The organism is Micromonospora sp. CNZ299, from assembly GCF_002754415.1.
In genome coordinates, this window is sequence record NZ_PEFG01000001.1 from 906,898 (window position 1) to 963,042 (window position 56,145).

The 56,145-nt window shown below is 71.2% G+C and carries 55 protein-coding genes and 1 tRNA gene (2 of these 56 cut by a window edge); 23 read left to right on the plus strand and 33 right to left on the minus strand.

Annotated elements, in window-relative coordinates; translation table 11 throughout:
* Positions 1–1,757 carry the 5' portion of a potassium channel family protein gene (locus CLT68_RS04340; protein ID WP_486482069.1) on the minus strand. Its footprint begins 214 nt before the window's first position, so 1,757 of the gene's 1,971 nt are visible here — the first part of the coding sequence; it begins with the start codon at positions 1,755–1,757; its stop codon lies beyond the left edge, outside the window.
* A 96-nt stretch (positions 1,758–1,853) separates the two neighbouring features.
* Here CLT68_RS04340 and CLT68_RS04345 point away from each other — a divergent pair, with 96 nt between their 5' ends.
* Positions 1,854–2,336, plus strand: a complete 483-nt coding sequence (locus tag CLT68_RS04345; protein WP_099849010.1) for an MSMEG_6728 family protein — start codon at positions 1,854–1,856, stop codon at positions 2,334–2,336.
* 32 nt (positions 2,337–2,368) lie between these two features.
* A complete protein-coding gene (locus CLT68_RS04350; protein ID WP_099849012.1) occupies positions 2,369–3,898 on the plus strand; it encodes an FAD-dependent oxidoreductase in 1,530 nt (509 codons plus the stop codon).
* Positions 3,899–3,955: 57 nt separating this feature from the next.
* Here the strand turns inward: CLT68_RS04350 and CLT68_RS04355 are convergent, their stop codons facing one another.
* Positions 3,956–5,812: a hypothetical protein gene (locus CLT68_RS04355; RefSeq protein ID WP_158240859.1), complete on the minus strand. Its 1,857-nt coding sequence runs from the start codon at positions 5,810–5,812 to the stop codon at positions 3,956–3,958.
* Between the two features lie 153 nt (positions 5,813–5,965).
* Here CLT68_RS04355 and CLT68_RS04360 point away from each other — a divergent pair, with 153 nt between their 5' ends.
* The 3 genes from CLT68_RS04360 to CLT68_RS04370 all read left to right on the plus strand — a co-directional run bounded on the left by CLT68_RS04360 (position 5,966) and on the right by CLT68_RS04370 (position 9,542).
* Complete coding sequence (locus tag CLT68_RS04360) at positions 5,966–7,519, plus strand: carboxypeptidase regulatory-like domain-containing protein (RefSeq protein ID WP_158240860.1); 1,554 nt, start codon at positions 5,966–5,968, stop codon at positions 7,517–7,519.
* Between the two features lie 158 nt (positions 7,520–7,677).
* Entirely contained in the window at positions 7,678–8,886 is a 1,209-nt protein-coding gene (locus CLT68_RS04365; RefSeq protein WP_099849019.1) for a hypothetical protein, read from the plus strand.
* 212 nt (positions 8,887–9,098) lie between these two features.
* Entirely contained in the window at positions 9,099–9,542 is a 444-nt protein-coding gene (locus CLT68_RS04370) for an HNH endonuclease (RefSeq protein WP_099849021.1), read from the plus strand.
* Positions 9,543–9,612: 70 nt separating this feature from the next.
* Here CLT68_RS04370 and CLT68_RS33065 read toward each other — a convergent pair whose 3' ends face one another.
* The 4 genes from CLT68_RS33065 to CLT68_RS04390 form a co-directional block, all read right to left on the minus strand.
* Positions 9,613–11,118 carry a serine/threonine-protein kinase gene (locus CLT68_RS33065; RefSeq protein WP_486482070.1) on the minus strand — a complete coding sequence of 502 codons (1,506 nt, stop codon included), beginning with the start codon at positions 11,116–11,118 and terminating at the stop codon, positions 9,613–9,615.
* Positions 11,119–11,195: 77 nt separating this feature from the next.
* Positions 11,196–11,711, minus strand: coding sequence for a hypothetical protein (locus CLT68_RS04380; protein ID WP_099849024.1), 516 nt, complete (start codon positions 11,709–11,711; stop codon positions 11,196–11,198).
* Between the two features lie 134 nt (positions 11,712–11,845).
* Complete coding sequence (locus CLT68_RS04385) at positions 11,846–12,613, minus strand: enoyl-CoA hydratase/isomerase family protein (protein WP_099849026.1); 768 nt, start codon at positions 12,611–12,613, stop codon at positions 11,846–11,848.
* A gap of 67 nt (positions 12,614–12,680) precedes the next feature.
* Positions 12,681–15,068, minus strand: coding sequence for a M4 family metallopeptidase (locus tag CLT68_RS04390; protein ID WP_099849028.1), 2,388 nt, complete (start codon positions 15,066–15,068; stop codon positions 12,681–12,683).
* Positions 15,069–15,235: 167 nt separating this feature from the next.
* On the opposite strand from CLT68_RS04390, the gene CLT68_RS04395 reads away from it, so the two are divergent.
* Positions 15,236–15,805 (plus strand): hypothetical protein, encoded by a 570-nt coding sequence (locus CLT68_RS04395; protein ID WP_099849030.1) that lies wholly within the window; start codon positions 15,236–15,238, stop codon positions 15,803–15,805.
* Here the strand turns inward: CLT68_RS04395 and CLT68_RS04400 are convergent.
* The 4 genes from CLT68_RS04400 to CLT68_RS04415 form a co-directional block, all read right to left on the minus strand.
* Positions 15,793–16,437, minus strand: coding sequence for a histidine phosphatase family protein (locus tag CLT68_RS04400; protein WP_099856771.1), 645 nt, complete (start codon positions 16,435–16,437; stop codon positions 15,793–15,795). The genes CLT68_RS04395 and CLT68_RS04400 overlap by 13 nt on opposite strands.
* A 67-nt stretch (positions 16,438–16,504) precedes the next feature.
* Positions 16,505–17,176 carry a DUF998 domain-containing protein gene (locus CLT68_RS04405; protein WP_099849032.1) on the minus strand — a complete coding sequence of 224 codons (672 nt, stop codon included), beginning with the start codon at positions 17,174–17,176 and terminating at the stop codon, positions 16,505–16,507.
* Between the two features lie 11 nt (positions 17,177–17,187).
* Complete coding sequence (locus tag CLT68_RS04410) at positions 17,188–17,607, minus strand: VOC family protein (protein ID WP_088952055.1); 420 nt, start codon at positions 17,605–17,607, stop codon at positions 17,188–17,190.
* 35 nt (positions 17,608–17,642) lie between these two features.
* Positions 17,643–18,044: a helix-turn-helix transcriptional regulator gene (locus CLT68_RS04415; RefSeq protein ID WP_099849034.1), complete on the minus strand. Its 402-nt coding sequence runs from the start codon at positions 18,042–18,044 to the stop codon at positions 17,643–17,645.
* A gap of 132 nt (positions 18,045–18,176) precedes the next feature.
* Between CLT68_RS04415 and CLT68_RS04420 the strand changes: the two genes are divergently transcribed.
* Entirely contained in the window at positions 18,177–18,833 is a 657-nt protein-coding gene (locus tag CLT68_RS04420) for a type 1 glutamine amidotransferase domain-containing protein (protein WP_231927158.1), read from the plus strand.
* On the opposite strand, the gene CLT68_RS33640 is transcribed toward CLT68_RS04420, so the two are convergent.
* From CLT68_RS33640 to CLT68_RS04430, 3 genes are read right to left on the minus strand one after another with little or no spacing between them, the layout of a single operon-like run.
* Positions 18,826–18,951 carry a hypothetical protein gene (locus CLT68_RS33640; protein WP_269458532.1) on the minus strand — a complete coding sequence of 42 codons (126 nt, stop codon included), beginning with the start codon at positions 18,949–18,951 and terminating at the stop codon, positions 18,826–18,828. The two genes, CLT68_RS04420 and CLT68_RS33640, sit on opposite strands and share 8 nt — an antisense overlap.
* A gap of 17 nt (positions 18,952–18,968) precedes the next feature.
* Positions 18,969–19,127, minus strand: coding sequence for a hypothetical protein (locus CLT68_RS33645; protein ID WP_328369570.1), 159 nt, complete (start codon positions 19,125–19,127; stop codon positions 18,969–18,971).
* Positions 19,124–20,341, minus strand: coding sequence for an MFS transporter (locus tag CLT68_RS04430; protein ID WP_099849036.1), 1,218 nt, complete (start codon positions 20,339–20,341; stop codon positions 19,124–19,126). The genes CLT68_RS33645 and CLT68_RS04430 overlap by 4 nt, the downstream gene beginning before the upstream one ends.
* A 92-nt stretch (positions 20,342–20,433) precedes the next feature.
* Between CLT68_RS04430 and CLT68_RS04435 the strand changes: the two genes are divergently transcribed.
* The 4 genes from CLT68_RS04435 (at position 20,434) to CLT68_RS04450 (ending at position 22,812) form a co-directional block, all read left to right on the plus strand.
* Entirely contained in the window at positions 20,434–21,054 is a 621-nt protein-coding gene (locus tag CLT68_RS04435; protein ID WP_158240861.1) for an ABATE domain-containing protein, read from the plus strand.
* 149 nt (positions 21,055–21,203) lie between these two features.
* Positions 21,204–21,968, plus strand: coding sequence for an ATP-grasp domain-containing protein (locus CLT68_RS04440; RefSeq protein ID WP_099849040.1), 765 nt, complete (start codon positions 21,204–21,206; stop codon positions 21,966–21,968).
* A 53-nt stretch (positions 21,969–22,021) separates the two neighbouring features.
* Positions 22,022–22,471 carry a hypothetical protein gene (locus CLT68_RS04445; protein ID WP_099849042.1) on the plus strand — a complete coding sequence of 150 codons (450 nt, stop codon included), beginning with the start codon at positions 22,022–22,024 and terminating at the stop codon, positions 22,469–22,471.
* Positions 22,472–22,602: 131 nt separating this feature from the next.
* Positions 22,603–22,812 (plus strand): hypothetical protein, encoded by a 210-nt coding sequence (locus tag CLT68_RS04450; RefSeq protein ID WP_486482071.1) that lies wholly within the window; start codon positions 22,603–22,605, stop codon positions 22,810–22,812.
* Between the two features lie 6 nt (positions 22,813–22,818).
* Here CLT68_RS04450 and CLT68_RS04455 read toward each other — a convergent pair.
* Positions 22,819–22,895: transfer RNA gene (locus CLT68_RS04455), tRNA-Thr, on the minus strand.
* A gap of 351 nt (positions 22,896–23,246) precedes the next feature.
* Between CLT68_RS04455 and CLT68_RS04460 the strand changes: the two genes are divergently transcribed.
* Both CLT68_RS04460 and CLT68_RS04465 read left to right on the plus strand, forming a co-directional pair.
* A complete protein-coding gene (locus tag CLT68_RS04460) occupies positions 23,247–24,338 on the plus strand; it encodes an ABC transporter ATP-binding protein (protein ID WP_088950475.1) in 1,092 nt (363 codons plus the stop codon).
* Between the two features lie 168 nt (positions 24,339–24,506).
* Positions 24,507–25,103, plus strand: coding sequence for an NUDIX hydrolase (locus CLT68_RS04465; protein ID WP_143743129.1), 597 nt, complete (start codon positions 24,507–24,509; stop codon positions 25,101–25,103).
* A 48-nt stretch (positions 25,104–25,151) separates the two neighbouring features.
* Here the strand turns inward: CLT68_RS04465 and rlmB are convergent, their stop codons facing one another.
* Both rlmB and cysS read right to left on the minus strand, forming a co-directional pair.
* Positions 25,152–26,285 carry a 23S rRNA (guanosine(2251)-2'-O)-methyltransferase RlmB gene (rlmB, locus tag CLT68_RS04470; protein WP_099849046.1) on the minus strand — a complete coding sequence of 378 codons (1,134 nt, stop codon included), beginning with the start codon at positions 26,283–26,285 and terminating at the stop codon, positions 25,152–25,154.
* A complete protein-coding gene (gene cysS, locus CLT68_RS04475; RefSeq protein WP_088950478.1) occupies positions 26,285–27,700 on the minus strand; it encodes a cysteine--tRNA ligase in 1,416 nt (471 codons plus the stop codon). The genes rlmB and cysS overlap by 1 nt, the downstream gene beginning before the upstream one ends.
* A gap of 63 nt (positions 27,701–27,763) precedes the next feature.
* Here cysS and CLT68_RS04480 point away from each other — a divergent pair, with 63 nt between their 5' ends.
* Positions 27,764–28,543 carry a helix-turn-helix domain-containing protein gene (locus CLT68_RS04480; protein ID WP_099849048.1) on the plus strand — a complete coding sequence of 260 codons (780 nt, stop codon included), beginning with the start codon at positions 27,764–27,766 and terminating at the stop codon, positions 28,541–28,543.
* Positions 28,544–29,544: 1,001 nt separating this feature from the next.
* Positions 29,545–30,162 carry an endonuclease domain-containing protein gene (locus CLT68_RS33650; RefSeq protein ID WP_486482072.1) on the plus strand — a complete coding sequence of 206 codons (618 nt, stop codon included), beginning with the start codon at positions 29,545–29,547 and terminating at the stop codon, positions 30,160–30,162.
* A gap of 182 nt (positions 30,163–30,344) precedes the next feature.
* Here CLT68_RS33650 and CLT68_RS04490 read toward each other — a convergent pair whose 3' ends face one another.
* The 3 genes from CLT68_RS04490 to CLT68_RS04500 all read right to left on the minus strand — a co-directional run bounded on the left by CLT68_RS04490 (position 30,345) and on the right by CLT68_RS04500 (position 34,005).
* Positions 30,345–32,036, minus strand: coding sequence for a S8 family serine peptidase (locus CLT68_RS04490; RefSeq protein ID WP_199176985.1), 1,692 nt, complete (start codon positions 32,034–32,036; stop codon positions 30,345–30,347).
* Between the two features lie 97 nt (positions 32,037–32,133).
* A complete protein-coding gene (locus CLT68_RS04495; RefSeq protein WP_099856776.1) occupies positions 32,134–32,925 on the minus strand; it encodes an HAD family hydrolase in 792 nt (263 codons plus the stop codon).
* Positions 32,926–33,039: 114 nt separating this feature from the next.
* Entirely contained in the window at positions 33,040–34,005 is a 966-nt protein-coding gene (locus CLT68_RS04500; protein WP_099856778.1) for a DMT family transporter, read from the minus strand.
* A gap of 85 nt (positions 34,006–34,090) precedes the next feature.
* Here CLT68_RS04500 and CLT68_RS04505 point away from each other — a divergent pair, with 85 nt between their 5' ends.
* Positions 34,091–34,636: a CGNR zinc finger domain-containing protein gene (locus tag CLT68_RS04505; RefSeq protein WP_099856780.1), complete on the plus strand. Its 546-nt coding sequence runs from the start codon at positions 34,091–34,093 to the stop codon at positions 34,634–34,636.
* On the opposite strand, the gene CLT68_RS04510 is transcribed toward CLT68_RS04505, so the two are convergent.
* The 3 genes from CLT68_RS04510 to CLT68_RS04520 form a co-directional block, all read right to left on the minus strand.
* Positions 34,603–35,184 carry a GNAT family N-acetyltransferase gene (locus tag CLT68_RS04510; protein WP_099849052.1) on the minus strand — a complete coding sequence of 194 codons (582 nt, stop codon included), beginning with the start codon at positions 35,182–35,184 and terminating at the stop codon, positions 34,603–34,605. The two genes, CLT68_RS04505 and CLT68_RS04510, sit on opposite strands and share 34 nt — an antisense overlap.
* Before the next feature lie 176 nt (positions 35,185–35,360).
* Complete coding sequence (locus CLT68_RS04515) at positions 35,361–35,543, minus strand: DUF397 domain-containing protein (RefSeq protein WP_099849054.1); 183 nt, start codon at positions 35,541–35,543, stop codon at positions 35,361–35,363.
* Positions 35,534–36,346 carry a helix-turn-helix domain-containing protein gene (locus CLT68_RS04520; protein ID WP_099849056.1) on the minus strand — a complete coding sequence of 271 codons (813 nt, stop codon included), beginning with the start codon at positions 36,344–36,346 and terminating at the stop codon, positions 35,534–35,536. The genes CLT68_RS04515 and CLT68_RS04520 overlap by 10 nt, the downstream gene beginning before the upstream one ends.
* 288 nt (positions 36,347–36,634) lie before the next feature.
* Here CLT68_RS04520 and CLT68_RS04525 point away from each other — a divergent pair, with 288 nt between their 5' ends.
* A complete protein-coding gene (locus CLT68_RS04525; protein ID WP_088950483.1) occupies positions 36,635–36,925 on the plus strand; it encodes a hypothetical protein in 291 nt (96 codons plus the stop codon).
* A gap of 17 nt (positions 36,926–36,942) precedes the next feature.
* Here the strand turns inward: CLT68_RS04525 and CLT68_RS04530 are convergent, their stop codons facing one another.
* From CLT68_RS04530 to CLT68_RS04550, 5 genes are all read right to left on the minus strand, one after another.
* Positions 36,943–38,352 (minus strand): class II fumarate hydratase, encoded by a 1,410-nt coding sequence (locus CLT68_RS04530; RefSeq protein WP_199176986.1) that lies wholly within the window; start codon positions 38,350–38,352, stop codon positions 36,943–36,945.
* Between the two features lie 35 nt (positions 38,353–38,387).
* Entirely contained in the window at positions 38,388–41,366 is a 2,979-nt protein-coding gene (locus tag CLT68_RS04535; protein ID WP_099856784.1) for a BTAD domain-containing putative transcriptional regulator, read from the minus strand.
* 257 nt (positions 41,367–41,623) lie between these two features.
* Positions 41,624–43,291, minus strand: a complete 1,668-nt coding sequence (locus tag CLT68_RS04540) for a fumarate hydratase (RefSeq protein WP_099849058.1) — start codon at positions 43,289–43,291, stop codon at positions 41,624–41,626.
* Between the two features lie 126 nt (positions 43,292–43,417).
* A complete protein-coding gene (locus tag CLT68_RS04545) occupies positions 43,418–44,863 on the minus strand; it encodes an outer membrane protein assembly factor BamB family protein (RefSeq protein WP_486482412.1) in 1,446 nt (481 codons plus the stop codon).
* 70 nt (positions 44,864–44,933) lie between these two features.
* On the minus strand, positions 44,934–45,437 hold the full coding sequence (locus CLT68_RS04550) for an Lrp/AsnC family transcriptional regulator (protein WP_099849060.1): 504 nt from the start codon (positions 45,435–45,437) through the stop codon (positions 44,934–44,936).
* 139 nt (positions 45,438–45,576) lie between these two features.
* Here CLT68_RS04550 and hppD point away from each other — a divergent pair, with 139 nt between their 5' ends.
* The 6 genes from hppD (at position 45,577) to CLT68_RS04580 (ending at position 51,451) form a co-directional block, all read left to right on the plus strand.
* A complete protein-coding gene (gene hppD / locus CLT68_RS04555; RefSeq protein ID WP_099849062.1) occupies positions 45,577–46,782 on the plus strand; it encodes a 4-hydroxyphenylpyruvate dioxygenase in 1,206 nt (401 codons plus the stop codon).
* 11 nt (positions 46,783–46,793) lie between these two features.
* The gene (locus CLT68_RS04560) at positions 46,794–47,504 is read left to right on the plus strand and encodes an RDD family protein (protein ID WP_099849064.1); all 711 of its coding nucleotides are present in this window, start codon (positions 46,794–46,796) and stop codon (positions 47,502–47,504) included.
* Between the two features lie 76 nt (positions 47,505–47,580).
* Complete coding sequence (locus CLT68_RS04565) at positions 47,581–48,609, plus strand: RDD family protein (protein WP_099849066.1); 1,029 nt, start codon at positions 47,581–47,583, stop codon at positions 48,607–48,609.
* Positions 48,606–49,709 (plus strand): histidinol-phosphate transaminase, encoded by a 1,104-nt coding sequence (gene hisC, locus CLT68_RS04570; protein WP_099849068.1) that lies wholly within the window; start codon positions 48,606–48,608, stop codon positions 49,707–49,709. The genes CLT68_RS04565 and hisC overlap by 4 nt, the downstream gene beginning before the upstream one ends.
* A 136-nt stretch (positions 49,710–49,845) precedes the next feature.
* On the plus strand, positions 49,846–50,400 hold the full coding sequence (locus CLT68_RS04575; RefSeq protein ID WP_486482073.1) for a hypothetical protein: 555 nt from the start codon (positions 49,846–49,848) through the stop codon (positions 50,398–50,400).
* 130 nt (positions 50,401–50,530) lie between these two features.
* Entirely contained in the window at positions 50,531–51,451 is a 921-nt protein-coding gene (locus CLT68_RS04580; protein WP_199176987.1) for a hypothetical protein, read from the plus strand.
* Positions 51,452–51,620: 169 nt separating this feature from the next.
* Here the strand turns inward: CLT68_RS04580 and CLT68_RS04585 are convergent, their stop codons facing one another.
* The 6 genes from CLT68_RS04585 to CLT68_RS04610 all read right to left on the minus strand — a co-directional run.
* Positions 51,621–51,986, minus strand: a complete 366-nt coding sequence (locus CLT68_RS04585) for an LPXTG cell wall anchor domain-containing protein (RefSeq protein ID WP_099849071.1) — start codon at positions 51,984–51,986, stop codon at positions 51,621–51,623.
* Between the two features lie 99 nt (positions 51,987–52,085).
* The gene (locus CLT68_RS04590) at positions 52,086–53,342 is read right to left on the minus strand and encodes an outer membrane protein assembly factor BamB family protein (RefSeq protein WP_099849074.1); all 1,257 of its coding nucleotides are present in this window, start codon (positions 53,340–53,342) and stop codon (positions 52,086–52,088) included.
* Positions 53,343–53,444: 102 nt separating this feature from the next.
* On the minus strand, positions 53,445–53,927 hold the full coding sequence (locus CLT68_RS04595; RefSeq protein WP_088950493.1) for an SRPBCC family protein: 483 nt from the start codon (positions 53,925–53,927) through the stop codon (positions 53,445–53,447).
* A gap of 143 nt (positions 53,928–54,070) precedes the next feature.
* Positions 54,071–54,280, minus strand: coding sequence for a DUF397 domain-containing protein (locus tag CLT68_RS04600; RefSeq protein WP_088950494.1), 210 nt, complete (start codon positions 54,278–54,280; stop codon positions 54,071–54,073).
* A gap of 174 nt (positions 54,281–54,454) precedes the next feature.
* Positions 54,455–55,651: a fumarylacetoacetase gene (gene fahA / locus CLT68_RS04605; RefSeq protein ID WP_099849076.1), complete on the minus strand. Its 1,197-nt coding sequence runs from the start codon at positions 55,649–55,651 to the stop codon at positions 54,455–54,457.
* Positions 55,648–56,145, minus strand: the 3' portion of a protein-coding gene (locus tag CLT68_RS04610; protein ID WP_099849078.1) for a hypothetical protein. Its footprint extends 372 nt past the window's final position; the window shows 498 of its 870 coding nt (coding positions 373–870); its start codon lies beyond the right edge, outside the window; the stop codon is at positions 55,648–55,650. The genes fahA and CLT68_RS04610 overlap by 4 nt, the downstream gene beginning before the upstream one ends.

The following is a 56,145-nucleotide window of genomic DNA, read 5'->3' on the forward strand; positions in this document are numbered from 1 at the left end:
CGGACTGGCGGGGCACACTGCCGCGTCAGCCAGTCCAGTCCGCGCCGCCGGGCGACCACTGTCAACCGGTCGCCCGCGAAGATCACCTGGCGAGGGTCGAGGTCCTTCCACCAGATCGTCCTGCCGCCACCGGCCGGGGTCCGGGCGATCAGCCGGACCTGCCCGTCCCGGTTGACCATGCCCAGGGGCCGGCCGTCCAACTCGGAGCCGGCGGCGACCGGCACCTCGGCGACCGGCAGCGCGTGCCGGTCGACCGGGATGGTGGTGATCACCGCCCGTTCGGTGAGGGCACCGATGAAGGCCGGGGCGGCCAGGTAGGAGACCGACCGGGAGACGCCGAGGGCGAAGGTCTCCTCCACCCGCTCGGCGAAGTCACCGTCGAAGAACCGCAGCACCACCCGCAGGTCGCCACGAAGATCACGGGCCGCGAGCGCCGCCTCCAGGTTGGCGACGTCGTCGGTGGACGCCACCACCAGCGCCTGACAGTCGGCCACCGACGCGGCGACCAGCGTCTCCGGCAGCGAGGCGTCACCGACGATCAGCGGCACCTCCAGCTGACGGGCCAGGGCGGCGCCGCGCGGCTCCGGGTCCTTGTCGATCGCCACCACCTCGACGTCGTACTCGCGCAGCTGCGCCATCACCCGGGTGCCGACGTTGCCCAGGCCGATCAGCACGACGTGCCCGACCCGCGCGGGTTGCAACTGGCCCGTGTGCAGGGCCAGTCGTGCGTTGACGATGCCGTCCACCACGACGGCGGTGATCAGCGGGATCAGCGCCAGCCCGGCCAGGTTGAGCACCACCTGCATGATCTGCGCGCCGGCTGGTTTGGTGGTGTCCGGGTCGGCGCCGCTGAGCGTGGTCACCAGCGTCAGGTACAGGGCTTCCAGTGGGGAGGCGCCCTCGGTGCGGGAGATCAGCGCCCCCAGCACCGCGATGACCGCGAGCACCAGCATCACCGCGACACCGATCTTGCGAGTCGCGAAGCCGCGTACCGCGCCCAGCAGCACCGCGACCGGGCGGCGTCGCCGACGGGCCCGGACCAGTCGACGGGCGGCGACCTCGGTGCCGGGTGGCTGCCCCGTCGCCTCGGCGAGCACCAGGTCCGCGCCAGCCTGCTCGGCCGGAAGCAGCTCCACCCCCTGCGCCTCGGTGAGGTGGGCCAGTGCGCAGACCACGTCCTGCGGTCGGACGTCGGCCCGGCGGGCCACCCGAAGCGTCTTGTCCCGGTGCTGGAAGGAACTCGGGTCGACCTCGCCGAGCGCGGCTGCCACGAAGGCCGGCGCGGCCATCTCGGCGTCGGAGAGCACCTCGACCGATGCCTTGAGCAGCTTGCGCACACCGTCGGCGAGGGTGCCGTTGAACATTCGCAGCACCTGACGGACCCGCTGGTCGACGGCCTGGGCGCAGAGCGCGGCGTGCAGGTTGCCCACGTCGTCCTGGTGCAGCAGGGCCAGCCCGGACGCCCCGGCCAGGCCGGCGGCCTCGAAGGTGGCCACGTCCAGCCGATCCGAGCGGACCACCCGGACCCCCCGCAGTGCCGCCACGTCCGGGCCGTTGCTGCGGTAGCGCTCCGGCACCACGACGGTCACCCGGGCGCCACCCGTCGGCAGCTCGGATTCGAGCATCGCCCTGGCCACGTAGTAGGCGAGCGCGTCCTTCCCGCAGATCACATAGTGCGGGCGTGGATCACCAGCGGAGCGCAGCCGCCAGTTCCACTCGACCGCCCGTCGCGCCCGGTCCCGCCACGGCTCCGCCATGCCCGGATCGTAATCAGCACGGCCACGTTGGGCGACCCCGTCCGGATCATCCCCCCGGCCAGGCATGCCCGCCCTGGCGGCGGGTAGAGCAGCGACATGCAGACGTTCCTCCCGTACCCGGACTTTCTGGCCAGCGCCCGGACGCTGGACCAGAAGCGGCTGGGCAAGCAACGGGTGGAGGCCATCCAGGTGCTGCGCGGGCTCACCCGACCCGGGTACGGCTGGCGCAACCACCCGGCGGTGAAGATGTGGGCCGGGTACGAGGAGGCGCTCACCCGCTACGGGCTGGACATGTGCGCGGTGTGGACCGAACCGGGGCGGGCGGACACCTGTGCCACCACGATGACCGTCGACCTCGCCGCCGCCTGCGGGGCCGGTGTCGTACGGACCCAGGACGAGCTGGCCCGGGACGGCGAACTACCACCGTGGCTGGGCCGCGACGACCTGCACCTGAGCCACCGCTCGTCGCTGGTGCGCAAGGACCCGGCGCACTACCGGCCCCTCTTCGGTGGCGACGTTCCAGCAGACCTGGAGTACGTCTGGCCCGCCTCCGACCGCGCGCGCCGATGCCTGGAGTAGGGGAGACTGGGGCCCGAGAGAGGTAGGTGCCCATGGCGCTGTCGCAAGTGGTGGGTCGGCTCATCGGCGTACGCCAGCACCTGGTGGACCCGGGCGGCGGTGGCGCGGACCGCGTGCCGCGACCGACCACGGCGGTGGTGGTTGGTGGCGGCATCGCCGGCATGTCGGCGGCGGTGGTGCTGGCCGAGCGGGGTGTGGCGGTGACGGTGCTGGAGGCGGCGCCGACGCTCGGTGGTCGACTGGGCGCCTGGCCGGAGGCGCTCGCCGACGGCACCCAGCAGAACGAGCACGGCTTCCACGCGTTCTTCCGGCAGTACTACAACTGGCGGTCGATTCTCCGCCGGGTCGACAGTGACCTGGGTTTCCTCAAGCCCATCCCGGGCTACCCGATCCTCAGCGAGCAGTGGCCGACCGAGGAGTTCGGCAAGCTGCCGCCGGCACCGCCGACGAACCTTCTCGCGCTGCTGTTGCGCAGCCCCAGCCTGCGCCTGGCCGACCTGCGACTGATGGATCGGGACGCCGCGCTGCCGCTGCTCAGCTACGACCCGGTACGCACCTACGCCGAGTTGGACGGCACCACCGCCGACGAGCTGCTGGCGTCGCTACGACTGCCGGACCGGGCGCGGGCCATGCTGTTCGAGGTCTTCTCGCACTCGTTCTTCAACCACGAGGCGGAGATGTCGGCCGCCGAGATGGTCGCCCAGTTCCACTTCTACCTGCTCGGCAACCCGGAGGGGCTGGCGTTCGACTGCCCCGACGAGGACTACGCCACGGCGATCTGGGAGCCCCTGACCCGGCACGTCGAGAAGCACGGCGGCCGGGTGCTGACCAGCTCCGCCGCGACCGGTGTGCACCGCGACGGCGACGGCTGGCGGGTGACGACCACCGACGACGGCAGCCACCCGGCCGGTCACGTCGTGCTCGCCGTCGACCCGCCGGCGCTCGCCGCGCTGGTCGCGGCCTCCCCGGACCTGACCGGGCAGGCACCGGAGCTGGCGGCGCGGATGCCCGCCTTCGGCCAGCCCGGCCCGCCGTACGCGGTGGCGCGGTTCTGGTGTGACGGGGACGTGGCCGCCGAGCGGGCGGTGTTCAACGGCGTGTCCCGGCAGCCCACTCTGGACTCGGTGACGCTCTACCACCGGTTGGAGAACGAGCCGCGGCGCTGGGCGCGGCAGACCGGTGGGTCGGTCATCGAGCTGCACGCGTACGCCTGCGAGCCCGGCGTGTCAGCGGAGGAGCTGGCCGAGCGGATGCGCCGCGAGCTGGTCGCGCTCTGGCCGGAGGCCGGCGACCTGCGGGTCCGCGAGCTGCGGGCCCGGGTCGAGGCGCAGGCGCCGGCGTTCACTCCGGGCAGCCACGCCTGGCGACCGGGGGTACGCACCGACGCGACCGGCGTCTACCTGGCCGGGGACGGCATCGCCACGGACTTCCCGAGCGCGTTGATGGAACGCTCGGCGGCGACCGGGATCATCGCCGCGAACCACATCCTGCGCGCCGAGGGCGCCTCGGCCGAGCCGGTGCGCTCGATCCGACCACGCGGACTGCTCGCCCGGAAGCCCTGACCCGCGTGGAAGACCTGGCGCGGGAGTGCGGGTGCGTGCCCACACCCCCGCGTCGGATCAGTTGACAGTGACCGAGAACGACCGGTAACTGGACAAGCTGCCGTCGGCGTACTCGACGGTGAACCAGAAGTAGGTCCAGCCAGCCGTCGTGGGCGTCCAGGTGATCGTGGCCTTGCCGTCGGCGGCCAGCGGAACCACTCTGGGGTTGTTGTCGACACTGTCGAACCACCGCACCGAGGTGGCGCCCTTGGTCACCGCCGGAGAGACCGTGAAGACCCCGGGGACGCCGACGCCACCGCCGGAGCCGTCGATCGGATAGACACCGTCCGAGGTGATGGTGGGCCCATCGTCGACGAAGAAGGTCGTCTCCTGCTGATACCCCGGCTCGCCGGAGGCGCTCCGGCCGACGTAGCTGAGCTGGTGCTCACCGCCCTTGAGGGGCGCCAGGACCGGCTCGGCGACCCCGTCGGCTCCCACGGTCGCCAACTGCTCCGACCCACCGTCCACCCGATAGGCGATGGTGGTGACGCCGTTGCCGCGCTGGGTGCTGAACCGCATCGTGACCGCCATTCCGTTACCGGAAGGGTCGGGCTGTTGGGCCGTCGACCACGCGTTGACGGTCAGGTCGCGCACGTTGAACGTGTAGGCCCGCACCGGAGAGCTGTTGCCGGCGCGATCCGTGCTCGCCACGTACAGCGTCTGTTCGCCCGCGTCGCGAGGTCGCCACCGAATGGTGGCCGCGCCGCCGAGCTGGTCGGCTGGCACCTGGTTGTAGAGAGCTCCCTGGCTGTCGCCGTACCGGAAGCTCACCACGTCCGCGACGCCATGCGACGTGAACAGGAAGGTGCCCTCGGTTTCACGGCTACCGGTCGGGTTCGCCGGGTTCTCCGGATATTCCGGAGAGGCGACGGTCGGCGAGACGGCAGGCTTGGTGCGATCCACAGTGAAATGGCACGGATCGCTCCAGGGTGACCAGGCCCGCTGGTCGAATGTCCGGGCGTGCCAGGCGTACTCCCCGTCCACGAGCGAGGCCACCGGCATCTGGCCGACCGCGTCGAGACCGTCGGGGCCGCTGGAAATGCCGGGGTCGACAGGCGTGACAGCGGACGGGTCGGCGAGCGGCCAGTACTCGATCTCGGCGGTCAGCGCGTCGTACGGGTCCCGATCCCGGTCCGTCATGTTGGCGTATGCGGCAAATTCCGATCCGGTGAAGTACTCCGGACCGCAGGGGGTGTCGGTGTTCGCGTTGAAGAGCTTGGTCGGCTTGAGCGGGGCGGTGTTCGTCAGCTCCACCTCGAACCGGAACTCGTTGCTCTCCAGCCAGCGGCCGTAGGAGACATCCCCCTCGTTCCGCTTGGGGACCCGAAGCTCGGTGGTGAGTTGGTGCTCACCCCGGCCCAGCGCCCTGGTCAACGCGGCGGTCAAGTCCCATTTGGTCCGCCAGGAGGCGCAATCACCGCCCTCGGCGGTCGCGGCGACCGCCTTGCCGACCGTGGCCGGCGGGTTCGACCAACTGTTCTCACCGGTGAAGGCGGCCGTGGCCTGGGCGACGGTGGCACGCGCGCGTGCGCAGTCGTTGGCGCGGCTTTCCCGCCCGACGAGGGTCGCCTGGCTCAGCCGACCGACGTAGATCCCGCCGATGTCGAACGTTACATAGATGCGGGAGGAATGCGTGCTGCCGGCGTCATCCCGCCACGACCCGACCGGGATCTCTCCCCCGCTGGGGTAGAAGACCGCGGTGTCCGGGGTGGTGGAGTCGGTGTAGGCGAGGAGCGACGGTGTGAACACGTGGTGGGGTTCGGCGGCGGCGGCCGGACCGGGCGAGAGGACGACAGCTCCCAGCGCCAGCGTGGCGACGGCGGCCAGCACCGGCATATGCCCGCCCGGCCGGACACCGCGACTTACGAATCTCAAGTGGAGTTCCTCCTGTACGGTCGCCAGCAGAGCGGCGGCGACCGCTCGGATCGTAGTGACTTGAACCGACGGCGGCGGCCCCGTTGTCGATCGACGCGGAGCATCAGCCAGAATCCGACGGCTGCGCCACACCCTCCGCCTGAACGGGGAACGATGAACAGACCCGCCCGCAGAATCTTCATGCTCGCCTCGGCGACCGCGCTCACCCTCGCCGCCACTCTGGCCGCAACTCCGGCGCAGGCCGTGGAGCCCGACAGCGGCGCCATCACCGGCCACGTGGTGACCGAGAAGCCCGGCAACGTCACGGTCAACCTCTTCACCACCGATGGTGCCAGCGGTGGGCAGGTCGTGTCCGACGCTGACGGCAACTTCCGGTTCGCCTCCGTCCCGGTTGGCACCTACAAGATCCAGTATGGCTTCCTCGGCCGGTTCCAGTGGTCGCACCAAAAGCTCGGCTACTCGACCGCCGACGTGGTCACCGTCGCGTCCGGCGTCACCACGACGGTGCCGGAGGAGCAGATGCTCCTGCCAGGCGTCGTCGAGGTGCTCGCGACCGACGCGGTCAGCGGCGGCCCGGTGAACGCGTACTGCGCGGGCGTCCGCCCGTACGACCAGCAGTGCGGCGCCACCGACGGCCGGATTCGCCTGGCGAACCTGGAGTCGGGAACGTTCACCCTGGAGCTGCGCTCCTCGGACGGCCTGCATGCCGCGCAGGAGGTCAAGAACGTCAAGGTGACCCTCGGTCAGACCACCACGGTCGAGGTCGCCCTCCGCCCAACCACCGCAATCACCACCACCGTCGTCGACCGGGCCAGTGGGGATCCGGTCCCGAACGTCTGTGTGGCGGCACTGTCACTGACCTTCGGCTCGGTGGACAGCGACACGTGCGAATGGGGCGTCAACTACACCGACGAGCAGGGCCGGATCACCATCGGAGAGTTGCAGCCGGGTGAGTACACCCTGCTGGCGCTACCGGCCGACGAGGTGCACGGCATGCAGTGGGTGGGACGCCGTGGGGGCGTCGGCCGGCAGTATGACGCGCTGCGGGTCGATGGTCATGCCGGGCTGCTCAGCACCGTGCCCACCGTCAAGCTGGACCCAGCGGCCCGGATCACCGGCACGATTCGGGACACCGAAACCGGTCAGCCCCTCACCAACGGCTGCGCGTCGGTGCTGCCGACACGTCAGGGCTCCGGCGCGCCCGGGATCGGCCCGTTCTGCACCGACTCCGACGGCACCTACACGGTGCCGAACCTCGGGCCGTACGACTGGCCGCTGGAGTTCTCGCACTTCTACGACTACACCGAGCCGTATGCGGCGGTGTGGACGGGCAACGCGTCGGACCGCAAGACCGCCGCGACGACCAGGGCCGGAACCGACCAACCGGGCGTCGCCGACATCTCGCTCGGCAAGAACGGCCCCCGGTTGAGCATCGGCGTGACGTCGGCGGACGGCCAGCCGTACAACGGCTGGCTCGCGGGCGAGGTCTACAACGCCCGCACCGGGGACCTGGTCAAGGAGTACTCGTTCTACGGCCAGCGGGTCATCGAGGGGATGACCGACCAGTCGGTCAAGATCCGGTACGTGCCGAATCCGCCGTGGGTCGGCGGCTGGTACGGGGGGTCCGACCTCGCCTCCGCACGTGGCGTCGCCCTTCGTGACGGCGCTAACAAGAAGATCACGGTCGTCCTGTCAGATCCCTCCTGACCTGGGCAGATTCAGAACGAGGGGCCGCGCCGGTACGCCCGGCGCGGCCCTTCGCTCACTACGGCCGCTAAAACCACCAAAGCTGCTATAAGCGACTATTTGCTGTCGTACGCTCGATTGATCAACCGTCGATCGACCGGGCGGGAGGGCAGCGGCAGATGTCACCACTGCACCGCGTCGGCGCGGAAAGCGGCCCGCCGAACGACGAGATCGGCCGCGACGACGCGTACCCCCTGATCCGCGACGAACGCGCGTGCATCGTCACCGCGCTGCGGCTGGGCTGGTGGATGGCGGACGCCTACCACCACGGGCAGCACGCGGAGCTCGGCGCTCCCGTCGAGGCCCGACCGGCCGTACCCCCGGCCAAGCTCTCCAACCTCACCGAGATGTCCGCCCACCGCCGGATGCGGATGTACCTCGACGGGGTGGACGTCGCCCTGGCCCAGATCGCCGACCTCACCCGGCACAACGGGCCGGTGCCCGACACCGCCTCCGCCCGAGCCCTGCTCCCCGACCTGGACCGGGCCGACCCCGCAGACCCGGTACCCCTGCTGCTCGCCCTCGACGACCTCAACGTGGACGTGCTCCGCTGGACGATGGCCACCAACCACCGGGTCGGCCTGGCCTACCGGCTGGGCCGATCGGTGGCCGACACCGTCCGAGCCGGCGACGCCGCCCAGTTGCTGAGGCAGTTCGGTGGGCGGCAGATCCAGATCCGCCGGTGGTTGGACGAGCTGGCCACCGTCCTGCCGCCGTACTCGGCCGCGGTGGTGCGCCGGTCACTCGCCGCCTGGTCGAGCGCTGTCGACCGGGCCGGCCTCGGGGACCCGGCCGTGCCGGCGCCCGCCGAGCTGAGCCGGGCCCTGCGCGGCCAGGGCGACCTCTGGCGCGACGTGCTCACCGGCGGCCTGCACCCGCGCGACCTGCTCGACGAGGAGGACTACGCGGTGATCGCCAGGAACCTGATGATCCGGGACCGGCGGCTGGTGGCGCAGGCGGCACGCGGCATCTTCTGGCCGGTGCTCGTACCCGTGCTGCTGGTGCTCTTCGCGGTGGTCGGGGTGAGTGCCGCCGCGGCCGCCGGCTCACCGGCCACCCGGGCCACCGTCGCCCTGGTGGGCCTCGGCGCCGGTCTGGCCGCGATCTGGCGGTCGGTGTCGGGCCCGGCGCTGGCGGTCGCCGGTGAGGTCAACCGGCCCCTGCTGGACAGCGAACTCACAGTACGGATGGCACTGCGACTGAACCGCCCCCTGACCACCGCCCACATCTCGACGGACGCCACCACCCCCACCCGCCGCCAACGACGTTCCGACGAGACCAGCCAATCGAAATCCGTTGCCCGTCTGTCCCGTCCCGGCCTACCGTGAGCGCGCAAGGTCAACCACCACCGCGGGAGCAGCTCATGGCGATGTCGCACGTCACCATCGTGCCGTCGACGCTGCCCGGCGGCGGTTGCCGAGCGGAAGGTCCCCGGGCGGGCCGGCCCGACTGACGCGTATCCGTACGCGCTGAGCCGCCCCGTCCGACAGCCGGACCGGGCGGCTCTTCGCTGTCCGTCAGCCTCTGGAAAGGAGTCCCGGTGGACGCCGTCCTCGTCATCAACGCCGACCTCGGCCCGCTGCACCGGGTCACCGTCCAACACGCCGTACGGATGCTCTGCCGTCGGGTGGCCGAGATCCACGAGGCCGAGCCGGACCGGGTGATCGGGGTCTTCCCGATGCCCCGGGTGGTGCGGCTGGTCCGCTTCGTGGTCACCCGGTGGAGGTTCAACTCCGGGCCGGCCTGGTCCCGTGCCGGGGTGCTGCGCCGCGACGACAGGTGCTGCGCGTACTGCGGTGGGTCCGCCTCCACGATCGACCACATCCTGCCCCGCTCGCGCGGCGGTCGGAACACCTGGCGGAACACCACCGCCGCCTGCTACGCCTGCAACCAGCGCAAGGGTGACCGGACGCCGTCGGAAGCGGGCATGCCGCTGCGCCGGGAGCCGGTCAACCCCGGGTGGGGGGCGCTGGCCGGGCGGTGACGGACCGGCCGGCGGGAACGGGGGGCCGCGTTCCGGGTACGTCCCGGGCGCGGCACCCGCCGGCCCCCGGTCAGACGGCGCGTTCCCTGACCCTCGATTTCGGGCTGCCGCCGGGGCAGTGCACCCGGACCTCACTGCGGTGCTCGGAGGAGACCAGCTCGACCTGGATCTGCTTCGCCGGGCCCGGGTCGTACGCCTCGACCCGGAACCCGGGCAGGAGCGTCACCGCGAGCACCTCGACGGACTTCCCGACGCAGCGAATGGTGACCGTCCCGCCTCGCGCGTCCACGGACGCACCCGAGCCAGGGGTGGGCGTAGGTGTGGGCGTGGGCGCAGCCCTGGTCGGGGTCCGCCCGGGGGTGGTGACGGTCGAGCTCGGCCTGGCCCGAGGGGCTGACCGGGAAGCGGGCGCGGTGCTCCCGGCCGGCGGGACGGCGGCCGGTCCGGTGTCGGCCGGCTCCTCACTGCGCGGCATTCCCACAGTGGTGGTGCCCGGGCCGATCCCCGTCGAGGGCCCCTTCTGCCCCAGCCGACGGTTGTGCGAGTCACCGAGCGACCCGGCGACCGCCACCGCGGCGATCACCGCGCAGCTGACCGCCAGCACGGCCCGCCCCCGACGCCACGCTCCTCGCCGGGACGTGGACCCGGCAGCCGGCTCGCTCGCCGGCCCGGTCGGCTCGCTCGCATCGGCGGGGGTGTCGCCGGGCTGCTCGGTCCCGTCGGCCGCCGGGCCGACAGCACCGGCCGCCTCGACCACGGCAGTCGCTGCGCTGGCGGCGGCGAGCAGGATGCGGGCCGCCTCGACGGCCGGCGGCCGGTCGACGGGGTCGCGGGCCAGGCACCAGCGGTAGAGCCGGTGCACCTCGGGCGGTACGCCGTCGACCGGGGGCAGCGGACCCGGCTCGACGTGCGTGTGGGCGCGGAGCATCCCGGTCTGCGCCTCGGCGGGCCACGGCAGCCGGCCGGTGAGCACCCGGTGCAGCAGCAGGCCGAGGGCGTACACGTCGCAGGCCGGCAACACCTCGCCGGCCTTCAGCCGCTCCGGAGCCAGGTAGGCCGGCGTGCCCAGCAGCCGCCCCTCGAAGTCGATCTCCGACTCACCGGCGGCCGCCGCGATGCCGAAGTCGAGCACCTTGGCGCCGGTGGGCGTGAGCATCACGTTGCCCGGCTTGATGTCGCGGTGCACCAGATCCTGGTCGTGCGCGGCGGCCAGCGCGGAGGCCACCTCGGCGCAGACCCGCAGACCCGCGCGGGGCGGCAACGGCCCGGCCGCCAGCCGTTGTTCGAGGGTGTGACCGCCGAGCATCTCCATCACCACGAACGGGATCTGGGCACCGTCGACCAACGACTCGCCGAAGTCGTAGACGCTGGTGACATGCGGGTGCGACAGACGGGCCGCGGCCTTGGCCTCGGCCCGGATCCGCTGCCGCGCGTTGTGGTCGGTGGCGACGAGCACCTTCACCGCGACGTCCCGTTCGAGCACCTCGTCGTACGCCCGGTGCACCGCCGACATGCCACCACTGCCGAGGCGTTCCAGGAGCCGGTAGCGCCCCGCAAGCAACTGATCACGCTGCACGACCGACAGCCTGCCGTACCGACCGGCGGCGGGCCACCCCGGATCGAGGTGTTGCGATGGGTGGGACGGAGCTTCGGCTACTGCTCGCTCAGATCCGGGTGGTTCCGAAGGAATGCCTCACCCCGTCGGGCGTTTCGCAGGACCGACACGATCAACACCACCCAGACCACCAGCAGCAAGCCGCCGATCAATGCGTGGAACGGCGCGAACCCCACGAAGACCTGGCCGGCGCTCGTCATCACCAGCCCAGCGCACAGCACCGCGAGATAGCGCTGACTGACGAACTGTCTGGCGGTCTCCACGAGCAGAGCCGGGTCTTCGTCGGCCTCGGGTGCGTCGCGTCGCACCTGCCGATCCAGCCGGCGACGATGCGACCAGCTGAGCCCGATCAGGGGCGACTGTCGTCCCGACCGGTAGCGGCCGGTGGCGACCAGCCAGATGGCTGCGGCCACTTCGATGACGACTCCGACAATCACCAGGACGAGGCCGAGGTTGCTGGCCCAGTGCGGCGGGTCGCCGTCGAAGATGCCGGTGTTCTCACCACCGGTCGCGACACCCACCGCGAGACCGCCGACCACGGCGGGCAGCAGCACGAAGAGAAGAATCAGACGGAGTCCCCGTTGGCCCCGCTCGGTCTGCCCCGGATTCGATGCTGCCGCGTCCATAGTGGTCCCCCGATCACCGTGTGGAGCGGGGACTACCCATCGACGGTGACGGCTCAAACCGGTCAGTCGTCGGCCGGTGCCCGCCAGGCGAAGCGGGGCGTACGCCGCTCGGCCATCGCCGCGACCCCCTCCCGGGCCTCACCGGTGGTCGCCACCTGCCGGTGCCACCAGGCGATCCGCGCGGGCCCGGCACGGTCGTCGATGATCTCCTTGGCGGCGGCGACACTCAGCGGTGACCGCTGCGCGATCGTCGTCGTCAGTTCGTCCACCCGCCCGGCGAGCCGATCGGCAGGCAGCACCTCGTCGACCAGGCCGATCCGCAGGGCCCGCTCGGCGTCGATCAGCTCGGCGGTGAACAGCAGATGCTTGGCGGCGGACGGGCCGACCAGCCGGGCCAGCCGGCGCGTCGTCGGTGCCGGATAGACCAGACCGAGCCGGGCCGGCGGTACGCCGAACCTGGCGTCGTCCGCAGCGATCCGCAGGTCGCAGGCGACCGCGAGCTGAGCGCCACCCCCGACGCAGGCGCCTCGGATGGCTGCGACGGTCGGCTTGGCGAAACTGGCCAGCCGCTCCTCGGCGGCCACCGCGATGCTGGCGTCGCCGGCGTCCAACAGCTCAGCCAGGTCGCCGAGGTCGGCACCCGCGCAGAAGGCGTCGCCCGCGCCGGTGAGCACCAACGCCCGTACGCCCGGGTCGGGTTCCAGCCGATCGAGCAGTTCGGGGAGCTGACGCCACATGGCTGCGGTCATCGCGTTGCGCCGGGCCGGGTTGTGGATCACCACGGTTGCGACCGGTCCGGTCACCTCGACGGTCAACTCCGCGTCCGACATACGGCGACCATAACGGCGCGGACCCAGCGGCCACCCCCGAGGGGCGGTCGCTGGGCCCGCGGTCAGGTCAGGAGACGGTCAGCGCGGTGTCGTCGACCACGAAGGACGTCTGCAGCGAGGAGTCCTCGGTGCCGGTGAACTTCAGGTTGACAGTCTGGCCGGCGTACGCCGCCAGGGAGAAGGACTTCTGGCTGTAGCCGGTGGCCTTGTTCAGGTTCGAGTAGGTCGCCAGCGTGGCCAGAACGGTTCCGCTCGAGTTCAGCACCTGCACGTTGAGCTTGTCGTAAGCGACGCTGGTGGTGGTCTCGGCCGAGTCGATGTGCAGCCAGAAGCTGAGCGCGTAAGACGAGCAGCCGGCCGGCAGGCTCACCGACTGGGCGAGCGTCTCCGTGCGGGTGCTGCCGTACCCGTTCAGCCATGCCTTGTACGACCCGGTGCGGGCGGCCTGGCCGCTGGAGGTGGTGATGACGCCGGAGCTGGCGGTCCAACCGGTCGCGCCGGACTCGAAGCCCGGGTTGGCCAGCTTCTGCCCCGGCGCGGTGCAGCCACCGCCGGTGCCGTTCACGGTGAGTCGGTAGGTGGCGCTGCGGGTGACCGCGCCCGCACCGTTCACGGTGATCGAGTAGGTGCCGGGCGGGGTGCTCGCCGAGGTGCTGATGGTGAGGGTGGACGAGCCGCCCGAGGTCACCGAGGCGGGGCTGAACGCGGCGCTGGCCCCGCTGGGCAGGCCGGACGCCGAGAACGTCACCGTCTGCGCCGAGCCACTGGTGGTGGCGGTGGACACGGTGGTGGAGACCGCGCTGCCCGGGTTGACCGAGCCGGCGGTCGGCGAGAGCGCGACCGAGAAGTCGTTGCCGGTCGAGCAGGCTGAGTCGCTGCCGGCCACGTTCACCGCGGTCCAGGCGGCCTGCACGGCCTTGTACTCGGTGGAGCAGCTTCCGTACAGGTCGGTGGCTGCCCGCAGGCTGTACGCACGGGAGGTGTTCGCCGGGTTGCTGGTGCTGACGTACGCCGTGTTGGAGGTGAAGTAGACGTCCAGCGCCCGGTACCAGATCTTCTCGGCCTTGGCCCGGCCGATGCCGGTCACCGCGGGGGCGGAACCACAGACCGGGGAGGTGCCGTACGAGGTGGCGCCGGTGCCCTCGGCCAGGTTGAAGAAGAAGTGGTTGGCCACGCCGGAGGAGTAGTGCACGTCCTTGTTCTTGGTGCTGGTGGACCAGCAACTGTCGGACGAGCCGTCCAGCGACGGGTTGTACATGTAGCGCAGCGGCGTGCCGTTGTTGTTGATGTTGATCTTCTCGCCGACCTGGTAGTCGCCCGGGTCGCTCGGCGCGGCGGCGTAGAACTCCACCATGTTGCCGAAGATGTCACTGGTGGCCTCGTTGAGGCCGCCGGATTCGCCGGAGTAGACCAGGCCGGCCAGCGCTTCGGTGACACCGTGGCTCATCTCGTGCCCAGCCACGTCCAGCGAGACGAGGGGGCGGGAGTTGCCGGAGCCGTCACCGTAGGTCATCTGGGCGCCGTCCCAGAAGGCGTTGACGTAGTTGTTGCCGTAGTGCACCCGGCTCGGCACGCCGGCGCCGTTGCCGAAGATGCCGTTGCGGGCGTGCACGTTCTTGAAGTAGTCGAACGTCTTCGCCGCGCCGAAGTGCGCGTCCACGCCGGCGGACTGCCGGTTGGAGTTGGCCCCGGTGCCCCACGCGTTGTCCGCGTCGGTGAAGGTGGTGCAGCTCGACGTGCCGTTGTTCATGTCGCAGGTACGGCCGTTGCCGTGCGACGGATCGATCATCTGGTACGTGCTGCCGGAGAGCGTCGTGTCGATGCTGACCGAGCCGGTGTAGATGCCCTGACCGCTGCCGACCACCGACTCGATCTCGTCGTACGACCCGACGGTCGCGCCGGTGGCGGCGTCGGTGATCACGTGCAGCCGGGACGGGGTCTGCCCGTCGGGCTGCCACCCGCTGACCACGGTCTCCCAGGCCAGTCGACCCTGCCCGGAACTGGCGTCCACGAACAGCTCCGGCGTGCCCACCGCCTCGGCCTTACCGACGAACCGGGCGCTGGCGGCCTTCTTCGCGGCCGCCGCGGTGGTCCTGGCCGAGGTGGCGAGGGTCAGCGGCGCGGCCAGCCCGACCGAACTGCCGGCGTACGTGCCGTTCGGCGCGGTGTGGATCACGAAGTCACCGCCGTACACCCGTAGGCCCTGGTAGGTCCTGGTGTAGCGGGTGTGGGCAGCGCCGCTGGGGTCCACCTTGGTGCTGCGCACCTGGTAGGACTCGGCGCTCGAACCCTGGACGGCGCCGGGGTTCGCTCGTAGGACGGTTGCCGCTCGGGCCGCGGCGGAGGCGTCCGGCACGGGAGAGGTGGGCGGGGCCGCGTGCGCCGGGGTGACGACGCAGGTCAGCAGGCCGCTGGTGAGCAGCACTGCACTGACGGCGGCAAGAGCTCTTTTCAAGTGCGCTCCTGAGAGGAGAAGGATGTGACGGAGGTAGTCACGCATGTAGATATAGCTATGTGTTGAAGAAAAGAGAAGCCCTGAACCGATGTCAGACCTCGACATTGACCGAACGGATGAGGGGCTTGACGAGGGAACCAATACCTGCCCCAGCACGTCCGACGGACATGAGACCCGTCTCGACAGCCGGCGTCACGTTCGCCCTACTGGTCGCGCTCCTGGCCGGCTGCACCAGCACCGACCGCACCGGCGCCGCTCGTGACCAGCCGCCGACCAGCGCCGACCCCGCCCCGACCGGGCCGGCCACCGACGCCCCGCCGACGCCAACCGCGGGCCCCGCCTCCACGTTGCCGACCGGGCCGCCGGCCACCGATAGCGCGTCGACGCGGGTGATGCTGTTTCGCTCCGGCGGCTTCGCCGGCCGCGCTGACACCGTGACCGTCGAGCCGGACGGCCGGTGGACGGCCGTGGACCGTGCCGGCGGTCGGCGTACCGGCCAACTCACTCCCGCCGACCTCGGCCGGCTGCGCGGGCTGACCGCCGACGCCCGGCTGGCCGCCGAGGCCCGCCAGACGGCCGGCGCGACCATCTGCGCAGACGTGTTCAGCTACCGGCTGACCGTCGGCACCATCGAGGTCGGGTACGACGACTGTCCCAGCGACGACGCGCAACAGCTGCCGGCCACCCGCGCGCTGGTCGAGCTGCTGCTGCGGGCCACCGGCACTCAGACCACGTAGTCCGGAGGCAGGCCGGTTGCACGCAGCTCCGGCGGCAGGTGGGCCACGTCGTTGAGGGCGATCAGGTTGGGTGGGCCACCGGAGCTGTACCGGATCACCGTCAACCCCGCGTTGTGCAGGTTCAAGCCCAGCCATCGCCGCTCCGGCGCGTCGAGGGCGTGCCGCACCAGCCAGGCGATCAGGAAGGTGTGCGTCACGACCAGCTCGCGGACCGGCTCGCCGTCGGGAGCTTCCTCGGGGACCGGGCCGGTGAACCGCCGCACGGCCTCCGCCGTCACCCGCGGCCCGTCGGCCCGCTCGGCAGCCGAGAACTGCGCCAGGAAATCGGTGTACGCCGGCGGCAGGCCAGCCGAATCCGTGTCGTGTGGGAGATGATCGCCGGCCAGCTCTGTGGCGTACACCGGAGCTTCGGGCAGCGACCTGGCGATCAGCTCGGCGGTCTGCGCGGCCCGGCGCAGCGGTCCGTGGTGGACGGCGGCGAACCGGCGGCCTCGCAGGCGCTCGCCGAGCAGTGTGGCCTGCTGCTGGCCGCGCTCCGTCAGGCCGGTGTCCGGTTCACCGGCATCCGACTCCCGCAGCGCGGTCAGGTCCTGCTCGGCGTGTCGGGCGAGGTACAGCAGGCGAGCCACCATGCCGCCCACCTCAACACACCGGGAGGTGCGGGCTCCACCCCGCACCTCCCGGGCCTGCGGCGTCAGCTCAGTCGGCCTGGCCGGACGCCGCTCGCGCGAAGGTGACCGACACCCACAGCCAACCGGCCGTCACCGCCAGACCGAACGCCACCATCACGGCCGGAGCCGGTCGGACGATCAGGGCGACCCAGGCCACAGCGAAGAAGACCCCGATCACCAGGCTGTACGCGGCTCGACCACGTGCCCCCTGCCGTGCGGCCCGACGGCCCGCCACCACAGTCGCCGCGATCAGCAACACGAAGGCGACCGCCGCCACCAGGAAGTGCAGGCCGCCGTGCCAGCTGATCTGACCGGCGCCCCGGGGCGTGCCGACCGGGAACCCGTCGGCCGGGTCGGCGCTGAAGATCGCCGCGCCGATCAGGCCCAGCCCGTACAGCGCGAGCAGCCGGGGAAGCCAGACCGACCCGCCGCCTCCGCCGGTACGGCGGCGCAGCGCGTCGGCGGCCAGCGCGCAGAGCGCGCCGGTGACCAGGAACGTGACGATCTGGATCCAGCCCAGCTCGCCGGTGCTCAACACGCTGACCGGATGCCGGCGAAAGTCGAAGCCGTCCCGGGTCGACGCCTGCACGATCGCCGAGCCGACGAAGATCGGGCCGGCCAGCACACCGCCGATCAGCAGTGCGCGGTCCCGACCGACAGCGGCCGGTCCTACCAGCGGGAAAGGTGCAGCCTGGCTCATCGTCGGCTCCCCTACGCCCGTGGGAACATCTGGCCGATGCGGATCCGGTTGCCGAACGGGTCCCGGATGCCGAAGTCGATCCCGTACGGGCGTTCGGTCGGCTCGTCGGTGATCTCGACGCCCTTCGCCACAAGATCCTCGTGCGTCTTGCGGGCGTCGTCGGTGGTCATGAAGAGGTACCCGCCGAGGGCACCCTTGGTGAGCAGCTCCCGGACCTGCTCGGCGGTGGCCGGGTCCAGTGCGGGCGGGCCCGGCTTCTCCAGCAGGATCTCGCGCTCCGGGTCGCCGGGCAGGTTGACCGTCAACCACCGCATGAAACCGAGGTCCTGGTCGGTGTTGACCTCCATGCCGAGCTTGTTGACGTAGAAGTCAAGCGCGGCGTCCTGGTCGAGGACGTAGATCTGGGAGCGGCTGATCGCGTTCATCGTCATGCCCATGACGCTAGAGGTAGACCGTGACCTGCGGCTTATCCAAAACTGCTGGGTCGGGTCCACGCTTTGGCGAAGCACGACGGCACATTGGCCGCCGCGACGCGGTGCCGCCGGAAATCCGAGGGCGACTCCCCGACGATCTGCCGGAACGTACGGCTGAACGTGCCCAGGCTGCCGAAGCCGACGGCGTAGCAGATGTCCGTCACGTCCCGGTTCGTCTCCACGAGCAGTGCCATCGCGCGCTCCACCCTGCGGCGTTGCAGGTAGCGGTGCGGGGTCTCACCGAACGTGGCCCGGAAGGTCCGGATGAAGTGGGCCTCAGAGACGAGCGCGATCCGGGCCAGCGCCGGGATGTCCAGCGGCTCGCCGTACGCCCGGTCCATCGCGTCCCGGGCGCGCAGCATCGCCCGGTTCGACTCCTCCACCGCGCGGCTCATCGGCCCCCGTCCCGCCCTGCTCGTTGCCCGGCCCCAGGCTACCGCCGACCCCGGTGACCCGGCTTTCAAACCCGTCTCCGCTGTGACATCGGCCTATGGCCGGGACGGACCGGCCACGCCAGCATGGAGGGCATGACTCGTGCACTCATCGCCCTGACCAGTCACTCCGAGCTGGGCCGCACCGGCCGCTCGACCGGCTACTACGTCGGCGAGGCCGCCGAGCCGTGGGAGGTGTTCCGGGCCGCTGGCTACGACGTAGACCTGGTGTCCGTGGCCGGCGGCGAGCCGCCGGTAGACGGCCGGGACGAGAACGACAGCACCCAGAACGACTTCCTCGCCACCGCCGGCGTAACGGACACCCCGAGGGCCGCCGACGTCGACCCGGCCGGGTACGACGTGATCCTCTTCGCCGGAGGTCACGGCACCATGTGGGACTTCCCCGACGACCCCGACCTGGCCCGCATCGCCCGCTCGGTCCACGAGCGCGGCGGCGTGGTGGCCGCCGTCTGCCACGGTCCGGCGGCGCTGGTGAACCTGACCCTCACCGACGGCTCCCGGCTCGTCGCTGGCAAGCGGGTGGCCGGCTTCACGAACAGCGAGGAGGCCTCCGTCGGCCTCACCGACGAGGTGCCTTTCCTGCTCGCCGACAAGCTCACCGAGGCTGGCGCGCAGCACGTACCGGCGCCGGACTTCACCGAGCACGCGGTGGTCGACGGCCGCCTGGTGACCGGTCAGAACCCGCAGTCCGCCCGCGCCGTGGCCGACGCCGTGGTGAAGCTGCTCAGCTGAGCGCCGGTCGGATCCGGTAGTCGTCTGGCGGGCCGGTGGCACGCAGCTCGGGCGGCAGGTCGGTGACGTCGTTCAGCGCGACGAGCGTCGACGGGCCGTCCGAGCTGCGACGGATCACGGTCAGCCCGCCTCACCTCACATCGTCAACAGTCCCCCGTTCCGGGTCTCGTCCTTGATCGCGACCAGGTTCGCCACCACGTACGCGGGGATGTCCAGCGGCTCGGCGTACGCCCGGTCCATCGCGTCCCGGGCACGCAGCATCGCCCGGTTCGACTCCTCCACCGCGCGACTCATCGGCCCCCGTCCACTCCGCTCGTCGCCCGGCCCCAGGCTACCGCCGGTGCCTTCGCCGGTCGGGTAGCGCGCCGCCGCCCGGTGAAAGCACCGGCGACCACCATCAGAGCGACCACGCCGAGCAGCGCGCCGAGCAGCACCGTGCTGCGCGCACCGTGGCTCGGTAGCGCGAGGCCGGCGACCAGGGCGCCACCGGTGATGCCGACGTTGACGGCGGCAGAGACGGTGGCGGCGGCGAGGTCGGAGCGCCCGGGCGCAACCTCGAGCACAATGCCACCGAGCACCGCGGTGAACGCCGCGAACGCCAGCCCGGCCAGGGCGAGCAGGCCCACGGCAGCCGCCGGACGGTGGCCGACCGCGTACAGCCCGAGCAGTGCCACCGACTGGAGCGTGACGGTCGCGGCCAGGGCGAGCCACGGGCTGCGGTCCACCACCACTCCGACGGCGAGGATCCCGAGCACGCTGGCAACGCCGCGCACCAGCAGGATGGCCCCGACCGCCGAGGCGGCGAACCCGCTGACCTCGGTGACGAAGAGGGCGACGTACGTGTAGCCGGCGATGGCACCGGCGGTCGCCAGGATGGCCACCGCGACCAGCAGCCAGAAGCGGTAGACGTCGGGTGTCGCGCCCCGGGCGGCATGTCCCTCGTTGGGTGGCGTCGACGGCAGGAGCGAGGCCACCGCGACGAGCACGATCGCGCCGAGCCCGGCCACCGCCAGGAACGACACCCGCCAGCCGGCGCGTTCGCCCAGCCAGGTGCCTGCGGGCACGCCCAGGACCAGAGCGACGCTGCCGCCGGCGAACACGATCGCGACCACCCGACCGCGAAGCCCGGGTCGGAACAGCTCGGCCGCGGCCGGCACCACCACCGCCCAGAACAACGCATGGGTCGCCGCGGTCGCCATCCTGGCCGCCAGCAGCAGCGCGAACGAGCTCGCGAACACCGTGATCGCGGTGCTCACCACGAAGCCGGCCAGGAGCGCGGACAGCAGTCGCCGACGGGGGATTCTCCGGGCCAGCGCCGTCAACGGGATCGAGGCGACGACGACCACCGCGCCGTACGCGGTGACGAGCATGCCCACCTGCGACGGCGAGACGGCAAGGTCCGCGGCCATCGGGAGCAGCAGCCCGATCGGCAGCGCCTCCGCTGTGGTGTAGAGGAACGTCCCGCCCGACAAGCCGATCAGTGCTCCCACTGCTCGCCTGTGGCCCATGCGACCCTCCCCTTGTTACCAGCTAAATCATGTACGCCAGAAACAAGCTAGCGATCTCCCTTGCCGACGGTCAACTGGTAAAGTGGGTTTTGATGGAAACAGTCGAGGGTGTCACGCGGATGAACCTGGTGGGCGGCAACCTCGCCCTGGACTTCATCAACACCCGCTCCGGTCCACCCGTCGGGCTCCCGGACGACGACGTGCTGACCGGCTATTCGGAGCTGGTCGCCTGGGGGGTGCACGCGGGCGCCCTCACCGAGACAGAGGCGACAGCGTTGCGCCGGCTGTCCCGCAACGACCCGGACGGCGCCAGCGCTGCCTTCTCGCGAGCCCTGCACACCCGCGACTACCTCGACGAGGTGTTCCGGCCGCTGGCCGCTGGAGAAGCCCCGAGCACGTCTGCACTGGCCCGGTTGCGTGACGACGAAGCGGACGCGCTCGGCCACGCACAGCTTGAGGGCGGCAGCACGTTCGACTGGGTCTGGCGAGACGACCACACGCTTGCCCGACCTCTGCGGCCAGTGGTGCACGCAGCGGTCCAGTTGCTCACCACGGGTGCGCTGGACCGGATCAAGGGATGCGGAGGCTGCCGCTTCATCTTCAACGACGAAAGCAAGAACCGCAGTCGCCGGTGGTGCAGCATGGACGACTGCGGAACTGCCGAGAAGATGCGCCGATACGTCGCAGCGCGCCGCACGCGCGCGACGCAATGAGCGCGACGCAATGAGCGCGCTGCCGCCGTCGGGAAAGCCTGGTGGATACCCGTTGCTGTCGACAGCCCACCGCGCGCTCGCGCCGGCCGCACCGGAACGCCTGATAACCGCTGTAACGGTCACGGTGCATTCGGGCAGGATCATCGGCCGTGACACTTGTCCTGCCGCCGCGGCTGACCGCCTCGGCTCAGAGCTTGCGCGAAGCCGCTCATCGACGCGGACTACACACCGTCCAGCTTCGCACTTTCGAAGTACCTGCCGGGTTGCGTGCTGATCACCTTCATGCGGGACCAAGCTTCGCCGACGCCGTCGCACCGCTGCTCGGGATCGCGCCCCTGGAGGCTGCAGCTGGCTGGCTGACTGGCCTTCCTCGTGAACTTACCCGCCGCGAGATCACCTTGGTCGCCATCGGCGAGGCCTACGAACTCCGGCGACCGGCGTTCATCAAGTCGCCCAACGACAAGAACATCCCGGCGATGATCTACACCGATGGCTCCCGCCTGCCCGGCCCGGATGCTGTCGACCGACGGACTCCAGTGCTCGTCAGCGACATCGTCGACTTCACCGCCGAGTACCGGCTACACCTGCTCAACGGGGCTGTCCACACAGGCAGCCAGTACGCCGCGCACGGCCGGTTGCACCTCGGCCCTCCGTCGACTGACGCACTAGCCTTCGGCACCGATCTCATCGCCGGACACGGGCACACGCTGCCCTCCGCCATCGTCGTGGACGCAGGACTGGTCGACGGCTACTGGGCTGTGATCGAGGCAAATGCCGCATGGGCCAGCGGCGCCTACTTGGCGGACCCAGACCTGGTTCTCGATGTCGTCCTACGAGCGGCCAGCCCAACGGCTTCGGTCACCGCCCGCGACCGACAGTTCATCCGACGACCTCAGGTGACCGCTGCGATCTAGGCTCTGTGAGCGCCGATAGCCTGCACCGACCGCGACGACCACGGAGCCCGAGCATGAAGCTGTTGGCCGGCGCCACCGGCTTCAACCCGCCACCCGGCGTCCCAGCGGACCTCAGAACCTTCACCGCCGTCTGCCACCACGCCGCTCGCAGCATCGACGCCACCGTCACCGGCGTCATGCCCGCTGGCGTCGCGCCCAACTTCCACAGGGTTGATATCGCCCGTGCCCAGCACCACATCGCGGTGCTGCGACACACCACCTTGCCGTTCATCGCCTTCGCCCGCCCCCAGGCCGATGGCGACGTCATGGTGACGTTCGTCGACCACCCCGACCTCGCCGCCGCCCTCACCAACCTGACCGACGCCGAGGCCCTCACCGCCGAGCAGCTACAGACTTCCCTGTCACAGGTCGACCTGAGCGCGCTCAGTCCGCACGAACACGACCAGGTCAACTACTGGAAACCGACCACCGTCGGCGAACTGCTGTTCAACTTCTGGGACTGAGCACCAGAAGTGTGAGACAAGGGACAACCGAGATCGTCTAGCCGGACGTGTCACGGGTCAAGTGACAGCGATCCGTAACCTGTCATCGGCTAGATCCGCACGTCCTGAGGCGCACCGTGGTCTCGCTACTGATGGAGCTGGGCGTACCGCCGCACGTCGTTCAGGCCATCGCTCGGCACGCCGACGTGAAGATCACGCTCAAGGCCTACGCGCTCACGCCAACCTCGACGCGATGCGTCAGGCTCTCGGCAAGCTCGACGGGAAGCTCTCGTGAGTGCCGTTGCTGTCAGCGTTGCTGTCAACCGGTTGACTCGTGGCAGTGCCCAGCGGGAAAAGCCTGATGGAATTGGAGCCCCCGGCCGGGATCGAACCGGCGACATCTCGCTTACAAGGCGAGTGCTCTGGCCAGCTGAGCTACAGGGGCGCGTGCGTCGAGGTCAGCATAGCGAGTGGCGTCCGGATATCCCGCTCGCGATGCCTCCCGAGCACGGAAAACGTCAACAACCCGACGCCTGTACGCCTTTCCGCCGCCTGGCCGTGTGTCGATTGATGTCCGACCGTGCCGGAGTGACCGGAATGTGTAATCCGTATGTCACGTTCGACGCTCCCCGACCTTGGCAGCAAGGGGAAACACGTTTACGGTTCACACACGGACGACAGCCCGGCGCCCCCGCGTGACCGAGCCGCCGTCCGCTGACCGGCACGGATACGCGCCGGTTGCTCCTTCACTCGGATCGTCCGGCACGTTCCTGCCGGTGAAAGGAAGCGCTTCACCATGGCTACGGTCACCTATTCCAAGGCGTCCCGGGTCTACCCGGGCCAAGAGCGTCCCGCCGTCAACGAGCTGGACCTCGAGATCGGCGACGGGGAGTTCCTCGTCCTGGTCGGCCCCTCCGGTTGTGGCAAGTCCACCAGCCTGCGGATGCTCGCCGGCCTGGAGGACGTGGACGCCGGCTCGATCTACATCGACCAGCGTGACGTCACCCACCTTCCTCCGAAGGCCCGCGACATCGCGATGGTCTTCCAGAACTACGCGCTCTACCCGCACATGACGGTGTACGAGAACATGGCGTTCGCCCTCAAGCTGCGCAAGACCTCCAAGTCCGAGATCGACCGGCGGGTCAAGGAGGCGGCGGCGCTGCTCCAGCTGGAGGAATACCTCGGCCGTAAGCCGAAGGCGCTCTCCGGTGGTCAGCGTCAGCGTGTCGCGATGGGCCGGGCGATCGTCCGCGAGCCGCAGGTCTTCCTCATGGACGAGCCGCTGTCGAACCTCGACGCCAAGCTGCGTGTGCAGACCCGTACCCAGATCGCGTCCCTGCAGGCCAAGCTGGGCGTCACCACGGTCTACGTCACGCACGACCAGGTCGAGGCCATGACCATGGGTCACCGGGTCGCGGTGCTGCTCGACGGTGTCCTCCAGCAGGTGGACACCCCGCGGGCGCTCTACGACACCCCGGCCAACGTGTTCGTCGCCGGCTTCATGGGCTCTCCCGCCATGAACATCAAGACCGTTCCGCTGAACGAGCAGGGCGCCGAGTTCGCTGAGCTGCAGATCCCGCTGACCCGGGAGCAGGTCGCGGCGGCCCGCGCCGAGGGTGGCGACGGCAAGGTCACCGTGGGCTTCCGCCCGGAGGACTGCGAGCTGGTCAGCCCGACCGAGGGCGGCATGCCGGTCGTGGTCGAGCTGGTCGAGGACCTCGGCTCGGACGCCAACGTCTACGGCCACGCCGCGCTGGGTGGCAACTCGGAGCGCTTCGTCGTCCGCACCGACCGGCGCACCATGCCGAACATGGGTGACACCGTGTTCGTCAAGCCGGTCGCCGGTCGCAGCCACGTCTTCCACGCCGCCACGGGTGGCCGGATCTGACGTAACGCCTCACCGACGGGGGCGGTCCGCTTCGGCGGGCCGCCCCTTTCGTCGTACCGGCAAGGGCTCTTCACCCTGCGGAGCCAGCCCGGAGGTGGCTCTGTGGGGTGACTCGGCACGGCGGCTCTTGCTCGTACCGTCACGGCGACCCGAGCCCGAGGAGACGCCGTGCCCACCGTTCCCGCCCAGTCCACTGCTCGCCCGACCGCGCGTGCCCGCTCGTACCAGATGGTTCGCCTGGCGGGCCGCAGCCTCGCCTACTGCGCGACGCTGGTCCCGGTCGCCGTACTCGCGCTGGTGACCGCCCCGCTGGGCGGGGCCGGCGCCGCCGTCGCACGCTGGCGTGCCCTGCGTACCGGGCTGCTCGGGATGCCACCGACGGCCGTGCCCGGCCGGCGGCCCGGCACGGTCGCGGTGCTCGGCCACGCGCTGCTCAGCCTGCTCCTCGGTGCCGTGGCTCTGCTGCCGCTCGGCGTCCAACTGCTGATGGTGCTGCGCGGCGCGCTGTACGGCCTGGTGGACCCGGGGCCGTACGACGATTCCTGGGGTGGTCCGACCCGGGCCGGCGCGTGGGTGGCGCACTTCCTCGTCGGCCTGCCGATCACGGCTGCCGGGCTGGCCGCTCTGATCGGCATCGCCGCCGTGCACCAGCGGCTCACCCGACGCCTGGACGGGGAGCGGGGTCCTCGCTGGCTGATCCCGGCCGTGCTGCTGATGGCGCTCGCCGGGGCGCTGCTCTTCGTCGCCTGGACCCGTCAGATCTGACGACGAAGCCCCCTCCCGCGCTGGGCGGAGGGGGCTTCGTCGACGTGGTTACAGCTCGGCGGAGCGTCGGCGGGCGACCTCGGCCAGGGTGACCGCGGCGGCCACGCTGGCGTTGAGCGACTCCACCTCGGAGATCATCGGAATGCTGACGGTCAGGTCGCAGGTCTCCCCGACCAGGCGGGACAGCCCGCGCCCCTCGGAACCGACGACCACCACCAGCGGACCGACAGCGGCCTCCAGGTCGTACAGGTCGGTGTCACCGTCGGCGTCCAGCCCGACCACCATGAAGCCGGCGTCCCGGCACGCCTTCAGCGACCGGGTCAGGTTGGTCACCTGCGCCACGGGCACCCGCGCGGCCGCGCCGGCGCTGGTCCGCCAGGCGGTCGCGGTGATTCCGGCGGCACGTCGCTCGGGTACGAAGACACCCTGCGCGCCGAACGCCGCAGCCGAACGGATCACGGCACCCAGGTTGCGCGGGTCGGTGACACCGTCCAGCGCGACCAGCAGGGGGGCCTGCTGCTCCAGGGCGGCGGCGACCAGGTCCTCGAAGGGCTGGTACGCGAAGGGCGGCACCTGCAACCCGACGCCCTGGTGCAGCACCCCGCCGGTCATCCGGTCCAGCTCGGCCCGGCTGATCTCCAGGTTGGCGATGCCCCGGTCGGCGGCGGTCCGGATGATCTCGTTGATCCGGTCGTCCATGTCGATGCCCTGGGCGGTGTAGAGCGCCGTCGCCGGCACGTTGGCGCGCAGCGCCTCCAGCACCGGGTTGCGCCCGACCAGCAGCTCCGGGGAGTCCTTGGACGGGTTGGACTTGCGCCCCGGCGCGACCCGCGGGCCGGACCGGCCGGTGGGCTTGCCGCCCCGACCGCCGCCGCTGGCGCCCCGACCGACCGGTACGCCCCGACCGCCGCCCCTGCCCCAGGTGGTGTCCTTGCTGCCCGGCTGACCGATCTTCGGGGCGCGCCCCTCCTCGGCCGCCGCACGGCGCTCCTTGTCCTGCTTCCAGGCGGTGCGCTGGGGCAGCTTCTCGGTGCCCGAGTAGCCCTTGTGCCAGGGACGCTCGTCCGCGGGCAGGGTGCGACCCCGCCCGGCCAGGGAGTCCTTGTTCTTGCCGCCGGTGCCCTTGGGGGCGCTTGCCTTTGACGTCAGTCGCCGGCCACGGCGCTGCGAGTTGCCGGCCATCAGTCCTGCTCTCCAATAGTCCAACGGGGGCCCTGGGGGGTGTCCTCGACCACCACGCCGGCCAGCTTGAGCTGGTCACGCACCGCGTCGGCGGCAGCCCAGTCCTTGCGGCCCCGGGCCTGCGCGCGCTGCTCCAGGGCCAGCGCGATCAGGGAGTCCACCACGGCACGCAGATCATTCGATCGGCTGCCACCGGTCCACGCCGGGTTGAGGGGGTCGATCCCGAGGATATCCAGCATTGCCCGTACCACGGCCAGGGTGGTGCGGACGGTCACATCGTCACCGGCGCTCAGCGCGGTGTTGCCGTCCCGGAGGTGCTGTTGCAGCACGGCCAGCGCGGCGGAGGTGTTGAGGTCGTCGTTCATCGCCGCGACGAAGCCGGCCGGCAGCTCACCGGGCTGCCCGGCACCGACCCGCTCGGCCGCCCGCTGCACGAACCCCTCGATCCGGCGGTACGCGGTGGCCGCGTCGCGCAGCGAATCCTCCGAGTAGTCGATCACCGAGCGGTAGTGCGCGGCAGCGTAGTAGTAACGCAGTTCGACCGGCCGCACCCCGAGCGAGTCCACGTACGCCAGGTCGAGCGCGTTGCCGGCGGACTTACCCATCTTGGCCCCACCGATGCTGAGCAACCCGTGGTGCACCCAGTAGCGCGCGAACGGCAGCCCGGCGGCCTTGGACTGGGCGATCTCGTTCTCGTGGTGCGGGAACGTCAGGTCCAGCCCACCGCCGTGGATGTCGAACTCCGGGCCCAGATACCGCCAGCACATCGCCGAGCACTCGATGTGCCAGCCCGGACGACCGAGCCCCCACGGCGACGGCCAGTAGGCGTCGGCCGGCTCGTCCGGTTTGGCACCCTTCCAGAGCGCGAAGTCGCGCGGGTCCCGCTTGCCCCGGTCCGGGGCGTCCCCGGCCGACTGCATCGCGTCCGGGGACTGACCCGACAGCGACCCGTACGCAGGCCAGGACGCCACATCGAAGTAGACGTCGCCGGAACCGTCAGTCGCCGGGTACGCGTGCCCGTCGGCGATCAACTTCGTGATCAGCTCGTGCATCTCCGGGATGTGCCCGGTGGCGCGCGGCTCGTAGGTGGGGGGCAGCACGTTCAACGCCCGGTACGACTCGGCGAGAAGCAACTCGTTGACGTACGCGATCGACCAGAACGGCCGACCCTGCTCGCCCGCCTTCACCAGAAGCTTGTCGTCGATGTCGGTCAGGTTGCGGATGAAGGTGACCTCGTAGCCGGCGGCCAGCAGCCAGCGGCGCAGCACGTCATAGTTGACGCCAGAGCGAAGGTGACCGATGTGCGGCGGGGCCTGAAGAGTGAGACCACACAGGTAGACCCCCACCTTGCCGGCTTCCCGCGGGACGAAGTCCCGCACCGATCGGGTGGCGGTGTCATACAGGCGTAGCGTCACCGTACAAGGGTAGCTGTCCGTGCCTGTCCGGGTCCGGCGGTGCCGGGTCGTACGCTGCCAGGCGTGGATGCGACCGCACGCTCGGGTGAGACTCCGGCCAACCCCAGCGGCCCCGCTGACGCCGTCCCTGGACAGGCCGGGGCGGCGGGGCATGTCCATGCGGCCGGACAGGGCGATGGGTTTGTCGGGCGGGCTGACGCCGTTGCGGGACGGGCCGTTGAGACGTCGCAGACCCTCGACCGGGGTCTGCGGCTGCTGCACTTGGTCGCCGACGCCTCGGGCGGTCTGACCGTCACCGAGGCCGCCAACCAGCTCAACATCGGTCGGGCGGCCGTCTACCGGCTGGTCAGCCCGCTGATCGGGCACGGCATGCTGCGCCGCGACGGCGACGGCAGACTGCGCCTCGGGGCCGGGTTGCTGCACCTGGCCCGACGCGCCCAGCCATTGCTCGCCGAGGGTGCGCTACCCGCGCTGCGCCGCCTCGCCGAGGAGGCCGGAGCGACCGCGCATCTGACCGTCGTCGAGGGTGGCGAGGGCGTGGCCCTGGCCGTGGTCGAGCCGAGCTGGACGTCGTTCCACGTCGCGTACCGCGCCGGGGCACGGCATCCGCTGGACCGAGGGGCGGCTGGCCGGGCCATCCTGGCCGGTCGAGCCGGGGATGCGGCGCCGGTGAGCAGCAGCGGGGAACTGCAGGCCGGGGCGTACGGGGTGGCTGCGCCGGTGCTCGGCGTACCCGGTCTGGAGGCCAGCGTCGGCGTGGTCGCGCTCGCTCCGCTGGACGTCGACACGATCGGTCCCCAGGTGCTGGCCGCAGCCACGGCCATCACCAACGCCCTCCGCTGACAAACGAGTCACCCGCCTGTTCCGACCCGTGCGGGGCGGGCTCGCGCCCAGCTTGATCAACTCGGGTTCCTGAAACTCGCGGTATCCCGGTGCCGACGACACCCCGACTTTCAAGAACGCGAGTGGATCACAGCAGCACGATCACCAACTTCGTCACAGGTTCCGCGGGCAGTTGGCTCGTCTGAGCCCCGCCTGGGGCCGACTGGGCCGGATGGGCCGGATGGCAGCGCCCTGGGGACTGCCGGACGAGGGCGTCATCCGCGGGGTGCACCCACGCCGGCCAGCCGACGATCGCGTCATACCACGATCGCCGCACGGATTTTCGGTTGTCCACAGGGTCGGACGGCCGTCCGGGGCAGCTTGTCCACAGGGGTTTCGGCGGTCCATGGGTGGTCGGCAGGCTGCTCGGCATGCCACCACGTCCGCACCGCCCCGACGCCCTGACGTGGCGGGTCTTCCGCGGCTCCGATGCTGTCCGGGATGGCCTGCTCACCGAACATCAGCTGCGCAGTGCTGCCTGGCTGCGGCTGCGCCAGGACATCTATGCCGACGCACGGCTCGACCGGGACCACACCCTGGCCTGTCGCGCCGCACTCCTCCGACTCCCGCCCGGGGTGGTGATCGGAGGCCCGTCAGCCGCCTACCTGCACGGTGTCGAACACGCCGCCGCCTTCACCGACGACGTGCACGTCCTCGTGCCCCGGCCGATGCGGATCGGCCCACAGCGCGGCCTCCGCGTGCACGTCAACGCCATCACCCCGCTCCTCGACGACGAGATGCCGGCCCTCGCCGCGCCGCCACCGGCCTCGCGCCGCCCATCAGGAACATGGGGTCCGCCGGACGCAGAACGGTCGCCGGAGACAGGACGATCACGTGACGTAGCGCGCCCATCGCGAACCGGGCTCCCCACGGGAGCAGGGCGCCCGCCGACCATCGGAGCACCATCACGCCCAGCTCGGCAGCTTGCCCGACCGGAAGCGGTGACGGCCAGGACGGGCAGCATGGCGATCATCAGACCGGACAGCGTCGTGGTCGCCAGATTGGCCGACGGAGCCGGTGCCACGTCCCAGCCCAACTGGGACCCGAGCGGCCCGATCCCCCGCTCCGACCCGGGGCGGGCCGCCTGGGAAACGGCGGTGTGGCTCGACCCGATCCCGGCAGTCGCCGTCGTCGACTCGCTGCTCGGGCAGGGGCTGACCGATCGCGACACGTTGGCCGCACTGGCTGCTCGCAACGCCGAGCGGCCTGGTGGGCGTCGGGCACGATGGGTCTTCGACCTGGCTGACGGCGGAGCCCAGTCACCGCCGGAGTCACACCTGCGCGTACGGCTGGTGCTCGGTGGGCTGCCACGGCCGGTCGTTCAACATCCGGTACGCCTGGCCAGCGGCCTTGTCCTGCACCCCGACCTGGCGTGGCCGGAATATCGGGTCGCAGTCGAGTACGACGGCAAGTGGCACTCCGACGCAGATCAGCTACACCGGGACCGTCGTCGGCTGAACCTGCTGGTCGGCGCGGGTTGGCTGGTCCTGCATGTGACGAGCCGACGGCTGCAAGCCGAGTTTCCGGCGGTGCTCAAAGAGGTGCGCGACGCCCTGGTCAGCCGCGGATGGCGACGGTGATCCCCGGCCTGCCCACGATCGACTCGGGTTCCTGGAAACCGTGGCATCCATCGACCCCCGACACCCCGCCTTCAAGAAACCCGAGTCGATCAAGGCGAGGGGCGGAGCCGCGCACACCGACAACACCGCGCACACCGACAGGGCCCGGTCGACGCTTGTCGACCGGGCCCCGAGGTGGTGCTTTACGGGCGGGCGTTCGGCTGGAGCGGGGTCTTCACCGCCGCGTAGGCGTCGACGATCCCGTAGCCGTAGAAGCCGTTGAAGTTGACTCCACCGGCGCAGTAGGCGTCGTAGGTCTCGTCCCGGCCCTCGTTGCGGTACTGCTGGAGGCGCGGCTCCGGGCAGGCGTGCTCGGCTGCCGTCCGGTACAGGTGCTGCTCGACCAGGTCCGGCGACATCCCGAAGCCGCCCCGGCGCTCCGGCTTGCCGTACCGGCTGACGATCAGCGCGGCGACGCCGGCGGCGTGCGGGGACGCCATCGAGGTGCCCTGCAGATAGGTGAAGTAGCCACACTCACCGTTGGCCTTGCACTGCTTGAAGACCGACTCCTCGAACCCGGCGACGATGTTGCCGTCGGCGTCGACCGAGCCCTCCTCCTGAAGCACGTGCTTCGGGTACGAGGAGAGGATCATGTTGGCGTCGGTACGGAACGTGTCGGTCCCGAAGCCGTCCCGGAACCAACCGCCCGGGGCGGCGACCGAGGTCTGCTCGGTGCCGTAGTTGGAGAAGTCCGACTTCTTGCCGGACGGGCCGACCGACGACACACCGATCACGTGTGGGCCTTCGGCGGGCATGTCCCAGCAGCTGTTGTTGTCGATCGGCCGGGGGTACGGGTCGGCACCGTAGTCCGGGCTCGTGACGTCGGTCCGGGGTGCGCCCAGGTCCTCGTTGTTGTTGCCGAGCGCACCGACGAGGGTGACGCCCTTGTTGTGAGCGAAGATCAACGCCCGCTTCATCGCCTTGATGATGGCCCGCTGTTCGGCCTGGTCCTCGGGCGAGTCGGCAGGGTTGGCGGTGCAGTTGTAGAGCCACGGGTCGACGTAGAACGACATGTTGACCACGTCGATCCCGGACCGGCCGGCGTAGACCAGGGCGTTGACGACCGGGTCGAGGAAGAAGTAGCCGGAGTCCTGGCCACCCTTGAGTTCGACCAGCGAGACGTTCGGGGCAACGCCGGAGAGGCCGAAGCCGTTGGCCGCTGCGCCGATGGTGCCGGCCACGTGGGTGCCGTGCCCGCCGTCGTCGGTGCCGACCGGGTCGAGGCAGCTCGGCACCTCACAGGGGCCGTCCACGTCGGTCAGGTCGGGCGCGAAGTTGCGCGACAGCGACCAGTTGAAGTTCGGCGCGATGTCCGGGTTGCTGGCATCGACGCCCGTGTCCAGCACGCCGACGGTCACGCGACGGTCGCCGGGCTCGATCTTGCGGGCCTTGTCGGCCCGGATCATCTCCAGGCCCCAGAGCTTGTCGTCGAGCGGGTCGAGCTTGGTGCCCTTTTTCGCTGCGGCACGAGCGGCACCGTTGGCGGCAGCGGCCGTCAGGTGCTCCTGCTCGACGCGGTCCAGCTTCGGCTTGCGGCCGATGGCCTTCTGCTCGGCGGCGCCGAGCAGCGTCGGGGCGGCGTTCGCCCTGGCCGCGAAGTCGGCCCGGTCACTGGTGACCTGGAACATGCCGACCTCGTCGGACCGCGACACCACCGTGCCGCCGGCTGCCCGGATCGCGGCGACCGCCGTGTCGGCGGCGACGCCGTCCTCGGCGACGACGGTGAAGGTGCGGGAGTCGCTTGGCGCGGCGCTGGCCGGTACACCCAGCCCCGAAGCCGTAAGTGCCAGCACTGCCGCGGTTGCGACCGTGCCGACGGTGAAGCGCTTGCTCACCACATCAGATCCTCTCGTTGAGGGACGTGGCAGCCATCACACAACAACCTTCGGGTTTGCGCCAGGTGAACGCCCGTTATGGCGGTGAATCTCTCCTTCATCCACCCAGTTCGACGTCAACGCCGCCCACACCAATGCCGCCCACACCAGCGCTGCCCACCCCAACACCGCCCGGACCAGCGCCCACACCAAAGCCACCCACAGCGGCACCGGCATGCAGATGAGCAAGCGCGATCGGCAGTTCGGCCATGCTGGACACTTCGGCGTCGGGCGTGCACCCGACGGGGCGGGGCAGCCCCTGCCGGTTCAACCACACCGACCGCAGGCCGGCCCGCTGGGGTGCCACCACGTCGTGTTCCCACGAGTCTCCGACGTACACGATCTGCTCGGCCGGCACCCCGGCCGCAGCCACCACCGCTGCGAAGAACTCCGGCGCAGGCTTCTTGGGCAGGCCGTTCACGTGCGCGTACACCTCGAAGGCGAACTCACCGGCGAGCCCGCACCGTTCGGTGCGGCTGTTGCCGTTGGTGGCGAAGCCCAGGGTGTACCGGTCGCGCAGCGTGGCCAGCGCCGGTGGCACGTCCGGGAACGGTCGGGTGAGGGCGAACCGGCGGGCGAAGAAGAGGATCGCGACCTCGTCCAGGTGGTCGTCCAGTCCGGCGCGGGCCAGCGACCGGGCCAGCGCGGCCCGGCGGATCTCCGCCACCGGCGCGGCCTTCATCTCGCCGAAGACCGCGCCCCAGTCCGACTCCAGTTCAGCGAGCGTCACCTCGGCCGCCGCCGGGATGAGCCGCCGCATCTCGTCGAGGACGGCCACCAGCCCGCCCGTCACCGCCGGCCGCAGGTCCAGCAGGGTTTCGTCGGCATCGAACACCACAGTGGTCAGCACGCCACCCACTGTCCCACCGGCCACCGGCCACCGGCCACCGACCACCGACCACCGACCGCGGCCGCCGAGCACCAGCACCGACCACCGAGCGCCAGCACCGACCACCGAGCACACTCACCGACCGGCGAGCACCAGCTCCGGCTCGGTCGACACCGGCGCGGACGCCGCCGGTGTCCCGCGCAGTTCGTCGAGGCGTACCAGTGCGACCCCGGCAATGATCATCGCGCCGCCGAAGAGCTGCCAGCCGGTGGGCAGCTCGTTCAGGAACAGCCAGGCGATCAGCACCGCGAAGAGCACCTCGGTCAGCCCGACGAACGACGACAGGCGGGGGCCGAGGATCCGGGTGCCGGCGATACCGGCGAGGTATGCGACGACGGCGGCCACCAGCGAGAGCCCGGCGATGGGCAGTAGCCAACTGGTGGGCTGCCCGGCGAAGGTGACCTCGCCGAAGGTGGCGTGCAGCGGCAGCAGACCGGTCAGCCCGACGAGGAGCAGGACGGCGGCGCCGACGGCCATCCCGCCGCTGGCCAGGGCGACCGAGGGCAGCCGTGGGTCGACCCGCCCGGCGAGCACGAAGTACCCGGCCAGGCCGATTGCCGCACCCAGTCCCCAGAGCACACCGACCGGGTGGAAGTCGGCGGTGCCGGCGAGGTCGAGCACGAACGCCAGCCCGGCCAGGGCGGCTACCGATCCGGCCACGGTGAGCCGGCGGGGTCGCTGCCCGTGCCGCACCCACATCCAGCCGACGACGAGGATGATGCCGAGGTATTCCAGCAGCAACGCGACACCGACCGGCAGGTAGCGCACCGCATTGAAGAAGCAGACCTGGGCCAACGCCACCCCGAGGAGGCCGAACAGCCCGATGGCCGTGGCGTTGCTCCGCAGCACGGCCCACCTGCCCCGCAGCGACAGCAGGGCGGGGATCGCCAGCACCAGGGCGGCGATGCCGACCCGGGCGATCACTGCGGACCCGGCCGACCAGCCGGCGTCGATGAGTGAGCGCGCGAAGGTGCCGGAGGTGGCGAAGGTGACTGCGGAGAGCAACGCCAACGCGGCGCCGGCAGCAGGTCGTGAGTGCATGTCGCGCTCCTCGGGACGGCACCGTGTCATGAGCAAACTATCCTTGTGCCCGTGACGTTAGGCGGAAGCCATGACAGGAGTCAAGATGCTATTTGCTCATGACACTGAATGTTCCCTGATCGCCGCCGCCGCGCTGGTCAACACGACGGGTCGGGACGGCGAGCAGCTGCCCGACGTCGCCGCGTTGGACGCGTTCTTCGTCCGCTACTCCTACAGCGGGCGACACGAGCACACCGACGCCGAGTTACGCGCCGTCCGGGAGTTGCGGCCCCAGCTACGCCGCATCTGGTACGCGGAGCCACCCGAGATCGTCGCGCTGGTCAACGGCCTGCTGCTGGAACACAAGGCACTGCCCCAGCTCATCGAGCACGACGACGAGCCGTACCACCTGCACGCCGTACCCCGGGACGCGCCTCTGGCCACCCGGATCGCGGTGGAGGCGGCGATGGCGATGGCCGACCTGGTTCGCGCTGGCGAGCTGAGCCGGCTGCGAATCTGCGAGTACCCGGACTGCGACAGCGTGGTCGTCGACCTGTCCCGCAACCGGTCGCGGCGGTTCTGCGAGGCCGGTTGCGGCAACCGCGCCGCGGTGACCGCCTACCGCGCCCGCCGGGCGGCGGGTCGATCCTGAGCGGCTGCCCACTCCTCGGCCCGCAACTCGTACTCCACCTCGCCGTGCTCGGTGCCCGGGATCGGGTGGTCCCACTGAAGGTGGAAGGTCCGCAGGTAGCGCAACCCCGCCTTCGCCATCACCCGCCGGGACCGCTCGTTGACCGTCATCGTCTCGGCCCAGACGCGACGCACCCCGACGGTGTCGAAGGCGTACCGGACCAACGCCCGCGACCCCTCCGTGGCCAGCCCGAGCCCCCACGTCGAGCGCCGCAGCCGGTAGCCCAGCTCGGCCTCGGTGCCGTCCGCCGACGGGTCGAGCGCGAACCAACCCAGGAAGTCGCCGGTCCCCCGGTCGAGCGCCGCCCAACGGCCCAACCCGGGATGCCGCTCGTACTGGGCCAGCAGCCTCGGCAACTGCTCGTCGCGGACCGTGGCCAGCGGCGTGGCCACGCCACCGCTGAGGAACCGCATCACCTCGGGATCGCTGTCCAGGTCGACCAGCGCGTCCACGTCAGCCATGGTCAACCGCCGAAACCGCAGCCGCTCGGTGCAGGGCAGGTCACTCATGACGGGATCATCCCGCCGCCCCACCCCACCGTCGAGCCGTTTTACCCGCGCCCGCCCGCAGGCAAGATCCGCGCAACATCGGGGAAGTTGCTGCGTCAGGCCGTGACGAGGCAGCAACGTCCGTGAAGTTGCTGGCAACCAACCCCGCGACCACCGTCGCGGGCGAGGCGGTCGCGTCAGCGCGGGGGCGCGACCACGAAGAGCCGCCAGGAGTACGCGTCGACAACCAGCACGGGCCCGTCCGAGTCCTTGCTGTCTCGCACCCCGACCACGTCCCCGAGATTGGTCGCCACCTCGACGCACTGGTCATTGGAGCCACTCCGGCTGCTCTTCCGCCACGAAGCTCGGGTCAATTCCACGACTCCGCCACTTCCCTCAGCAACTCGATCGACTCCTGCGGTGGCAACGCCTGCCCGAGGGTCGCTTCCCAGGTCCACTGTAGACGCAACAGGTCTGCGGGCCGATCAAGTTCCTGGCCGCCGATCTGGCCACCAAGGTAGGCAAGGTCACTCTGATCCGCCACCGTGGCGAGGATGAACGGCCCGTTCAGGCCGGGATACTCCTCAGCTGAGCGAGGCACCACGTGCAGCTGAACTCGTGGATGCTCGGTCGCCAAGCGCGCCAGGTGCACCGCCTGCTCCAACATCACCTTCCGACCGCCAACGCGCCGCCTGAGCACCGACTCATCCAGCACGGCGACCACATGCGGCGGCCGATCCTCGTAGAGGACCCGCTGGCTGTCCAGCCGGTCCGTCAGCCGACGCTCAACCTCGTCGGCGTCGAGCAGCCGGTCCGATTCGAAAACGGCACGGGCATAGCCTTCGGTTTGCAGCAGTCCTGGGACGTGCAGCGGGTCAAACCAGCGCAGCGCGCGCGCCTCCGCGAGGATCGCACGCCAGCCACGCAGCCACACCTGAGCCTTGTCCAGGCTGACCAGTTCGGTGGACATGCGGCCGAACAGGCCGCCGGTGTCCAGGGCGCGGTCGACGAGTTCCAGGTATTTGGCGGTGGGCGGTTGCTGGCCCAGCTCGACGGCGCTGACCATCGACGCCGAATAGTTGACCGCCTTGGCCAGCTCGTCCTGACTCCAGCCCCGCCGAGCCCGGGCCCGGCGCAGCTCCGCGACCAGGAACGCCGCCGCCGTCATCTGTCCATCGGCCATGCCGTGCCGCCCCTCCACCCCGCTGACGATCAACTCCAGTCGGCCGCCAGCGGCGGCGCCACCCGAAACAGGGCGACTGTGACGACGCGGCCAAACCCTTCCGACCGTAGTCGCCTGATCACCAGACTGTGAAGTGCGGCGCGGCTCCCCGTCCCCCGGGTCTGTCGGCGCCGCACGGGACCGCCCGCTCCCCCGGCCGGGCGGTCCCACCTCCGGTGGAAAAGGGATGAGCGAGGGGCGAACGGGGCCGATGCCACAAACGATTCAGCTCCAAAGGAAGGCAGCAGCATGTCCCGGACCGCCCCGGACAACCGCGCCACGACCCCCTGTCGGCCACACCTGCCGTTGCGCCCGCTCTGGCTGTGCCGGGTCTGCGCCGCACCCTGGCCCTGCCCGGTCGCGCGGCTCACCCTCCGCCAGGAGTACGCCGACGACCGGGTGGGGTTGAGCGTCTACCTGTGCGCGGTCCTGCACGAGGCGGCCGCCGACCTGTACCGGCTCAACCCGCACGACGGCCCGGAGCCCGCGGCGCTCTTCACCCGCTTCCTCGGCTGGGCCAGACCACGCGACACCCGCTGAGCCGGGCAGGCCGGTTGTCAGGGGTGGGTCATCCGCAGCAGGTCCAGCGTCTCGTCGAGCTGGGTCTCGGTGAGCTTGCCGGAGTCGACGTGCCCCCGGGAGATCACCACCTCGCGGATGGAGGTCTGCTTGGCCAACGCCTCCTTGGCGATCGACGCGGCCTCGTCGTACCCGAGGTAGCGGTTGAGCGGGGTGACGATCGACGGCGACCCCTCGGCGTACGCCAGGCAGACCTCGGCGTCCGCGACCAGGCCGACCACCAGCCGGTCGGCGAACAGCCGGCTCACCGCGGAGAGCAGCCGGATCGACTCCAGCAGGTTGCGGCCCATCACGGGGAGCATCACGTTCAGCTCGAAGTCGCCCTGCGAGCCGGCGAAGCCGACTGTCGCGTCGTTGCCGATCACCTGTGCGCAGACCTGCCGCATCGCCTCGGCCACCACCGGGTTGACCTTGCCCGGCATGATCGACGAGCCGGGCTGGAGGTCGGGGATGCGCAGCTCACGGAGGCCGGCACGGGGACCGGAACCCATCCAGCGGATGTCATTGGCGATCTTGTAGAGGCCGATCGCCACGGTACGCAGCTGCCCCGAGGTCTCCACCAGCGCGTCCCGGGCGCCCTGCGCCTCGAAGTGGTTGCGCGCCTCGGACAACGGCAACCCGGTCGACTCGCGCAGCTTGTCGATCACGGCGGCGGCGAAGCCGAGCGGGGTGTTGATCCCGGTGCCGACGGCGGTGCCACCCAGGGGCAGCTCGGCCAGTCGGGGCAACGAGCCCTCCAACCGCTCGATGCCGTAGCGAACCTGCGCGGCGTACCCGCCGAACTCCTGGCCGAGCGTGACCGGGGTGGCGTCCATCAGGTGCGTACGCCCGGCCTTGACCACCGTCTCGAACTCGGCGGCCTTGGCCTCCAACGCCGACGCCAGGTGGGCCAGCGACGGCAGCAGATCCTCGACGATGAACTGGGTGGCAGCGAGGTGGATCGAGGACGGGAAGACGTCGTTGCTCGACTGGGAGGCGTTGACGTGGTCGTTCGGGTGCACGGGCGACCCCAGCTCCCGGCTGGCCAGGGTGGCGATCACCTCGTTGGTGTTCATGTTCGACGACGTGCCGGAGCCGGTCTGGAACACGTCCACCGGGAACTGGTCGTCGTAGCCGCCGTCGGCCACGTGCGCGGCGGCGGCGGCGATCGCAGCGGCCACGTTGGCGTCGATCACGCCCAACTCGCCGTTGACCTGGGCCGCCGCGCCCTTGATCTGCGCGAGCGCCTTGATCTGGGCCGGTTCGATGCCCCGGCCGGAGATCGGGAAATTCTGCACCGCGCGTTGGGTCTGTGCCCGCCACAGCGCCTCGGCGGGCACCTCCACCTCGCCCATCGAGTCGCGTTCGATCCGGTAACCGGTCGCCTCTGGAGTCGTCACGCGTACCATCCTGCCGCGCCGGTGGCCGACTCGCAGATGATCCGTCAGCCCAACTCGGCCAGCAGCCGTTCCACCTCGTGCTGCTCCGGTGACTCGATCTCGCGGAACAGGGACAGGGCCCGGATCAGGTGCACGCGCGCCGTCGCCGGGTCGGTCGCCAGCAGGCAGCGGGCGATGCCCTCCAGCGCCCGGCCCTGCTCGTGCCGGGAACCCAGCCTGGTGGCGTCGACGAGCACTCGCCGATGCAGGTCGAGGGCACTGGTCACGTCCCCCTGATCCAGGATGGCTCGGGCCAGCAGGTTGCGCGAGCCGCACTGGCCGATGCGATCCCCCGCCTCGGTCATCGCGACCAGTGCCGCACGGTGCAGGTCGGCGGCCCGTTCCGGACGGCCGGCCTCCCGTTCCATCATCCCGATCTCGTTGAGCACCTCACCCTCCCCGAACCGGGCACCCCTCTGGCGCTTGAAGCGCAGCGCCACCCGCAACAACCGTGCGGCCGGCGCCACGTCGCCCATCCGATGTCGGACCATCCCGAGGTGCCCGAGGGCGTTGCCGATCCGCCGCGTGTCGCCGACCTCGCGAGCGATCCCCAGGTGCCGCCGAGCGGTGCGCAGCGCCTCGTCGTACCGTCCCCAGAGCAGCAGGGTCATCGTCAGATTGTTGAGTTCGTTCGCCAGCGCCGTCGTATCGCGCATCCGCGTCGCCAGCGCCCGAGCGGCGTTGTAGGACTCGCGAGCCCGGCGGAACTGGAAGTTGGCGGCGTACGCGGTGCCCAGGTTGCCCAGGGTGTTGCGGTATTCGTACTGCAGACCCAGTTGGCGGAAGATGTCGAGTGACCTCTCCATCACCCGGATCGAGGTGGGGAAATCACCCAGCCGGTAGTGGGCCGAGGCGAGATAGTTGAGCATCATCCCCACCGCCCTGTCGTCACCCAATACCTCGGCGGCGCGCAGGCCGATGGTGTGCGTCTCGATCAGTTCATCCAGGCGACCGCCCTCGAACTGGGCGTACCAGCAGGCTCTCGCCAACTGCCAGCAGTAGCGGAGGAACCCCTCGGTCTCCGCCAACCGGACCAGGGCGGTCCACGCGGCCAGGTTCTCGTCGAGCCAGGCGCGACCCTGCTCGGCGACGAGCATGGCCAGTTCAGGACGGAGCGGCTCCCCCACCACGATCAGCGAGCGAAGCGCGGAGAGTTCCCTCTCGCGGGCGATCGCCGTGGCGACGTGCAGGTGGTGATCGAGCAGACGCTCGATGCCGCCCCGCCGCTCGACCGCCCGCCCCGGCTCGGCCACCAGCGTCCGCGCGTACTCCCGGACCAGGTCGTGCAACCGGTACCGGCCGGGCTCCGCCTCCTCCACCAGGTGCGCGTCGACCAACTCGTCCAGCAGGTCCTGCGTATCGGGTAGGGACAGTTCGGCGAGGACGGCGGCGACCGAGTTGTCGAACCGTACTCCCGGGTGCAGACCCAACAGCCGGAACGCCCGCTGCGCCACCAGCGACACCTGGGCGTACGACAGGGCGAAGGCGCGACCGACAGACCGTTCGCCGGCTTCGAACTCGGCCAACGGATCCGGTCGGGTGCTCAGCCGCTCGGCCAGGTCGGCGATGCGCCAACGGGGTCGGTGCGCCAGTCGGGCACCGGCCAGCCGGATGGCGAGAGGCAGGTGGCCACAGCGTCGAACCACCTCGGTGGCGGCCTCCGGCTCCGCCGCCACCCGCTCCGCGCCGACGACCCGTCCCAGCAGCTCGACCCCCTCGTCGGTGTCGAGGACGGGAAGCGATGACGGCCGTCCCTCGTCCACCCCGACCAGCCGGCGACGGCTGGTGATCAGGACCAGACAGTGCGAGCCGTTGGGCAGAAGCGGTGTCACCTGGTCAGCGCTGGCTGCGTTGTCCAGCACCAGCAGCGCCCGCCGGCCGGCCAGCTCGCTGCGCCAGAGCGCCAACCGGTCGTCCTGGTTGGCCGGCACCCGCTCGTCGGGCACACCGAGCTGCCGCAGCAGCGTGGCCACCGCTGCGGCCGGCGTCAACGGGGTGCGCTCACTGTGCCCGTGCAGGTCGATGTAGAGCTGGGCGTCCGGGTAGTCGTCCGCGAGAACGGTGGCGACGTGCACCGCGACGGTGGTCTTGCCGCTGCCGGCCATGCCGTCGATGAGCTGGATCCGTGCGCCGGCCTCCACCTCCTTGACCAGGCGGGCCAGTGTCTGCTGCCGGCCGGTGAAGTCGCCGATCGCCCGGGGCAGCGAGCGGACCGGGGCGATCGGTCGGGCATCCCGACCGACCAGCGCCAGGTCACCGGCGAGCACCCGCTGGTGCAGCTCTTGCAACTCGGCGCCCGGCTCGATGCCCAGCTCATCGGCGTAGAACCGCCGGCCCTCGCGATAGACCGCGAGCGCGTCGGCCTGCCGACCGACCGAGGACAGGGCGAGCATCAGCTGGCCACGCAGCCGTTCCCGCAGCGGATGCTGGTCGACGCTTTCGGCGATCTCCTCGATCAGCTCGGCGGCCCGCCCGAGGCGCAGCTCGACGTCGACGCGCTCCTCCAGCGCGGTGAGGCGCTGTTCGTCGAGGGTCTGTGCGCGACGGCGGACGCTGCGGCTGGGAATGCCGCTGAGCGCCGGCCCGCGCCAGAGCGCCAAGGCCGCGTGGAACCGCTCAGCCGCCTCGGCGAACCGGCCGGCCGCGACGGCGGCTCGGGCCTCATCGACGCCACGGGCGAAGGTGTCGGCGTCCAGGTCGCTCGGGGCGATACGGACGCCGTACCCCGCCGGGTCGGTGACGATGATCTCCGGTGCCAGCCCCAGCTCGGCGAACCGTCGCCGCAACCGCGACACACAGGTCTGCAGTTGGGCCCGGGCGGTTGCGGGCGGACGCTCCTCCCAGACCGCGTCCACCAGATCCTCGACGGGCACCAGCCGGCCGGAGCGCAGCAGCAGCATGGCGAGCACGATCCGGTCCCGGCCGGCGGTGACGGTGGACTCGCCACCGCCGACGCGCAGAGGCCCCAGGATCCCGAACCGCATCTGCTCCCCCGCCGTGATCTGCAACTTGCAGCAGCGTAACCCGGTGGTCACACATTGAGGCATGCCGGTGATAGTGATGTGAGAGCGGATCGACAGGGCTGCGCCTCAGACTCGCACCGGGTTGTCGGTGACGGCATCCGACGGGGGCGGTGCGCCCGCCCCACCCAAGCGGGGCGGGCGCACCGATGTCGGCAGAGCACGGACGACAGAGGGGGTGCCGGGCGAGTTCGCCCGGCACCCCCTCGCGTACGTGTCGGTCAGCGGCGGCCGACGGTGAGCACCGGTTTGGTGACCTCGGCGAAGAAGTCGTTGCCCTTGTCGTCGACCACGATGAAGGCCGGGAAATCCTCCACCTCGATCTTCCAGACCGCCTCCATGCCCAGCTCCGCGTATTCGAGGACCTCGACGTGCTTGATGCAGTCCTGGGCGAGGCGGGCCGCGGGGCCACCGATCGAGCCGAGGTAGAAGCCGCCGTGCTGCTGGCAGGAGCGGGTCACCTGACCCGACCTGTTGCCCTTGGCCAGCATCACCTGTGAGCCGCCCGCGGCCTGGAACTTCTCCACGTACGCGTCCATCCGGCCGGCGGTGGTCGGGCCGAAGGAGCCGGAGGCGTAGCCCTCGGGGGTCTTCGCCGGGCCGGCGTAGTAGACCGCGTGGTCGCGCAGGTACTGCGGCATCGGCTCGCCGGCGTCCAACCGCTCAGCGATCTTGGCGTGCGCGATGTCCCGGGCCACCACGAGCGGGCCGGACAGCGACAGCCGGGTCTTCACCGGGTACTTGGACAGCTCGGCGCGGATCTCGTCCATCGGCCGGTTCAAATCGACCCGCACGACCAGTTCGGCGTCGAGCGAGTCGTCGGTGACGTCGGGCAGGAACCGGGCGGGGTCGGTCTCGAGCCGCTCCAGCCACACACCCGACGGGGTGATCTTGGCGACCGCCTGCCGGTCCGCCGAACACGAGACGGCGATCGCCACCGGGCAGGACGCACCGTGCCGGGGCAACCGGACCACCCGCACGTCGTGGCAGAAGTACCGGCCGCCGAACTGGGCGCCGATGCCGAAGTTGCGGGTCAGCTCCAGCACCTCCGCCTCCAGCTCCAGGTCACGGAATCCGTGCGCGCTCATCGAACCGGAGGTGGGCAGCGCGTCGAGGTACTTGGCGCTGGCGTATTTCGCGGTCTTCAGGGCGTACTCGGCGGAGGTGCCGCCGATGACGATGGCCAGGTGGTACGGCGGGCAGGCGGCGGTGCCGATCAGCCGCAGCTTCTCCTCCAGGAACTGCATCATCCGCGTCGGGTTGAGCAGCGCCTTGGTCTCCTGGTAGAGGTACGACTTGTTGGCCGAGCCGCCACCCTTGGCCATGAACAGGAACTTGTACGCGTCGGGGTGCCCGTCCGGGTCCTCGGCGTACAGCTCCACCTGGGCCGGCAGGTTGCTGCCGGTGTTCCGCTCGTCCCACATGGTCAGGGGGGCGAGCTGGGAGTAGCGCAGGTTGAGCTTGGTGTAGGCCTGGTAGACGCCCCGGGAGATGGCCTCGGCGTCGCCACCGTCGGTCAGCACGTGCCGGCCGCGCTTGCCCATGACGATCGCGGTGCCGGTGTCCTGGCACATCGGCAACACCCCACCGGCGGCGATGTTGGCGTTGCGCAGCAGGTCCAGTGCGACGAACCGGTCGTTCGGCGAGGCCGCCGGGTCGTCGATGATCGCCCGGAGCTGGGCCAGGTGCGCGGGGCGCAGGAAGTGCGCGATGTCGTGCATCGCCTCGGCGGTCAGCGCGGTGAGCGCGGCCGGCTCCACAGTGAGGAACCGGCGGCCTCCCGGGCCGTGTACGACGTCCACGCCCTCGTCGGTGACCAGGCGATAGTCCGTCTGGTCGGGGCCGGTCGGCAGCAGAGGGGCGTACGAGAATGCGGCGGCACTGCTCATGAGCGGCAAGCCTAGGGCAGACCGGTCGATCACTCCCACCCGCCGGGCGGGTCCTGGGACGCCGCTCTCATCGCCTCGGGCCCGCCACGCCTCCCCGCCGTCCGGATCCGCTGGTGACTCGCCCGCTCAGCCGTCCTTGCCGCCGTCCGGCTCGGGGCAGAGTTCGCCCTTCGGCCCGCAGTCGCCGTTGTTCGACCCGCCCGGCCCGGTGCCGCCCGGCGCGGGATTACCGCCGTCGCCGGGCGGTCGGGCGGGCGAGCCCCCGTCCGCACCGAAGCGGACGTACCCGATCTCCCGCCCCTCGCCGACGATCATGCCCTGCGACCCGACCGCGAGGGCGTTCGCCGAGGTGCGCAGGACGGCCAGTTCCCGGCCGGTGCGCGGGTCCAGCGCGGCCAACCGGGACGGCTTCTCGTCGGCGACCACCGCCGCGTACGGGGTGAGCGCCGCACCGGCCTTGCCGCTGGCGGGTCGGGTCCACAGCACCTTCTCGGTGCCCAGCTCGTGGGCGGCCACCGACCGCTTGTCGGCCGCCCGGAACACCGCCAGGCGGTCGTCGACCGCGATCAACTTGGTGCCCGAGCCGCCGACCCAGAGCAGTCGCCCGTCGTACCCGTCGATGACCGCCTCGCGACCGTCCGGGCCGACGCCGATCAGCACGTTCCGCGCGCCCTGCGGGTCTTCGCGCTGCACGCAGCCGGCGGAGTCGGCGGTGCGCAGGTTGACCCCGGCCCGCTGCCAGGCCTCCTGCCCGGTCGCCGGGTCCCGCGCGGAGATGGCGAAGTAGCAGGTGCCGTCCTGGGAGCGGGCGGCGATCCGCAGCATCCGGCCCCCCACCACGGACAGCCGCTCGTCCCGGCCCGGTTCGACGTTCTGCAACACGCGACCGGTGGCGGTGTCGACCACGTGCACCCGGCCGTCCACCGGGAACCCGAGCAGCGGTGGCGCGGGTTCCGCCCCGGCCACCCCGTCGTCGATCCGGGTGTGGGTGAGCCGGCGGGTGCCGCGCAGGCCAGGGTTGTCCGCGAGCAGGCCGCTGTGCACACCGGGCAGGAACGCCGTCCAGAGTGGCGTGGTGCCGCGCGGGTCCCAGGCGCTCAGGGTGCAGTCGGTGGCGTCCGTGCAGCGGGCGTCGAGGAGCAGGTTGCGGTACGTCCACACGGCCACCGCGTCGTCGTCGCGTCGCCGGGTCACCCCGGTGGCCGGGTCGAGCAGCTCGTACCCCTTGACCAGGAGCTTGCCCACGGCGACGACCGGGTCACGGTCGCCGCCGGCGACCGCCGACCAGTCCGCCTTGCGCTCCCACAGCTGGGTGCCGGTGGCCAGGCTGCGGGCCTCGACCCGGGTGCGCTGCTCGACCACGACGGAGTCGCCGGCGATGGTCACGCTGCGCGGAGTGCCGCCGACCCGTTGCTGCCAGACCACGTCGGGCTCGGAGATGGGTTCGCTGCGGTCCACCCAGTCCCACAGGCCGGGGAAGGGGTTCCACACGCCGGTCGCGGCGAGGGCGACGACCACGGCAAGGCCGAGCAGCAGCCCACCGCGCACGCTCCCCTTCGCCACACCGCACACCGTAGCCACGATCACGGATCTTCCGTACGCCCGCGCCGCCGTGTCGCCACGCTTTCTGGGCTCGGAGGTGTTAGAGCGCCCTTCCTTCGGCCCGAACGGCGCTCCGCACCAGCGGAAGCGTGCGGTAGGGGATCTGCTCGGCCAACGCGATGATCGTGGACGCCCGGGTGATGCCGGCGGACGAGACGATCTGGTCGATGACCCGTTGCAGGTCGGTGTTGGATCGGGCCACGATCCGGCAGAGCAGGTCGCTGGAGCCGGTGATGGTGTGCGCCTCCAGCACCTCGGGGATGGCGGCGAGGTGGGCGGTGACCGGGTCGTGGCCATGCCGCTGGCTGATCTCCAGGGTGACGAAGCTGGTCACGCCGAACCCGATCGCGGCCGGTGAGATCTCCGGGCCGAAACCCTGGATGACCCGCCGCTCGACCAGCTTGTCCAGCCGGGCCTGCACGGTGCCCCGGGCCACGCCGAGGCGACGGGAGCACTCCAGGACCCCGATCCGCGGTTCCTCGGCGAGCAGTTCGATCAAGCGCACATCGAGCCCGTCGAGCTGTACATTCTGCTCACCATTCATGGGTGTCAACCATACCGAATGCGCAACCTGACCAGCATTTCCGTCAACAGTTGCCCACCCGGTGCCGGGCCAGCGATCCTCGCCACAAGAACCGACCACGGCGGCCCACAAGGCCGGCCGGTACGCGAGGGAGCCCACCATGACCCAGGCGATCGACCGACCCCAGTCGACCGAGGACGTCGACGTCGACCGGCTCGTCGGCGCAGTCGACCACGACATCAGCCACGACCCGTTCCCGGTCCGGGGCCTCGACCACGTGCACTTCCTGGTCGGCAACGCCAAGCAGGCCGCCCACTACTACTCCACCGCGTTCGGCATGACCTGCGTGGCGTACCGAGGCCCCGAGCAGGGCTACCGGGACCACGCCCAGTACGTGCTGACCAGCGGCTCGGCCCGTTTCGTGCTGACCGGCGCGGTGCGCCCGGACGCCGACGGCTCCGAGCACGTGGCCCGGCACAGCGACGGGGTGAGCGACATCGCGCTGGAGGTGCCGGACGTGGACACCGCGTACGCGCACGCCATCGCCCAGGGCGCCACCAGCGTCGTGGAGCCGCACGAGGTGACCGACGAGCACGGCACGGTCCGGATGGCCGCCATCGCCGCGTACGGCGACACCCGGCACACGCTGGTCGACCGGTCCCGCTACACCGGCCCGTTCCTGCCCGGCTTCGTGGCCCGTGGCCCGATCGTGGACCGGCAGCCGATGATCGACGCCGGCATCCAGCCGAAGCGCTTCTTCCAGGCCGTCGACCACGTGGTCGGCAACGTGGAGCTGGGCCGGATGGACGAGTGGGTCGAGTTCTACAAGCGGGTGATGGGCTTTTCCAACATGGCGGAGTTCATCGGCGACGACATCGCCACCGACTACTCGGCGCTGATGAGCAAGGTCGTGGCGAACGGCACCCGCAAGGTGAAGTTCCCGCTCAACGAGCCGGCGATCGCCCGCAAGAAGTCGCAGATCGACGAGTACCTGGAGTTCTACCAGGGGCCCGGCGCGCAGCACATCGCCGTCGCCACCAACGACATCCTGGCCAGCGTCGACGCGATGCGGGCCGCCGGTGTGGAGTTCCTGGACACCCCGGACTCGTACTACGAGGACCCGGAGCTGCGCGCCCGCATCGGCAACGTGCGGGTGCCGATCGAGGAGCTGAAGGCTCGCAAGATCCTGGTCGACCGGGACGAGGACGGCTACCTGCTCCAGATCTTCACCAAGCCGGTGCAGGACCGCCCGACGGTCTTCTTCGAGCTGATCGAGCGGCACGGCTCGCTGGGCTTCGGCAAGGGCAACTTCAAGGCGCTCTTCCAGGCGATCGAGCGGGAGCAGGAAGCCCGCGGCAACCTGTAACACTTGCGAGCGTGACGCAGCCTCCGTCGTACCCGACGCCGCCGGTCGGTGGGCCTCAGCCCGCCGCCGGCGCCGTCGCGCCGCCGCCCGGACCACACCCGCAGGGGTACGCCGCGCCGCCGCCGCAGTACGCCCCACCCGGGTACGCCCCGCCGCAGTGGCACGCCGGACCGCCCGGCTCGCTGCCCCCGCCGCTGAGCCCGGGCGGTCAGCCGCTGGCCAGCTTCGCCGACCGGCTGCTGGCCTGGCTGATCGACACGGCGCTGGCGACCGCCGTGTCGCTGGCGTTGTTCAGCCCGTTCTTCGTCATCCTGTGGCTGCGCATGTTCAGCGAGATGACCCGGACCAACCCGGACGGGACCTTCGTGGAACCCGACCCGGCCGTCTTCCTCGTGGACTTCTTCCTGCCGATGATCCTGCTCCAGTTCGGGCTCATCGTGGTGATGCTCGGGCTCTACTGGCTCTACCACGTGGAATACCTCAAGCGCCGCGGTCAGACCCTCGGCAAGAAGGTCATGAAACTGCGGGTCGTGCCGCTCGACCCGACCCGCACGCTCAACCGGGGAATGGCCGGGCGACGGTGGGTGGTGCAGCACCTGGCGGGCTCGCTGGTCCCCGGGAGCAGCTACCTTGATGGGCTCTGGCAGCTTTGGGACAAGCCGTGGCAGCAGTGCCTCCACGACAAGTTCGCCGAAACGGTCGTCGTTAGGGTGTCCTCGTGAGTGAGCGGAGCGAGCGAACCAGCAGGCTCAGTAGCGTGGCGCCTCGCGCCGTCGCGCAGCGAAGCGGAGCGACGGCGTGAGTGTGCAACCCGGCTGGTACGTCGACCCCGCCGACACCGAGACCCGGCGCTACTGGGACGGCGAGGGTTGGCTCGGCGCGCCCATCCCCGTCGACGCCACCCCGCCGGACGGCCCACCGCCGCCCGAGCCGGTCACGCCGCCCGAGCCGCCCACGCCCCCAACCTCCGGTCCGACCTCCCCGGGACCCGTCGCACCCGGCTGGCCGCCACACCAGGGCCCACAACCCGGACCACAACCGGGGTACGGCCCGCCGCCGGGTCACGGCCCGGGCTGGGGACCGCAGGCCGGCCCGCCCGGTTGGGGTCCGCAGGGCGGTCCTCCCGGCTGGGCCCCTCCGGGTGACCAGTCCGCCGGGACGCCCCCGGCCGGTCACCCCGGCTGGGCGCCTCCGGCTGGTCACCCCGGCTGGGTGATACGACCGCCCGAGCCTCGGCCGCACGGCCTCAGGCTGGCCGGTTACGGCCGCCGGCTCACCGCGCGGCTGATCGACCTCGCGCTTCTCCTCGCACTGAACGTGGTGGTCAACGGCTGGTTCGTCTGGCGCTGGGCACAGGAGTGGGCACCGTACTGGCAGGAGTTGTTCCGGCGCGCCGCGCGGGGCGACACCTCCGCCGAGGGCCTGCCCGTTCCTGGCGAGCAGGCAGGATCGCTCCTCGTGGTGATCCTGCTGATCGCCACCGCGCTGTGGCTGGCGTTCGAGGTGCCCGCCATGGCCGCCGGTGGGCAGACCGTCGGCAAGCGGGTGATGCGGATCCGGGCGGTGCCGATGGCCGCTGACCAGCCGTTGGGCTTCGGCCGGGCGCTGAGCCGGTGGAGCACGCTGGGCCTGCCGACGCTGCTCTGGTACTGCGCCGGGATCGGCCTGGTGCTGCAATTCGTCGATTCCCTGTCCCCCCTCTGGGACCACCCCCTGCGCCAGGCGCTGCACGACAAGCGCGCGCAGACGGTGGTCGTCGAAGTCCCCTACCGCCCCGCTTCCGCCCCCTCGAACGACCGCGACCAGCCCCCGGGAGACACCCCATGACCGACTCCGGACGTCACCAGCCGGCGCTGCGGCTGACCCGCGCCGACCTGGACGCGTTGCCCAACTACGTGCCGGGGCGCAGCCCTGCCGACCTGGCTCGGGAGTTGGGCCTGCCGGAGGCCATCAAGCTGGCCAGCAACGAGGTTCCCTACGGACCGCTGCCCGGCGTGGTGGAGGCGGTCACCGAGGCGATCACCACCTCGCACCGCTACCCGGACATGGGCGTGGTCGCGCTGCGTGACGCGCTGGCCCAGCGGTACGGCGTGGACGCCGACCGGATCGCCACCGGCTGCGGTTCGGTGGCGCTGGCCGAGCACCTGGTCCGGGCCACCTGCCTGCCCGGCGACGAGGTGCTCTACTCGTGGCGGTCGTTCGAGGCGTACCCGATCATCGTGGCGACCAGCGGCGCGACCAGCGTGCGGGTGCCCAACGACGCCGGGCACGGGCACGACCTGGCGGCGATGGCCGCGGCGGTGACCGACCGGACCCGGGTGATTTTCGTCTGCAACCCGAACAACCCCACCGGTACGGCGTTGCGCCGGGCCGAGTTGGACCGGTTCCTCGACGCGGTGCCGGACGACGTGCTGGTGGTGATCGACGAGGCGTACCGGGAGTTCGTCACCGACCCGGAGGTGCCGGACGGGCTCGACTACCTGGACCGGCCCAACGTGGCGGTGCTGCGAACGCTGTCGAAGGCATGGGGGCTCGCCGGGCTGCGAATGGGCTGGTTGGTCGCCCAGCCGGTGGTGGCCGCCGCGATCCGCAAGGTGGCGACGCCGTTCTCCAGCAGCACGGCGGCCCAGGCCGGTGCGCTCGCGGCGCTGACCCAGGCGGCCGAGATGGAGCGCCGCTGCGCCCTGGTTGTCGCCGAGCGGGACCGGGTCACCGAGGCTGTCCGCAAGTTCGTGCCGGACCTGCCGACGAGTCAGGCCAACTTCGTCTGGCTCCCGCTGGCCGACCGCGCGGTGGCGTTCGGCAAGGCGTGCGAGGCGCGTGGCGTGATCGTCCGGCCGTTCGCCGGGGACGGCGTCCGGGTCACCATCGGCACCCCGGCCGAGAACGACGCGTTCCTGGCCGCCGCCGAGGCGGCGCTGACCTGAGCGTCGACCTGGTGTGACCAACCAGTGACATAAGCGGCGTTTGTCCTGTTTATGGTGCTTTTACCCCTATCTTTCGAAGTAGCCGGTTGTGCGAGGACGCACACCGGCTCACTTCGAGAAAACGGGGTAACGAACAGTGCGTACTGCCAAGATCTGTCTCGCCGGGGCGGCCGCCGCCGCGATGGTGGGAGTCCTCGCCGCACCGGCCGCTGCCGCGCCGACCGACACCACGACCACCACCTTCGAGGTGCTCGCCGGCACCCTCGACATCGACGCGCCCGCCGCCGCCGACCTCGGTGATGGCGCCCCCGGCGGCACCATCACCGGCCAGCTCGGCACGGTGACCGTCACCGACTCCCGGGGTGCCACCAACGCGTCCTGGGTGGCCTCGGTGACGGCGACGGTCTTCCAGACCGGCGGCGCCTCACCGCCCGAGACGATCCTTCCGGAAGAGATCAACTACTGGTCCGGCCCGTTGACGGCGTCCACCGGCGATGGCACCTTCACGCCGGGACAGACGACCGCCGGCGACGCCGATCCGCTGTCCAGCGTCACCCCGCTAACCGCGTTCACCCACTCCGGCGGCACCGGCGGCAACACCGCCAGCTGGAACCCCACCCTGGTGGTCAACGTCCCGCTGGACAGCATCGCGGGCGTCTACACCGGCACGGTGACGCATTCGGTGGCGTAGCCCCCGGGGGCGGTCGACCATCGCGGTCGCGCTCGCTCTGTTCTGCCTCGCCGGTCCGGGTCTGTCGACCCGGGCCGGCGCGGTCGAACCGGACGCGGGGTCGGACGACGGGGCCATCGGGATCCGGCTGTTGGAAGCCCCGGCCGACCGCCGCACCGATCCTCGGGCGCTGCGCTACATCGTCGACCACCTACCGCCGGGCACCACCATCAATCGGCAACTGCTGATCGTCAACCGCACCGACGAGACCCGTCGCGTCGACGTGTATCCGGCAGCCGCGACCCTGGAAGCCTCGGCGTTCCGCTTCGGCGAGGGTCGTGCCGAGAACGAGCTGACCTCCTGGGTCACCCTCGACCAGCGCGCGGTGGAACTGCAACCGTGGGGCGAGGCCCGGGTCCGGGCGACCGTCACGGTGCCACAGGCCGCCTCGAAGGGCGAGAGGTACGGGGTGATCTGGGCGTCCACCGCTTCGGCACCCCGGGCCAGCGGTGAGGTGACACAGGTCCACCGGGTCGGCGTCCGGATGTACCTCGGCATCGGGCCCGGCGGCGAACCGGTCTCCGACTTCTCGATCGGTGAGGTACGTCCCGCCCGCGGCCCGGAGGGTGACCCGTCGGTGACCGTCCAGGTCCGCAACACCGGCGGCCGCGCCCTCGATCTGACCGGCACGGTCTCCCTGACCGACGGTCCAGCCGGCAGCCGGGCCGGCCCCTTCCCGATCGGGCAGGGCGTCACGCTGGCACCGGGTAACGCCGGGCAGGTCATCGCCCGATTCCCGGTCGAGTTGCCGAACGGCCCCTGGAAAGCGGAGGTGAACCTGGAGAGCGGGCTGGTGAAGCGCAGCGTCACCGCGCAGATCCAGTTCCCCGATGCGGGTCAGGTCGGAAAACGGGGCAGCGTCGTCAGCCGGATCGTGTCCGGCTGGGCCGTGGGGGCAGCCGTCGTAGGCCTGCTGTTGGTCACCGGTCTCGCGGTGCTGGCCCGGCGATCCCGGCGATCCGGTCGGCCGTCAGCCGGCCGGCCGAGGGAGCGGATCCGCGCTGGCGGCTGACAGCACGCCAGCGGCCGCACGGGCCGCCAGCCTGAGGGCACAGGCCGCCGGCCGGAGGCCGCACGGGCCTGGCCGGAGGCCGGAGGCCGCACGGGCCTGGCCGGAGGCCGGAGGCCGCACGGGCCTGGCCGGAGGCCGGAGGCCGCACGGGCCTGGCCGGAGGCTCCGATCAGACCGGCCGCCTCCGGCGGACAGCGAGCCAACCGACGAGGAGCAGACCCCCGCCCAGCCCGACGAGCAACAGTGTCGACCCGCCCGGACCGGTGACCGGCAACTGACCACCGTGGCCCGGCGTGGGTTGAGGCGGGTCGGCCGTGGGAGTGGGTGGAGGCTGGGTCGGCGTCGGTGTCGGTGTCGGTGTCGCCGGCAGGATCTCGAAGGTGACGCCGGTGTCCGCCGACGGCTCGGCCCGGACGGCGCTGATCCCGCGCGCCGATGCGGGGTCGGCGCTCAGCACCGGCGGGACCGCCGGCACGAGGCTCGCGGTCGCGGCGAGCGCGCCGCCCACGAGGTAGCTGGTTGCTGTCCGACCCATGCGCCGACCCCTTTCCCGAAACCTGAACCATGAAAAACCTACCCTTTCTGGACAAAGGGTATGGACTGGTCGAGGGTTCAGGTGCCGAAGACGCCACGATCAGGTGGCAGCCAGGATCACCGCTTCGCCGGTGTAGTAGTAGCGCTGGTCGTCACCGTCCGGGTCGACCGGCTTGCGGAGTCGTTCGACAGCCACGTAACCGTCCGCCGCGGCCACCGCCCCGGGCGCCCAGCCGGTCCCGTCCGAGCCGACGTTGAGCAGGAAGCGGGACAACTGCGTCCCCGTCGCCGGATCCAGCGTCACCAGGTCGTTCGCCTCGGTCAGCAGGTGCACCCGGCCAGGCTGCGCGGCCAGCACCCGGGCCGGACCCAGGCCCTCGGACCGCCAGAGCTCCGTGCCGGTGGCCGCCGACCGGGCCACCGCGACCCCGTCGAGCACGACAACGGCCTGGTCACCGACCAGCACCGCGCCGGCCGGATCCAGCGCCGGGGCGGCGACCGGCACACCAGCACCGAGCAACCAACCCCGGCCGCCCTCGTCACCCGGACCGGAGGTCCGCAGGGCCAGGCAGTCCGACTGGCCGGTACGGCAGCCGAGGGGAGTCACCACCAACTCGTCCGGGCCACCCGGCGGTCGCCAGCGCTCGCGCACCACGCCGGTCGCGGCGTCCCGGAACTCGATCGTGGCCGGTCCGGCGCAGGTGTCCACGCCGATCAGCTGTCCCGAGGAGCTGGTGCCGACGTCGCTGCGGCACCTGCCCGGCAGGTCGACCCGCCACAGCTCCCGGCCGTCGCTCAACTCGACCCCGCGCGCCTGGGCGTCCCCGCTGACCAGCAGCACCGTTCGACCGCCCGGAAGGTCGGCGAGTTGGAGCCCGCGCGGGTCCCACACGGGGGCCGCCCAGGTACGTCGCACCACCGCCGTGCCTGCGGCCGGCTTCGGACCGTCGGCCTTCCAGAGCACCCCGCCGGTCCGCGCGTCGAGGGCGACGAGTTGGCCGTCGGACCAGCGGCTGACCACAGTGCTGCCGCTGGCGACGATCCCGGTCAGCTCGGCGGGCCAGCGCCGGTACGACCAGTACGGGCTGGTCCGGTACCGCCCGTCGACCGGCCGGTCGGCGTAGACCTGACGGTGTGCGGCGTACACCCGCAGTCGCCCGTCCACGATCAACGGGGCGACCGGCAACCGACCGATCACTCCGGCAGCCGGTCGGGCCGGGGCCGGGTAGTCACCCCGCGCCAGCGTGCTCACCTCCGCCGGTGCGAGCACCCGGTGGACGATGACCGCGACAGCTGCGATCGCGAGCAGCGCCGCGACCGCCATCACGAGCCGTCGTCGGCCCCTCGGGAACCCCATGCCGCACCTCCGACCGGCACCCTACCCAGCGGAACCGGCCGCACCCCGCTCAGGTCACGGCGACGACGGTCGCGCGGAGGGGCGGATCTGGCGGGTCGGCGCTCAGGCGGCTTCGACCGAGCCGAGGACGCCGGCCGCGACGGTCAGGTCGGCGAGATCACGCCGCAACGCCACCTCGACCGCCCGCGCGGCGAGACCGCCGAGCAGCAGCGCCACCACCCGACCGTACGGGTCGGTCGGCGCCGCCTCCTGGCTGACGGTGATCGCGGTGCAACCCCGGCGGCGACGGCGGACCGGACGCAGGCTCCAGGTGATGCGGTAATCCACGCCGGCACCGGAGGAACAGAGCACCAGTCGATGGGGAGCGACTGCCTCCACCACCAGGAACTCCTCGCTCAGCGTGCCGCCGCCCGGCTGGGCGCGCTCCTCACGCCAGGCGGTGCCCGGGCCGAACGGCCCCGGGGTGAGGATCTCGATCGGGCCGGCGGCGGTCAGCCGGGCCGCACGGCCGGGCAGGTCGGTCAGCAGACGCCAGACATCGACAGCGTGCGCCTCGATGAACCCGGTAACCGCGACCGTCGACATGCCACCCTCCCGTGTCCCCGACGGTACGCGGAGTAAGGGCCGGACGGGGCCCCCGGGACGGAATTTCCACCACCCGGAGGCCACGCTGTCCGTTTGGACCGTTGCTCGGCACCGGACGTCGTCGACCGGTGCCGATGCTCCGGTCAGTGCTCGAATCGACCGGCCCGGATCGCGCCGATGAAAGCTGTCCACCCCGGCGGGCTGACCGCGAGCGTGGGGCCGGCCTGGTCCTTGGAGTCGCGGACCGCGACCAGACCGTGGACGTCAACCAGGTTGTCCGCGACCTCCACGCAGAGCCCCTGGTCGTTCGAACGGCTGCTGGTACGCCAGATTGCGCCCGTAAGATCGTGCATCGTCGTTACCTCCGTGTGCAATGGAAGCCCCACCGCTGAGAGCCGGGCGGAGCCCGGCCCGGATCGCGCGGCGAGGCAACGGGATCCGGACGATCAACGGGTCAACCGGGGCCGGTTATCGCACGGGCTGTGCGATGACCGGTCCCGTGCACGAGACGGATGGAATGCGACCGTTCAGTTGGCCGGACGAATGGTGCCGCTGACCTCGCCGAGGGCGATGGTGGTGCCGTCCGGGCCGGGCGCGGTGGCGGTGATGGTCACCGTGTCGCCGTCGGCGAGGAAGGTGCGGCTCTCGTCGCCGACCTTCACCGGCTCCGCCCCACCCCAGGTCAGTTCCAGGAACGAGCCGACCTGCGATCGGTCCGGGCCGGAGACGGTGCCGGAGGCGTACAGGTCGCCGGTGCGCAGTGACGCGCCGTTGACGGTGAGGTGCGCCAACTGCTGAGCCGGCGTCCAGTACATGGTGGCGAACGGCGGCTCGCTGACCTGCTCGCCGTTCCACTCGACCGCCAGTCGGAGGTCCAGCCCCAGGTGCGGCACGTCACGCAGGTAGTCGACCACCGGCGGGTCCTGGTCGGGGGCGGGCACGAACGCGTCGCCGAGCGCGTCCAGCGGCGTCACCCAGGCCGAGACCGAGGTGGCGAATGACTTGCCGAGGAACGGCCCGAGCGGCTGGTACTCCCAGGCCTGGATGTCCCGGGCCGACCAGTCGTTGACCAGCACCACCCCGAAGACGTGGTCGGCGAAGTCATCGACCGACACCCGACGCCCCAACGGGCTGGGCACGCCCACCACGAAGCCGACCTCGGCCTCGATGTCGAGGCGTACGGACGGGCCCGTGACGGGGCCCTCGGCGGAGGCGCGCTGCCCGGTCGGTCGGATCACCGGTGTGCCGGAGACGATCACGGTGCCGGCCCGCCCGTGGTAGCCGATCGGCAGGTGCTTCCAGTTCGGCAGCAGCGGCGGCTGGCCGGGGCGGAAGATCTGTCCGACGTTCGAGGCGTGGTGCTCGGACGAGTAGAAGTCGACGTAGTCGGCCACCTCGATCGGGAGCAGCATCTCCACGTCGTCGAGGGGCACCAGCAGCGGCTCCACCGCGGGTCGGTGAGCCGGGTCGGTCAGCAGCTCGGTGATGCGCTGCCGCACCGCCGTCCACTGCGGACGGCCCAGCGCCATGAACTCGTTGAGGGTGGGCCGGCACAGCGCACCGGCGGCCAGCACCAGGTCGGCTGCCTCCGCGGCGGCCAGGTCGAACACCCAGGACCCGATCCGTACGCCGATCCGCGACTGGCCCTCGTCGGACCGGAACACCCCGTACGGCAGGTTCGTCACCCCGTACGGCGATCCGTCAGCGCCGGTCACCCAGGTCATGCGTCGTAGCCCCCGTTCACCAGCCCCAGCCGGATCAGATCGGTCAGTGGTTCCAGGATGCTGCACGAGCCGAAGCCCACCCACAGTGGGCGCGGTAGGTCTAGTCGTGTCGTCGCCCGCTCCACCAGTGGGCGTGGGTCGACCACGGTCAGCAACTCGGCGACCGCCTCCACACCGTCGCCGTCGGCGGCTGCCAGGGTGGCGGCCAGCACGTTGGCGTAGCCGTGGTGGGTGAACCCGGTCTCCGAATCCAGGTGCCGGACCGCCTGGTGCAGCCCGGCGGTGAGCTTGAAGGGCAGGCCCCGGTCGCGGCAGGCGCAGATCACGGCGGCCAGCTCGGCTGGCGTGGGAAAGAGTTCGGCGGCCAGGCCACCGGTGCGGAACTTGGCCGCGACGGGCACCCCGTCGTTCCGGGCCGCGGCGAGTGCGTCCAGCGCGCCCATCAGCCCGAAGGTCAGCGGCAGCTCGGCGTAGACGGCCTCGACGTCCGGCAG

What these genes read in the sequence shown, in the direction of transcription:
- CLT68_RS04345 (WP_099849010.1), top strand. Translation starts at nt 1,854, where the DNA reads ATGCAGACGTTCCTCCCGTACCCGGACTTTCTGGCCAGCGCCCGGACG.
- CLT68_RS04350 (WP_099849012.1), top strand. Translation starts at nt 2,369, where the DNA reads ATGGCGCTGTCGCAAGTGGTGGGTCGGCTCATCGGCGTACGCCAGCAC.
- CLT68_RS04360 (WP_158240860.1), top strand. Translation starts at nt 5,966, where the DNA reads ATGAACAGACCCGCCCGCAGAATCTTCATGCTCGCCTCGGCGACCGCG.
- CLT68_RS04365 (WP_099849019.1), top strand. Translation starts at nt 7,678, where the DNA reads ATGTCACCACTGCACCGCGTCGGCGCGGAAAGCGGCCCGCCGAACGAC.
- CLT68_RS04385 (WP_099849026.1), bottom strand. Translation starts at nt 12,613, where the DNA reads ATGTCGGACGCGGAGTTGACCGTCGAGGTGACCGGACCGGTCGCAACC.
- CLT68_RS04395 (WP_099849030.1), top strand. Translation starts at nt 15,236, where the DNA reads ATGAGACCCGTCTCGACAGCCGGCGTCACGTTCGCCCTACTGGTCGCG.
- CLT68_RS04400 (WP_099856771.1), bottom strand. Translation starts at nt 16,437, where the DNA reads ATGGTGGCTCGCCTGCTGTACCTCGCCCGACACGCCGAGCAGGACCTG.
- CLT68_RS04405 (WP_099849032.1), bottom strand. Translation starts at nt 17,176, where the DNA reads ATGAGCCAGGCTGCACCTTTCCCGCTGGTAGGACCGGCCGCTGTCGGT.
- CLT68_RS04410 (WP_088952055.1), bottom strand. Translation starts at nt 17,607, where the DNA reads ATGACGATGAACGCGATCAGCCGCTCCCAGATCTACGTCCTCGACCAG.
- CLT68_RS04415 (WP_099849034.1), bottom strand. Translation starts at nt 18,044, where the DNA reads ATGAGCCGCGCGGTGGAGGAGTCGAACCGGGCGATGCTGCGCGCCCGG.
- CLT68_RS04420 (WP_231927158.1), top strand. Translation starts at nt 18,177, where the DNA reads ATGACTCGTGCACTCATCGCCCTGACCAGTCACTCCGAGCTGGGCCGC.
- CLT68_RS33645 (WP_328369570.1), bottom strand. Translation starts at nt 19,127, where the DNA reads ATGAGTCGCGCGGTGGAGGAGTCGAACCGGGCGATGCTGCGTGCCCGG.
- CLT68_RS04430 (WP_099849036.1), bottom strand. Translation starts at nt 20,341, where the DNA reads ATGGGCCACAGGCGAGCAGTGGGAGCACTGATCGGCTTGTCGGGCGGG.
- CLT68_RS04435 (WP_158240861.1), top strand. Translation starts at nt 20,434, where the DNA reads ATGGAAACAGTCGAGGGTGTCACGCGGATGAACCTGGTGGGCGGCAAC.
- CLT68_RS04445 (WP_099849042.1), top strand. Translation starts at nt 22,022, where the DNA reads ATGAAGCTGTTGGCCGGCGCCACCGGCTTCAACCCGCCACCCGGCGTC.
- CLT68_RS04450 (WP_486482071.1), top strand. Translation starts at nt 22,603, where the DNA reads ATGGAGCTGGGCGTACCGCCGCACGTCGTTCAGGCCATCGCTCGGCAC.
- CLT68_RS04460 (WP_088950475.1), top strand. Translation starts at nt 23,247, where the DNA reads ATGGCTACGGTCACCTATTCCAAGGCGTCCCGGGTCTACCCGGGCCAA.
- rlmB (WP_099849046.1), bottom strand. Translation starts at nt 26,285, where the DNA reads ATGGCCGGCAACTCGCAGCGCCGTGGCCGGCGACTGACGTCAAAGGCA.
- CLT68_RS33650 (WP_486482072.1), top strand. Translation starts at nt 29,545, where the DNA reads ATGGCGATCATCAGACCGGACAGCGTCGTGGTCGCCAGATTGGCCGAC.
- CLT68_RS04500 (WP_099856778.1), bottom strand. Translation starts at nt 34,005, where the DNA reads ATGCACTCACGACCTGCTGCCGGCGCCGCGTTGGCGTTGCTCTCCGCA.
- CLT68_RS04505 (WP_099856780.1), top strand. Translation starts at nt 34,091, where the DNA reads ATGCTATTTGCTCATGACACTGAATGTTCCCTGATCGCCGCCGCCGCG.
- CLT68_RS04510 (WP_099849052.1), bottom strand. Translation starts at nt 35,184, where the DNA reads ATGAGTGACCTGCCCTGCACCGAGCGGCTGCGGTTTCGGCGGTTGACC.
- CLT68_RS04520 (WP_099849056.1), bottom strand. Translation starts at nt 36,346, where the DNA reads ATGGCCGATGGACAGATGACGGCGGCGGCGTTCCTGGTCGCGGAGCTG.
- CLT68_RS04525 (WP_088950483.1), top strand. Translation starts at nt 36,635, where the DNA reads ATGTCCCGGACCGCCCCGGACAACCGCGCCACGACCCCCTGTCGGCCA.
- CLT68_RS04530 (WP_199176986.1), bottom strand. Translation starts at nt 38,352, where the DNA reads ATGGTACGCGTGACGACTCCAGAGGCGACCGGTTACCGGATCGAACGC.
- CLT68_RS04535 (WP_099856784.1), bottom strand. Translation starts at nt 41,366, where the DNA reads ATGCGGTTCGGGATCCTGGGGCCTCTGCGCGTCGGCGGTGGCGAGTCC.
- CLT68_RS04540 (WP_099849058.1), bottom strand. Translation starts at nt 43,291, where the DNA reads ATGAGCAGTGCCGCCGCATTCTCGTACGCCCCTCTGCTGCCGACCGGC.
- CLT68_RS04550 (WP_099849060.1), bottom strand. Translation starts at nt 45,437, where the DNA reads ATGAATGGTGAGCAGAATGTACAGCTCGACGGGCTCGATGTGCGCTTG.
- hppD (WP_099849062.1), top strand. Translation starts at nt 45,577, where the DNA reads ATGACCCAGGCGATCGACCGACCCCAGTCGACCGAGGACGTCGACGTC.
- hisC (WP_099849068.1), top strand. Translation starts at nt 48,606, where the DNA reads ATGACCGACTCCGGACGTCACCAGCCGGCGCTGCGGCTGACCCGCGCC.
- CLT68_RS04585 (WP_099849071.1), bottom strand. Translation starts at nt 51,986, where the DNA reads ATGGGTCGGACAGCAACCAGCTACCTCGTGGGCGGCGCGCTCGCCGCG.
- CLT68_RS04590 (WP_099849074.1), bottom strand. Translation starts at nt 53,342, where the DNA reads ATGGGGTTCCCGAGGGGCCGACGACGGCTCGTGATGGCGGTCGCGGCG.
- CLT68_RS04595 (WP_088950493.1), bottom strand. Translation starts at nt 53,927, where the DNA reads ATGTCGACGGTCGCGGTTACCGGGTTCATCGAGGCGCACGCTGTCGAT.
- CLT68_RS04600 (WP_088950494.1), bottom strand. Translation starts at nt 54,280, where the DNA reads ATGCACGATCTTACGGGCGCAATCTGGCGTACCAGCAGCCGTTCGAAC.
- fahA (WP_099849076.1), bottom strand. Translation starts at nt 55,651, where the DNA reads ATGACCTGGGTGACCGGCGCTGACGGATCGCCGTACGGGGTGACGAAC.